The sequence below is a fragment of the Kribbella sp. NPDC023972 genome (assembly GCF_040639075.1).
Lineage (GTDB): Bacteria > Actinomycetota > Actinomycetes > Propionibacteriales > Kribbellaceae > Kribbella.
Window position 1 is genome coordinate 689295 of the sequence record NZ_JBEZZH010000001.1, and the last position, 50963, is coordinate 740257.

Here is a 50963-nt window from a genome sequence, read left to right on the forward strand (position 1 = left end):
TCTTGGTGATCAGTGATCACGGGATAAAGTTCATGAGCCGGCGACGGCGCCACCGCACTCGTCAGCTCGAGTACGACGGCATCCACTCCGGCGATCGCCTGCTCGTGTGCTGTGGCTTGGCCAACCGCACCAGGTGTCAGCAACAGATCGTCGACCGCCGCGGCCGAATCTTGTTGCTCAACGCAATAGACAAGCGGCCCCCGGGCGACAGCGATCGCACCTCGGGTGGCATCCAGGTACGGATGCGACCCATGCGCCCTAGGTGCCATCGGCAACGTCAACCGAACGACGTCTCCGACAACGAATCGCCGCCGCACCACGGCCCAGCCGTCGCGCACGGCCGCGCCGTCGACCTCGGCATCTGTGCACCAGCTCGGTATGCGCAGGGCGATCGCCTGCTCCTCCTGCGGCGCCTTGTCGATGGTGATCGTGACTTCGCCGTCCCACGGGTAGTTGGTCTGGACGGTTACGGCCAGGGCGCCGGTGCTGATGCGTGCATCGCCGTACAAACCCAGGTAGAGCGTGTCGGAACGCTGTGCGGCGATGTGGTCCTGGAGTTCGGACATCCAGCGGACGATGTTCGGCGGGCAGCACGGGCAGCCGAACCACGACCGCCGCAACGGCTCCCCGCCGCTCTCCGCACCGGAGCGCTGCTCGTGGTCCGGCCGCCGCTGCAACGGGTTGTCGTAGAAGAACGCCGTACCGTCGGCCGAAAGCCCAACGCCATAAGCGTTGTAGAGCACAGTCTCGTAGACATCCAGGTAGGACGCCTTGCCCGTCGCGAGGAACATCCGCCATGCCCACTGCATCGTCGCGATCGCGGCACACGTCTCGGCGTACGCGCGCTCGGACGGCAACTCGTAGCGGTCACCGATCGCCTCGTCGGAGTGCCGGCTGCCCAGTCCCCCGGTGAAGTACAGCTTGGTCGCGACCATGTCGTCCCACAACCGCTCCAAGGCTTCGAGCAGCGTCGGGTCGCCGGTCTCGAGGTGGACGTCCGCGGCACCGGCGGCGAGATACGCCATCCGTACGGCGTGACCTGTGACGGACGGGAGCTCACGGAACGGCGCGTTGTCCTGGAAGTACTCGGCCGGAAAGATCGTGTGCTTCAGCTTCCCCTGGCCGCGACGCTCGACGAACAGTTGCGCCTGCGTCAGATAGTCCTCGGTGCCGGTTTCTCGATACAACTCGACCAGCGCCATCTCGACCTCGGGGTGCCCGTCCACCACCTCCTCGCCACCCTTGCCGAACTTCCGGACGACGAGATCCGCGAATCGGATGGCGATGGTCAGCAGTCGACTGTCGCCCAGTCGGCGATTGGCCGCGACGGCGGCCTGGATCAGGTGGCCGAGGTTGTAGAGCTCGTGTCCCCAGCCGAGGTCGGACCACGGCTGCTTGGGCTGGTCCGGGTCCTGGAAGTACGAGTTCAGGTAGCCGTCCTCGGCCTGGGCCTGCTCGAGAAGCCCGACCACCTCGTCGAAGAACTCGCGTGCTCCGGCCGGCGCGTCGTCGCGGCCGATCTCGTAGGCGAGACCTTCGAGGGTCTTGTAGAGGTCGGTGTCCAGGAACGGGTACCGCCCGCGATACGTCCCGACCGACGGGTCCGCCAGCCGGCGGAGGTTGTCCAGGTTCCCCGCCTTCCGCAACTCCCCGAGCGAGTGCGGGATCGTCGCCTCCCGATTCCGCCGCTGCCACTCGCCCAGCAGCCCACCGGTCAGCTCCACCTCACCCACCGGCGCAACCACGCCCGAACTCGTCCGCACCGCTCCACTCATCCAACCGCTCCAGTACCGTGTGACATTGCACAGACCCTAAGTGCAATGTCACACCTTGCCAAGAGATTCCGGAAGACGTTTACACGTCGGAGACAACTTGCGCTCTGTGCATGGACGGTTACAGGCGGGGGTCCACCGGCTCTGACTCGAGGGCCAGGACGGCAAAGACGCACTCGTGGATGCGCCACAACGGCTCACCCCGGGCGGCTCGATCCAGGGCTTCCAGGCCGAGGGCGTACTCGCGCAGGGCCAGGGAGCGCTTGTGACCGAGGTTGCGATCGCGGAGGCGGTCGAAGTTGGCCGGCTCGGTGTAGTCGGGGCCGTAGATCAGGCGCAGGTACTCCTGTCCGCGCACCTTCAGCCCCGGCTGGGCCAGCCCCTTCGCCGTCCGGGTCAGGTTGGCGGCCGGCTTCACCACCATCCCCTCGCCGCCAGCCCCGGTGAGCTCTTCCCACCAGGCGACCCCGGCATCCCAGTCGCCTGCGTCGACAAACAGCCGCCGCGTCGGCGTGATCAGCGACGGATCAACGGCCACCAGCCGGTCGGCGATCCCGAGGTGCCACGCATGCGGCCGATCCTGGTACGTCGTCCCCTCCGACGCGAGCACCTGGAAGGGCGCCAGCCGAACCCCTTCGAGCCCAGCAGTCGGCCAGCAGTACCGTCGATACGCTTCGGTGAAGCGCGCAGCATTCACCGTACGCCGCTGGATCCGGGCCAGCTGATCACCCACCTCGAGGCCGGCCGCGACCGCCGCCTCCAACGCCGCGGTTGCCGCTGGCAACGACGTACGCGCGGCCGCACCGACAGCGGCGTACTGGTTTCGGAGCAGGTCTTCGGCCTTGGCGCTCCACGGCAGCAGCTCCGCGTCGAGCAGGAGCCAGGAAGTGTCCAGCTCGTCGAAGACCCCGGCCTCGACGACGACCCTCCGCAGCCGAAGCAGCAGCTCGTCCGTGAGCGGGGCGTCGAAGAACGACCGACCGGTACGCGTGTGGATGGCACCGCGACCGGCCAGGCCGAAGCGCTTCTCGGCAACGTCGTCGTCGCGGGTCAGCAGCACGACCGCGCGCGACCCCATGTGCTTCTCCTCGCACACGAGCTCGCTCACCCCTTGCGCGCGGTAGGTTTCGAACGCCTGCAGCGGATGCTCGAGCACCCCAGGTACCGGTGAGGTGGCGACCGGGCTCATCGTCGGCGGCAGGTACAGCAGGAACCGCGGGTCGATCGCGAACCGGCTCATCACCTCCAGCGCCGCACCCGCCTGCTCCGCCCGGATGCTGAGCCGGCCGTGCGTCGCGGTCTCGATCACCCGCCGGCCGGTGACATCGGTCAGTTCGAGTACGTCGGGCTCGCGGGCCGGCGCGGTTGCCACGTGCAACGGCTTGGCCGGCGGGTAGTACTCCGCGGCGGCCTGGACCGAGACCAGCTCGCGCTCCGGATAGCGCAACGCGGTCAGCGATCCGCCGAAGACACAGCCGGTGTCGAGGCAGATCGTGTTGTTGATCCACTCCGGCTCCGGAGTCGGAGTGTGCCCGTAAACGACCATGGCGCGACCGCGGTACTCGTTCGCCCACGGGTAACGGACCGGCAGACCGAACTCGTCCGTCTCACCGGTCGTCTCGCCGTACAGGCAGAACGAACGGACCCGTCCGGACGCACGGCCGTGCATCCGCTCGACCAGGCCGGCGTGCGATACGACCAGCCGCCCGCCATCGAACACGTAGTGCGAGATCAGGCCGTCGATGAACGTCTCGACGGCGTCGCGGAACTCCGGCGGCTCCGCGGTCAACTGCTCGAGGGTGGTCTCGAGACCGTGGCTGATCTTGACGTTGCGGCCTCTCAGGGCCTTGAGCAACTTGTCCTCGTGGTTGCCCGGTACGCAGTAAGCGTGGCCGTTGGCAACCATTCCCATGACCAGACGCAGGACGCCGGGAGTGTCCGGACCGCGGTCGACCAGGTCGCCGACGAAGACCGCGCGACGATCCGGGTGTACGGCGTCGATCGCACGGCCGGCCTCGTCGCGGTGGACGTTGTAGCCGAGATCGACGAGCAGCTGCTCCAGCTCGGCACGGCAGCCGTGGACGTCGCCGACGATGTCGAACGGGCCGGTCTGATCGGTCAGGTCGTTGAAGAGCCGGGTTCTTTCGATGCTGACGGCATCGATCTCCTCGACGCTGTCCAGCACGTGCACAGTGCGGAAACCCTCGCGCTTCAGGCTGCGCAGACCGCGCTTGAGCTGCGACCGCTGCCGCGCGATCACGTTCGCACCGAACTGCCGGTCCGGCCGCTGCTCGTTGCGCTCGACACACACCCGCTCAGGTGGATCCAGAACGATCGCCACCGGCAACACGTCGTACTCACGCGCCAGCGCGACCAGCTCCTTCCGCGCCTCCGGTTGCACGTTCGTCGCGTCGACCACCGTCAGCCGGCCGGCCGCAAGACGCTTCCCCGCGATGAAGTGCAGCACCTCGAACGCATCCTTGGTCGCCGCCTGATCGTTCTCGTCATCAGACACCAACCCACGACAGAAGTCGCTGGAAACCACTTCAGTCCGCAAGAAATGCTTCCGCGCAAACGTCGACTTCCCCGACCCGCTGGCACCCACCAGAACGACCAGAGAAAGCGCCGGGACCTGGATCGCCGCCATCAGTTGGTCACCTTCTCCCGGAGCTTGAAGAGAGCCAGCTGGGTCGGCGGACCCACCTCCGGATCCACCGCACCGACGGGACGGAATTCCACTGAATAGCCGTACATGTCGGCTACTTGGCTCGCCCAGTGGGCGAACTCCGGGCGGGTCCATTCGAAGCGGTGGTCGGGGTGGCGGAAGGTGCCCGCGGGGAGAGAGTCGAAGCGCACGTTGTACTCGCTGTTCGGGGTGGTGACGACGACAGCACCTGGGCGGGCGGTCTGGAACACGGCCTTGGCCAGCGCCGGGAGGCGTGGCGGGTCGACGTGCTCGATCACCTCCATCAGGACGGCGGCGTCCAGGCCGGCCAGGCGATGGTCGGCGTACGTGACGGACGACTGGAGGAAGCGAAGGCGGTCCCGCTGGCGGTCCGGGAGGTCGTCGTAGTGGAGCCGTCGTTTCGCGCTGATCAGCGCGCGAGCGGAGACATCGGTGGCGACCAGCTCGCCGACCATCGGGTCCTTCAGGAGTTCACCGACCAGGGCGCCCTCACCACACCCCAGGTCCGCGATCCGGCGCGCTCCGAGCTCCTTCAGTACGGCGGCTACCGACGTCCGGCGCTCGACGGCCAGCGACACCGGGCCCTCCTCCGATGCGACCTCCGGCTCGGCCACCCCGTCCGCCTCGGCCAGGCGTTCGAGGGCGGAGTCGGCGAGGTAGCGACGGTGGGCGAGATAGCGGCGCGAGATCAGCTCCTTGTCCGGGTGCGCACCGAGCCAGCCCTCGCCGGCTCGCACGAGCTTGTCGACCTCGTCCGGACCGACCCAGTAGTGCTTGGCGTCATCCAGGACCGGCAGCATCACGTAGAGGTGGTTGAGCGCGTCGGCCAGCCGGAGTACGCCGGTCAGCCGCAGGTCGACGTACCGGGACGGACCCCACGCGGGGATCTCTGGGTCGAGCGGCACCGGACGAGCATCGACGTTCCAGCCGAGCGGGGCGAACATGCGCTCGGCCAGCGCTGCGCCGCCGCTGCACGGAAGCGCCGGGACGTGGATCTCGAGCGGGATCGCCCGGGCGGCGAGCTCGGGCCGGGCGTCACAGCGGCCGTTCATCGCGGTCCGGAAAAGCTTGCCGAGCGCTACCGCGAGCAGGCTGGACGCGGCGTACGGGCGATCGTTCACGTACTGCCCGAGGGTGAATCCTTCCGACGCCTTGCCCCGGCCTGACCGCACCAGTGCGATCGGATCGATCTCGAGCAGGACGGCCGCCGTACACCGATCGTCTGTCGCTTCCGGGTAGAAGACGTGCGCCGTACCACCGGTGATCTCGATGCTCTGCGGTCGCGCCGGGTTCTTGTGCAGCAGGAAGCCGAAATCGCTCGCGGACGCGCCGACTCCGGCGAGGTCGGTGGCAAGGGTCAGAATCACTTCCGTATTCGATCACGCCGAAAGCCCGGAACCACTTTTTTGAATGCCCAGGAACCCACCTATTTGTCAGGAGTTGAGCGCGTTTCCGCCGCCTGGGCTGGATCGAAGACCAAGACACGCGGAAAGAGGGGCTGGCGCGCTGGCCGGAATGGTTCTAGCTTGTTTTGAGAAGATCAGTCGCTACAGACCGTCCTTCCCCGCTGACAGTCCGTATTGTCCCCCGGTTTGTGGCGATCGCCCACCCACGCCGACCACGGGGAAAGGACCATGGGAGCACCCTCAGGCCAACGAAGTTCCGACCGACCAGGCCACCACAGTTTCGACCGTCCAGGGCAGTTCGGCGAGGTCCGCCGGTGAAACCCCAAACCTTCGAACTCGTGCGCTACACCGACATCAGCGGAGTCTCCGGTACCGGCATCGTCGCGGAAGGGTGCGTCTTCACCGACGGCTCGGTCGCGCTGCGCTGGCACGGCGCGAACCCGTCCACGGCCGTCTGGCCGGACCTCGACTCCATCCTCGCCGTCCACGGCCACCGCGGCGCCACCGTCGTCCGCTGGCTCGACGTCTCCGAGATGGAGCCGGTCCCCGGCACCGACCTGCTGCCCGGCGAAGTCGCCCACGTCCTCGCCACCGGACGCCACACCCATCGCCACTCGCCGGCGGTGGCCAACGCCTGACACTCGGCACCGGGCCGCGCCCAGTCGCGAGCTACGGGGTCAGGCCGGTCAGGGCGAAGAACTCCTGGCGGGAGCTGGGGTTCTCGCGCAGGATGCCGTGCAGCGACGACGTCACGGTGCGAGAGCCGGTGGCACGGACACCGCGCAACGACATGCACTGGTGCTCGGCCTCGATCACCACGCCGACGCCCTTCGGCTCGAGGTGGTCCTGCAGCCAGTCGGCGACCTGCTTCGTCAACCGCTCCTGCACCTGGAAGTCGCGCGCGAACAACTCCACGACCCGGGCCAGCTTCGAGAGTCCGAGGATCCGCTCCCCCGGCAGGTAGCCGACATGCGCGACGCCGTGGAACGGCAGCAGGTGGTGCTCGCACAGCGACTGCACCGGGATGTCCTTGGCCAGGACGAGCTCGTCGTACCCCTCGTCGTTCGGGAACGTGGTCAGTGCGAACTCCCGCGGTGTCAGCATCTCGGCGTACGCGTGCGCCACCCGGCGCGGGGTGTCCGCGAGGTGCGCGCTGCGCGGGTCACGCCCGAGCGCTACCAGCAGGTCCGCGACCGCACGCTGGGCGGCGGGGAGATCGATCTCCGACCGGCCGGCGACGATGTGAAGGGGGACGGACTCGAGATCGGCCGAAATCGCCATCTGCACACTCCTGAGGGGTCAACGAACTGCCATCATACTGTTCTACCAACCGATGTTGTCGATAGAATCATCCCGTGGATACGTCCTGGGACGCACAGGTTCAGGCGATCGCCGTCCTCGAGGAGCCGACGCGGCGCCGCCTGTACGAGTACGTCGTCACGCAGCCGGGACCGGTGAGTCGGGACGAGGCCGCGACCGCGCTCGACATCCCGCGGACGACCGTTGCGTTCCACCTGGACAAGCTGACCGAGGAAGGCCTGCTCGCGACCTGCTACGAGCGCCGCTCCGGGCGCAGCGGGCCCGGCGCCGGACGGCCGGCGAAGCTCTACCATCGCTCTGATCGTGAGATCGATCTCACCCTTCCCGAGCGTCAGTACGCAGTCGCCGGCCGCCTCCTCGCCGCCGCCGTCGAGGACGCCGAGGTCTCCGGCGGTTCACCCCGCGAGGCCGTGAACCGTCGCGCCCGGGCGTACGGCGAATCCCTCGGCCGTACGGCCGGCAGCGGTTCGGTGACCCAGATCCTGAAGGCCCACGGCTTCGAGCCCCGTCCCGGCAAGGGCGGCATCGCGCTCGCCAACTGCCCGTTCCAGCGGATCGCCGCCGACCAGCCGCAACTGGTCTGTGGGATGAACCTGCACTTGCTGGCCGGCCTGGTCAGCACGCTCGACACCTCGTACGAAGCCCGCCTCGTCCCGACTCCCGGCCACTGCTGCGTTCGGCTGGTGCCCGCCGGACTAGGCGGTGTCTGATGGTCCAGCGCCGTCGCGAGCAGGTGCTCGGTGCGGTAGCTCGGCGTGCTGGAGCGAGGGTCTCGATGCGGATCCATCATGACCTTTGCTCCAGTGCGGCGAGGTGCCGTGCCGAGTGCCGCGCAGTAGGCGGGGGACCATCAGACACCGTCTAAGCTCGCCGGGTGGCTAAGAGCAAGCAGAGTCAGGGGACGCCGGCGACGGTGGCGTTGACGAAGGCGAAGGTCGAGTTCACCGCGCACACCTACGACCACGACCCGGCCGCCAAGTCGTTCGGGCTGGAGGCGGCCGAGGCGCTCGGGCTCGCGCCGGAGCAGGTGTTCAAGACCCTGCTGGTCGAGGTCGACGGCAAGCTGACCGTCGGCGTCGTACCGGTGGACAAGCAGCTCGATCTGAAGGCGATCGCGGCCGCCGCCGGTGGGAAGAAGGCGGTGATGGCCGACCCGGCCGCCGCCGAACGCATCACCGGGTACGTGGTCGGCGGTATCAGCCCGATCGGCCAGAAGCGCGCCCTCCCGACCGTGATCGACGAGACCGCCACCGACCACGACACCGTCTACGTCTCCGGCGGCCGCCGCGGCCTCGACCTCGGCCTGGCCCCGGCAGACCTGATCACCGTCACCAAGGCCCGGACGGCGGCCATCGCCCGCTAGTCCAGCAGATTCGGTGGAGCGCCCTCGTCGCCTGGTCGCAGCGCACCGGTCATCAGCGAGACGACCTGGCTCATCGACGCGTCGGACGGCCTTACCACGGCGACTCGCCGGCCGAGCCGATGGACGTGGATGCGGTCGGCGATCTCGAACACCTGCGGCATGTCATGGCTGATCAGCACCACCGGCAGACCCCGGTCGCGGATCCGCCGGATCAGGTCGAGCACCTGGCGGGACTCCTTGACGCCGAGGGCCGCGGTCGGCTCGTCCATGATCACCATCCGGCGGCCGAACATCGCCGCCCGCGCGACCGCCACCGCCTGCCGCTGACCACCCGACAACGTCTCCACCAGCTGGCCGATGTGCTGCACGGTTTCGATGCCGAGGGCATCGAGTTGCTCCTGAGCCTGCTGCCGCATCGCGGTCCGGTCGAGCAACCGGAACACCGATCCCAGCGGTCCGGTACGGCGTACCTCGCGGCCGAGGAAGAGGTTGGTCGCGATATCCATCGCCGGGGCCAGTGCCAGGGTCTGGTGCACGGTCTCGATCCCGGCGTGCCGGGCGTCGAGCGGTGAGTGGAAGCGCGCCTCCTGGCCGTCGAGCAGGATCGTGCCCTCGTCCGGGATCAGCGCACCCGACAACGCCTTGATCAGACTCGACTTGCCGGCGCCGTTGTCGCCGACCACGGCCAGCACTTCCCCGCCGTACAGGTCGAAGTCGGCGCCGTCGATGGCAGTCACCCGGCCGTACCGCTTCACCAGGCCGCGGGCCTGCAGGGCTGGAGCACTCATCGGGACCTCCTGCGGACGATCTGGTCGAAGGCGACGGCGGCGATCACCAGGACACCGGTCGCGACGTCCTGGTACAGGCTGTCGATCCCGGCCTGGGTGAGGCCGCTGCGCAGTACGGCGACGATCAGCGCACCGACCACCGTGCCCATCACGCTGCCGCGGCCGCCGAACAGGCTGGTGCCGCCGATCACGACCGCGGTGATGCTGTCCAGGTTGCCGGTCTGGAAGGCGTTCGGGTCCGCGTTCGGGATCCGGCCGAGCGCCTGCCAGGCCGCGAACGCGTAGATCACGCCGGCGATCAGGTAGACACTGAACCGGGTCCGGCCGACGTGGATACCGGTCAGCCGGGCCGCCTCCGGATCGTTGCCGAGGGCATACACATGGCGGCCCCAGGCGGTCCGGGTGAGCGCGTACCAGGTGACCGCGAACATCACCACGGCCAGCGTCATCCCGTGCGTGACCTTGACCTGGCCGAACAGGTAGCCGCCTTCGCCGAGGACACCGAGCAGCGAGTCGGTGACCGGCCAGGAGTTGCCGCCGGAGTACAGCCGCCCGGCCGCCAGTACGACGGTCAGCATGCCGAGCGTCACGATGAACGGCGGAAGGTTGAGCCAGGTGACCAGGCCACCGGAGATCGCACCGAGCAGCGCACAGACCACAAACCCGACCAGCAAGGCGACGACGGACGGACTGCCCTCCGTCACCAGCCGAGCCAGCACCATCGTCCCCAGCACCATGATCGCCGCGTTGGCCAGGTCGATCCCGCTGGTCAGCACGATCAGCGTCTGCCCCAGCGCCAACGTCGCGACGACCAACGACTGCTGCACCACCAACGACAGGTTGTCGACGGTCAGAAACGTGCTGGTCGTCACCGAGAACACGACCATCGCGACGATCAGAGCGGCAAGCGGCCCGAGCGCAGGATTGTGCAGGAAGGCTTCCGCGGAACGGTTTCTGAGCGACGGTGGCACCGTCGCCCGCTCATCAGTCAGCGTCATGGCTCAGCCCCAGCAGTTCTGGGCGCCCCAGGCGGTGTCTTTGCTTTCCAGGCCAGGCAGGGGTTTGTCGGTGATCAGCTGGGCGCCGGTGTCCTGGAACCCAGAGGGCTTCTTGCCCTCCTTGGCGAAGGCGACCACCGCGTCCACACCCTGCTCGGCCATCTTCTTCGGGAACTGCATGACCGTGGCCAGGTACTTGCCCGCCTTCACGTCCGCCACCCCCTGGCAGCCACCGTCGATCGAGCCGACCGCGACCTTGCCCGCCATGCCCTTCGCGGTCAGTGCCGCGACCGCGCCGCGCGCAGCGGGTTCGTTCAGCGTGTAGACGGCGTTGACGGACGAGTTCCGCTGCAGCAGGTTCTCCATCGCCGCCTGCGCCTTGTTCTGGTCACCGTTGGTCGGCGCCGCACCGAGGATCGCCGGATCACCGTCCTTCAGTCCCATCCCCTGCAGGAACCCACGATGCCGCTGCTCGTCGACCGTCCCGCCCGGTGTGCCGTCCATCAGCAGCAGCTTCGGCGGCGTCGTACCGAGTGTGGCCTTGATGTACTTGCCCTGCAGCTCGCCGGCGGTCACGTTGTTCGTCGCGTAGGTCGCGTCGACCGCGTCCTTCGGGTCGGTCTCGGTGTCCAGGGCGATCACCAGCACGCCCTTCTCCTTGGCCTGCTTGAGCGCGCCGAGGATGCCGGTCGAGTTGCTCGGCGTGATCAGGATCCCCTTCACCCCTTGCTGGACCAGGTTCTCGATCGCGGCCACCTGGCCCTCGTTGTCGCCGTCGAACTTGCCGGCCACCGCGATCAGTTCGGCGCCCTGCTCGGTCGCGTGGGCCTTGGCCGACTCGCGCAGCTTGACGAAGTACGGGTTGGTGTCGGTCTTGGTGACCAGGCCGATCTTGATCGGCCCGCCGCTGTCCGAGCTGGCACTGCCGGACTTGGTCTGCGTGCAGGCCGCCGTACACAGCAGCGCGGATGCGAGCAGGATGGCGGGGACGGTTCTTCTCATCGGGTCTGCCTCCCGGGACTCAACAGGCCCGGGCAGAAGACCCGGGCGCAGGTCTGAGAGGTGAAGCTAGACCGGCCAGGACGTTTCTGACTGGCTTTGCGCAAAGCCTTGCGCAAAGCACACTGGGCGACGACGATTCGACGGATGGTCACGATGACCGAGGTCGCCCGCGCCGCCGGAGTGTCGGTGAGTACGGTCTCGCACGTCGTGAACGGCACCCGCCTGGTCGCGCCGAAGACCCGCGAACGGGTGCACCACGCGATGCGCGTGCTCGGCTACCAGCACCACCCGACCGCGCGCTCGCTGGCGGCCGGGTCGAACCAGACCATCGGCCTGGCCATCACCGCGGCCTCGAACCCGTACTGGGTCGAGCTGATCCAGGGGATCGACGGCGAGGCGACCCGGGCCGGCCTGAACCTGATCATCGTCGACACCCGCGACGATGCCCGGCACGAGTCGGCGGCGATCGCGAACCTGCTCGCCCACCACATCGAAGGACTGGTGATCGCCCCCGCCGACGGCTGGCGCGACCTGACCCTGCCGTTGCTGCGCGACCACCCGATCCCGTACGTCGTGGTGGACCGGATCGACCCCGAGTTGCGCGTGGACCAGGTCGGCGTGGAGAACGAAGCCGCCACCGCCGCCGTCATCGACCACCTGATCTCGCTCGGCCACACCCGGATCGGCATGGTCACCGGCATCCCCGGATTGTCGACCAGCAGCGAACGGCTGCGCGGCTACCACCTCGCGCATCAGCGGGCCAACCTGCCGGTCGATCCCGCGCTGATCCGCGATGGTTCGTCGAGCAGCGAGGGCGGCCGGAAGGCGGCCTGGGAGTTGCTCGACCTGCCCGAGCCGCCGACCGCGGTGTTCGCCGCGAACAACAACATGACCATCGGCGCCCTCGCCGCGTTCCGTGCCGCCGGTGTGAAGGTGCCGCGCGACCTGGCCGTCGCCGCCTTCGACGACTTCGCCTGGGCCGACCTGTTCAGCCCCGGCCTCACGACGGTCGCCCAGCCGAGTGCGGCGATCGGCGCCCGAGCCGTCCAACTCCTGCTCCGCAGGATGAACGACCCGGGCGCCCCACCCCAAGCGATCCGCCTCCCGGCCGAGATCATGCACCGCGAATCGTGCGGCTGCTGACCCTCTTGCGTCCGAAGAAGTGGCGAAACGGTTGTCCAGTTCTTCGGACGCAACGGATCAGCCGGTGACGCTCGGCTTGCCGGTCTCCAGGTGGCCGGTCAGGCGGCGGCGGTACGACGTGTCCTCGGCGGCCGTGACCTCGACGTCGTACCAGCCGTGGTCGGTCGGCCAGGACAGCTCACGCGTCTGCTTGCCGCGCAGCTCCACCATCACCGTCCTGCTGACGTAGCCGCGGGCCTTCACCTTCAAGGTCAGCGGCTTCCGCGACGTGTTCACCAACGAAAGCTCGAGCGAGCTTCCGTCCCGGCGAGCGCGGATGTCGAGACCGGCCGCGGCGCCGTCCGCCGTCCCGGCCAGCTCGACCGAGAACCGGTTCGGCCCCTGGACGGCGAACTCGTACGGCCCGTCGACCGCGATCGTCTCGACGCGTTCCCGCCGTACGTCGACATGCTCCGGAGCGGGCAGTTCACCGCCGTAGGAGTAGATCGCGAAGTGCGCCGACTCGGTGCCCTGGTTGCCGAGGGCCAACGTCAGCTTGCCATCGGCAACAAAGCCCGAGACCGACGGCTGGTAAGGCAGAGCGCGGGCCGGCCGGTGGCCGGGCTCCTGCCGCGGCACGGCCTGGTCGGCCGGCGGCGTCGGCTTCCATCGTGCGATCGGCGCCGGTACCGGACCGGGCGCGTCCACCGACGGTTGCTGGTAGCCGCGACCGAAGTCGAACGCCGAGGTGAGGTCGCCACAGGCGGTCCGGCGCCAGCTGCTGATGTTCGATTCGTGGACGCCGGTCCAACGCTCCAGGAAGCGGATCACCGACGTGTGGTCGAACACCTGCGAGTTGACGTGCCCGCCGACCGACCAGGGCGAGACGATGGTCATCGGTACCCGCGGACCGAGGCCGATCGGCCGGCCGTCGTACCAGTCGTCGCCCGCACCCGACGACGGCCGCGGCGCGACCGGCGGCGGGACGTGGTCGAAGTACCCGTCGTTCTCGTCGAAGTTGATGAGCAGCACGGTCTTGGACCAGGTCTCCGGGTCCGAGGCGACCGCGTCGAGCAGGTCGTAGACGAGGTTCGCGCTGCCCACCGGGGTGGACACGCTGGGGTGCTCGGAGTCGACCGCGGACGGCACCAGCCAGCTGACCTGCGGGAGCTTGCCGGCCTTGATGTCGGCACGCAGCCGAGGGATCAGCGACTCCGGCTCGGACCGGTACATCGCCCGGTAGAACAGCTGCTGATCCTTCGCGGGCTGCTTGGCGACTGCCGCCTGCAACTGCTTCAGCGCCTCGGTCCGCTCGGCCGGCGTCTTCGCGAAGAGCTTGTCGTAGAACTCCTCGGTGGTCCGGTAGCCACCCGGTACGGACGCCAGGATCCGGTGCCCGAGCTCCTTGAAGGTCTTGAAGTACTCGACCGCGTTGTCGGTGAAGTTGTCCCACTCCTGGTAGATCTGCCACGACACCCCGGCCTGCTCGAGCCGCTCCGGGTACGACGTCCAGTCGTAGCCCTTGTGGTCGTAGGAGTACGCCGCGTTCGTCACCGCCCGTTGCGTCGTACCAGGCTCGTAACCCGTCGTTCCGGACCAGAGATAGTTGCGGTTCGGATTGGTGGAGCCGTTGACGGAGCAATGGTAGGCGTCGCAGATCGTGAAGGTCTCGGCGAGCTCGTACTGCAGCGGGATGTCGCGACGCTCGTAGTGGGTCATCGTGGCCGCCGTCTTGGCCTGGATCCAGTCGTCGTTCCAGCCGTTGCCCCAGGCCTGGGTTGCGTCGTTGAACCCGTGCGGAAGGTCGCCGAGGTACTGGATGTCGTCCGCGTTCCGGCCCGCGTCCGCCGCGGCCTTCCGGATCGAGAACGGCAGCACCTCACCACCGCCGGCCTTCGGCTGGTGGAACACGCTCTTGCCGTTGCGCAGTCGCAGCGGCTGGCGGTCGCCGTACCCGCGCACACCGCGGAGCGTCCCGTAGTAGTGGTCGAAGGAACGGTTCTCCTGCATCAGCACGATCACGTGCTCGATCGCCCGCAGACCACCGCGCCGCACGGGTTGCGCCATCGCCGAGTGCAGCGACGGGGGAAGCAGCGAAGCCGCCACTCCCCCGGCCGCCGCCCCCAACACCAGGCGCCGAGAAATCTCAGTCATGCCCGGGACACTAGGACCGTCCTGTAGCCACCGCACGGCCAGCAGGTGAACAACCGTCCGATCGCAGCAGCAACGCGAGCGCCCAGTCCTGGTCGTTGGCGAGCGGGTCGGCGCGGTGGGCCGGACGGCCGTCGACGCAACTGGGCATGACGAACGCGCAGGTCGCGTCGCCTTCGGTGCTGAAGTCGACCAGTCGCGGAGCCGGACGTGCGGCTGCGGAGCACCGAACGCGCGGAGCCAGCCGACCGCGGTGCGCAGCGCGGCGAGCACGCGATCATCGGGTTGCACGTCGTACGCCGCGGCGAGCAGACTCAGCCACCACCGCGTCGACGGCCTCCGCATGCCCGATCGAAAGATGACTGGCGACACCCAGCGCGTAACTGGATTCCAGCAGCCGCGCGGCGAGATCGAGGTCGTCGTACTCGCCGAAGAGCCTGAACTGATCCACGAAGAAGTGCGCCAGCCACGGGGTGTTGTAGAGCCTCAGCGGCTCCTTACCGGGCCGGCTGCTGCGCCGGATCGATCCGTCGGGCATCGATGCAGCTCCACCAGCTCGAGACCGGAGGCCTTGGCCGCACGAGCCACTCCGCGATGGAACTCACCGGCAAAGAAGAACTCCCGTTGCTTCTGCGGCTTCTCCCCGATCAGGACGGCACGGCGATGCCCGGTGTCCACCAGCTCCGCCACCAACGAAGCACCGGCGCGGCGGGCGTCGTAGTCGACCGAGTCGAGTCCGTGATTGTCCTGCGTGGTCCCGATCAGCACGACGGGCACGCCCAGGTTCGCCGCCGTCGCCACCCGCCCGTCCCGCTTGCGGATGTCCATCAGCACGATGGCATCGCAGATTGACCGGCGGGCCAGCCGGATCAGCTCCTCCGGCCGTCCCCGGCAGTGACCGGGATGACGTCGAAGTCCCGTTGCCTGGCCTCCTCGACCACCGTGTCGATGTACGGGATCGTGTCCGGTACGTCGGTGTGCCCCTAAAACCGGACCACCAGCGCGACGACGTTCGTACGCCGTCCACGAAGCGCCCGGGCGCCGGCGTTGGGCTGATAGGTCAGCTCGGCGATCGCATCCTCGACGCGCTGCCGCGTCTCCGCCGAGATCGGCCGCTTGCCGCTCAGGACGTACGAAACCGTGCTCTGCGAAACACCTGCGAGCGCGGCGACGTCCTTGCTGGTCGGCAGCGGCCGATCCCGTCCGGAAGCCATGGCGAGAGCCTAACTTGCGCTCCTCCCGGTACGACGCTCCAGCGCCGCCGCGCGCAGTCCCTCCAGCACCGACTCCGTCGTCTCCCAGCCCATGCAGGCGTCGGTGATCGACTGGCCGTAGGTGAGCTCCCGGGTCGGGTCCAGTTCCTGGCGACCCTCGACCAGGAAGGACTCCAGCATCACACCGACGATCGCGTTGTTGCCGGCCGCCACCTGTCGGCCGATCTCCGCCGTGACGACGGGCTGACGGCGGTGATCCTTGCGGCTGTTGCCGTGACTGGCGTCGATGACCGCGCGCTCCTGCAGGTCGGCCTTGCGCAGCAGTTCCATCGCATCGGCGACGGACTCCGCGTCGTAGTTCGGTCCGCTGTCGGATCCCCGCAGTACCAGGTGACAGTCCGGGTTGCCGCGGGTGTGCAGGATCGCGGGGGCACCGTCGTGGTCGATACCGGTGAACACGTGCGGCACGGAGGCGGCCTTGATCGCGTCGACCGCCGTACCGATGCTGCCGTCCGGGCGGTTCTTCATGCCGATCGGCATCGACAGGCCCGACGACAACTGCCGGTGGACCTGGCTCTCGACGGTGCGCGCGCCGATCGCACCCCACCCGACGGTGTCGGCGATGTACTGCGGCGTGATCGGGTCGAGGAACTCGCAGCCGACCGGGAGGCCGAGTTCGAGAACCTGCAGCAGCAACTGGCGGGCCGTGCGCAGCCCACGGTTCACGTCACCGGAGCCGTCCAGACCCGGGTCGTTGATCAGGCCCTTCCAGCCCAGGGTCGAGCGCGGCTTCTCGAAGTACACGCGCATCGCCAGCAGCAGGCCGTCGGACAGTCGCTCGGCCACCGGTCGAAGGCGTTCGGCGTACTCGAGCGCAGCCTGCGCGTCGTGCACCGAGCACGGCCCGACGACGACCAGCAGGCGGTCGTCCACGCCGTTCAGTACGTCGCTGACCGCTTGGCGACCGTCGACCACGCGCTGCGCGAGGGCATCGCCGAGGGGCAACTCGTCGTGCAGGGCGAGCGGCGTGATCAGCGGGACGGTCTTCTCGATCCGCCGGTCGACGACGGCCGCCTGAGCTGCCTGGGCTGCCTGCTTCGGGAGGGTGTTCATGATGATGCTGGGACCTTTCTGCCGGCAGTCGACATCGAGGTCGCAGCGCCGGCGGGAACGAGAAAAGGCAAGGACTCATGTCCTTGCCTTCGGGCCGGCTCTGGTGTGTTCGGTTGGGCGTCAGCAGGCGGCTGAGTCACCCGGCACCAGGGCCGGCCACTCAAAAAATCGCCAATAGCTGCGCTTCACGAGAACGACGATAGCACCCCCGCGAATTGCAGTGGCAACCACGACGCGGACCTGGTTGTCTCATCGCGTGAACATCCGCCCTCCGCAGCTGGACGAGCTGCCGCTGCTGCAGTCCCTCGAGGTCGCCGCCGGAGTCCTCTTCCGCACCATCGGCATGACCGACATCGCGGAGCACCCGCCACCCGCGCTGGAAGTGTTCGAGCACTTCCTGGCGGAGGGCCGGCTCTGGGTAACAGCCGACTCCGCCGACCGGCCGTCCGGATACGTCCTGGTCAAGCTCGTGGACGGCGCGGCGCACATCGAGCAGGTCAGCGTCCATCCGGACCACCAGGGCAGGGGTCTCGGTCGCGCACTGATCGACCACGTGGAGTCGTGGGCGGCCGGGCAAGGCTTGCCGGCGCTCACCCTCAGCACCTTCCGCAGCGTGCCCTGGAACGGGCCGTACTACGCCCGGCTCGGCTTCGTGGAGATGCGGGAACTCACGCCCGGTCTGGTCGAGCTCCGGGCCGAGGAGACCGCGTTCGGTCTGGACCCGGCCGAGCGAATCTTCATGCGCCGCCGCGTTGCTCGTCAGTAACCACCGACGGGCTGCCGTCGTTGAGGCTGCAACAACGGGTCGAGACGATGAGGGGTGCAGTGACGGTGGCAGGTCCGCTCGGGGTACAGGTTCTGCTCGGTGACCGCCGGCACGGGGCCGGACGGTGACGCCGCGGACCTTCGAACTGGTGCGCTATCACGACCCGAGCGGCGTCTCCGGCACCGGCGTGGTCGCCGAGGGTTGTGAATTCACCGACGGATCGGTAGTGCTGCGCTGGCGCGGTGACAACCCGGCCACTGCGGTCTGGCCGGACCTCGACTCGGTGCTCGCCGTGCATGGTCACCAGGGCGCCACCGAAGTCCGCTGGATCGAGCAGCCGACCAGGACCAGCCTGTTCGACGAGCTCCACCAGGTTCGTCCGCCTACCTCGATCGCCGACCCTCAGCCGGGCGGCCACGCCCGCGGCTGGGCGGGCGCTCGCCATCTCCGGTAGAACATGCCCGTGACGCAGATCTACCTGGTCCGGCACGGAGAACCGGACTACGAGCCGGTCGACGCCCGGGGCCTGCCGGGGCCGGCGGCCGACACCGCCCCGCTCACCGCGGTCGGCGCCAAACAGGCCGAGGAACTCGCGGACCTGCTCAGCGGCATCGGAGCGACGTACCTGGTCAGCTCGCCGTTCACCAGGGCGCTGCACAGCGCCGCGATCATCGGCCACCGGCTCGCCCTCGGCGTCAAGGTCGAGTACGACCTGCGCGACTGGATGCCGGACCACACCGGGTCGTGGCGCGGCGTGGCCGACGTACGGGCCGCTCAGGCGGAGTTCGAGGCGTACGGCGGTGAGTGGCCGGAAGGCATCCAGCGACCCTGGGAGCCGCTCTCCCGGGTGCGCGAGCGGGCCCGGGCCGCGCTGGGCCGGCACACCGCGAGCACGGACGGACCTGTCCTCGCGATCACGCACGCGATGGTGATCCGGGCGCTCACCGGCGAGACGGGTACGGCGCACGGCGCGCACGAGTACTACCGCTACGATCCAGCAGACGATGTCACATGAGTGAGCGGAGCGAACTCATCCATGGCACAGCCTGGACTGACCCGAGTCCTGGGCGTCGTGGCGCTCGGCGGGATCATCGGCTCACTGGCCCGCTACGGGCTCGCTGAGGCCTTCCCGCACGGCCCGGGCGAGTTTCCCTGGGCAACCTTCGCGACGAATGTGCTCGGCTGCTTCGTGATCGGCGTCCTGCTGGCGCGGTTGACCCCGCGAGCGCATCCGTTGCTCCGGCCGTTCCTCGGCACCGGGATCCTCGGCGGCTTCACCACCTTCTCGACGTTTGCCGTCGACACCGAGAAACTCCTGCCCGATCACGTGGTCGTTGCCCTCGTCTACTTCTTCGGGACCCTCGCGGCAGCGTTGCTCGCGGCATCGGTCGGCGAGTGGGCCGGGCGGCCGCGATGAACGTCCTGCTCGTCGCGCTGGGCGCCGCCGTCGGCGCTCCCCTGCGGTTCCTGGTGGACAAGCACATGGTCAGCCGGTGGTTGCGCACCAGCACACCACCAGCACTGCCGTGGGGAACCTTCACCGTCAACATCCTGGGCAGTTTCGTGCTCGGGTTGCTCACCGGAGTGACCGATCGGACCACGACGCTCCTCGTCGGGGTCGGGTTCTGCGGCGCGTTCACGACGTACAGCACGTTCGCCGCCGAGACGACCGCGCTGGCCGGATCCGGTCATCGCGGCAAAGCGTTGCTGAACGTCGTACTCAACCTCGGCGCCGGTTTGCTGGCCGCCGTTCTCGGCGCCGTACTGGCCTGAAACCACCGAGTGACTCATGTCACACGCGGTGATGAGGTGAACATGGTCCTCGCGTGAACACGGCCTGATTACGGCCGGCGACGGCACGTGCCGATAACGAATGGACCGAAGTTCGAAAAAACAAGGGTTGAACTCGCTGTGAGTTGAGCATAGTTTTCACCGAGCGCCCGTCCGCGCTCACGGTGAGTCAAGGAGGTTGCCATGTCGAGAGGGATGCCTCGCCTACCCCGCCCGCTCATGGATCTGTGGGACTGGCAGTCACAAGCGGCTTGCCGCGATGTCAACCCGGAGCTGTTCTTCTCTCCCGAATCGGAGCGTGGCGTGCGCAAACGCGCCCGCGAGATGGTGGCCAAGTCGCTCTGCGGTACCTGCCCGGTCCAGCCCGAGTGCCGTCAGCACGCCCTCTCGGTCGGTGAGCCGTACGGCGTCTGGGGCGGCACCACGGAGTCCGAGCGCGACAACACCCTCCTGCCCGAGCACCGAAAGTCGGCCTGAACCTCCCGAGCCTTCGGACAAGAGCACGCCTGACCTCGGCCTCAACGGCTGACGTCAGGCGTGTTCTGGAACCGGCTCACGGTTTGCCGTCGTCGGACTCCGACGGCGTCTCCTCGGCCGGCTTGTCAGGTTCCGGGTCCGTGGCCTTGTCCATGGCCTTGTCCTTGGCCCTGCCGCCCTTGCCCTTGCTGCCCTGGTCCTTGGGCGGCGCCGAGTCCTTGGGCTGCGCCGGGTCCTGGGGCTGGTCCGCCGGCGGCTGCGCGGGCGGTTTCGCCGTCGTCCGCGGGTCGCGGTAGCGGTCGAGGGACTTGAGGAAGTCCGGATCGTCGTCCGGCGCGACCGGCCGGCTGGCCGGCTTCGGCGGTCCGGCGACGCCGTCGCGCCGGCCGCGGTCGCGGCCGGGCTGGGTGCGGAGCATGAGCAGCCAGACGATCGGCCCGACGAACGGGACGAACACGATCAGGACGATCCACACCAGCTTCGGCAGGTGCGGCACGTCCTCGTCGGGCGTCTGGATGCAGGAGAACAGCGCGTACACGCTGAGCGCCAGGCTGATCAGGAACGGCAGGAATCGAACCACGCTCCAACAGTACGGCGCGATCCCGAACGCGCCGCACCTGCGGGCCGCCGGTGGCCAACCCGTAACCAGGTCAGCGGGCGGTGACGGTCAGACCACGAGCACGCAGCACGGAGTTCTCCAGCGGCCGGAACACCAGCAGCTCGATCCCGACGCCGACGACGAAGATCAGCAGGATGCCGGCGAACACCATCGAGATGTCCGACAGCGACATCCCGTTGTGCAGGAACTGGCCGAGCCCCTCGCCGAGCTCCGGCGAGGTCGCGATCAGCTCCGCGGCCATCAGCGACCGCCACGAGAACGCCCAGCCCTGTTTCAGCCCGCCCAGGAACCCGGGCAGCGCGGCCGGCAGCAGGATGTACCGGATCCCACTGAGCTGTCCGGCACCGAGCGCCTTCCCGACCCGCGGCAGGATCGGCGGCACCTGGTCCAGACCGGACACCAGCCCGTTCGCGATCGACGGAACCGCGCCCAGCAGCACGACCCAGTAGATCGCCCGGTCGTTCAGCCCGAACCACAGGATCGCCGCCGGTACCCAAGCCACCGACGGCAGGCTCTGCAGGCCGGACACCAGCGGACCGATTCCCCGCCGTACGACGGAGATGTTCGCGATGGCCAGGCCGAGCGGCACCGCGATCAGCAGCGAGATCGCGAAGCCGATGACAGCCCGGTGCACCGACACCCAGAACAGCTCGAGGATCTCCCCCGTCGTCACCAGTTGCCAGATCTGGCCCCACACATCGACCGGCGCCGGCAGCTTGAACTCCGGCCAGAACGCGGCCGCCCAGAGCGCCTGCCAAACCGCCACCAACAGGGCGATCGCGACGACGGGCGGCAGCACCCGTCCGGCGATCCGCCGAGCCAGTGAGCCCTCGCGGGCGTTGACCGGCGTGTCCAGCGCGTCCAGGCCGGCTTCGACCGACTCAGCGTCGTACAGGTCCTCCTGGACGTCAGGCCGCGGCATGACTGCTGATCACCTTCCGCAGCGCCCCGTTGATCTCATCCACCGCTCCGGCCTCGTCCGCTCCGGTCAGACCGTCGACATCCCACTGCCGCACGACCCGACCGGGCCGCGAGGACAGCAGTACGACGCGCTGCCCGAGCCGCACGGCCTCACGTACGTCGTGGGTCACGAACAGGATCGCCGTACCGGTCGCACGCCAGATCCTCAACAGCTCCCCCTGCAGTACATCCCGCGTGATCGCGTCCAGGGCAGAGAACGGCTCGTCCATCAGCAGCAGAGACGGCTTGGCCGCGTTGGCGCCGGTGTGGTCGTCGGTGGAGGCGAGCGCCCGCGCCAGCGCGACCCGCTGGCGCATACCGCCGGACAGCTCGTGCGGCCGCTTGTCACCGAGTCCTGCGAGACGGACGAGCTCCAGCAGCTCGGCGGCCTTGGTACGACGTGCAGCCTTCGGTACGCCGGCCATCCGCAGCGGCAGCTCGACGTTCCCGGCGGCCGTCAGCCAGGGCATCAGTGCGGCCTCCTGGAACACGACCGCCGGCCGCGACGAGCTCAGCTCGATCCGCCCGCTGGTCGGCTTGTCGAGGCCGGCCACCAGGTTGAGCAGCGTCGTCTTGCCACAACCGGACGCACCGAGCAGGCAGACGAACTCACCGGCCGCCACCTCGAGATCGACCTGCTCCAGCGCCACGACCGCGTTGCGTCCGTGTCCGAAAGCTTTGCCGACCTGATGGAACCGCACCGGCCGCACCACACTCTGCTCGACCTCGACTGTCATGGTCATGTGGCCTCCCGGCTACTTCGAGTCCAGACCGGCCGCGTCGACGGCCGGCTTTCCTGCCTTGCCCAGTACGTCGTTCAGCGGCCCGAGGTCGGCGAACCCGGCAACGGCCGGCGCCTCCTTGGCGATCCCCGCAGTGACCTGGTCCTTGGCCAGCTGCGGGAACGTCGACGCGATCGGGTCCGCGGTGATCTGGATGTTGTCGAAGGCCCGGTCGATGACGGCCGGCTTCAGCGCCTTGCCGGTCAGCTCCTTGAGCTGCGCGTTCACCTCGGTCTTCGCAGCCGCCTTGTCGGTGGTGGCGAAGTCGATGGCCGCGACCAGGCCGGTGAGCAGCGCCTTCACGGTCTCCGGGTGCTCCTGCAGGAACTGCGTCCGCACGATCAGCACGGTGGTCGGGAACTTGCCGTCCGGCCACAGCGTCGCCTCGTCCAGCAGCACCTTGGCACCGGCGTCCAGGACCAGTCGAGACGACCACGGCTCGGGCAGCCAGGCCGCGTCCACGTCACCCTTCTTGAACGCGTCGAGCGTCTGCGCGTTCTCCAGGTTGGTGACCTTGACCTTGCCGGTCAGGTTCTTCTCGGCCAGCCACTTCTTCAGCGAGACGTCCTGGGTGTTGCCGAGCTGCGGAGTCACCACCGTCTTGCCGATCAGGTCCTCCGCCTTGGTGATGGTCGGCTTCACCACCAGCTGCGCACCGCCGGACGTCGCACCGGCGATCAGCCGGACCGCCTCGCCGTTGGACTTTGCGTACGCGTTGATCGCCGGGCCGGAGCCGATGAAGGAGGCGTCCAGCGAGCCACCGAGCAGTGCGCCGACGGCCTCCGGGCCGGCGTTGAACTTGGTCGGCACCAGCTTCGTACTGCCGAGTTCCTTGGTGAACAGGCCCTTGTCGAGGCCGACCAGGGCGGCGGCGTGGGTGACGTTCGGGAAGTAGCCGAGCCGCAGCTCGGCGGCGGGGCCCTTGTCGGTGGCGGCGGGCGGAGTGTCGTTGCCCTCCGCGCGAGAGCAGCCGGCCATGGCGGCGACCAGGGACAGGACCGCGGCGGACGCGGCAAGCAGACGGGCAGGACGAATTCTGGGCATGCGTAGCAGACCTTTGAGGTGTGGACGGCCGGAACGGCCGCGGGCGGAGGAACCGCAGGAAGGTGCGGGGAGGTCAGACGGTCTCGAGCTCGAGTTCGCGCTCAGCGCGGGCGTCGGCCCGGCGGCCGGTGGTGTGGACGCTGTAGGCGAGGACCGCGGCCCACGCTGCGACCAACACGCCGTACACGAGGTAGCGCGGACCCTCGGCGACGCCGAGGCCCTTCAGCAGGGTGCGGGCGTTGGTCAGGATCAGCACCAGGCCAACGCCGACGCCGAGCCAGCGGGTTGCCAGCCGGGAGACCAGCCACGCGGCCAGTGGCGCCGCGAGGACGCCACCGATGAGCAGCGCGGCGACGATGCCGTACGGCAGGTTCGCCTTGCCGAGCCCGAACAGGAAGCCGATGCTGGCGGCGACCGAGACGATGAACTCCGCCGCGCTCACCGAACCGACCGTGCGGCGCGGCTCCAGCTTGCCGCTGCTGAGCAGCGTCGAGGTCGCGACTGGACCCCAGCCACCGCCGCCGGTGGCGTCGATGAAACCGGCCACCAGGCCGAGCGGGCCGAGGAACTTCCCGGCCGGTCGCCCTTCCAGCACGGCCCGCACCTTGCCGGTGGCGAAGCGAGCGAGGATGTAGAAGCCGAGCAGGAGCAGCAAGGCGGCCACCCACGACGAGGCCGACTCGGTCGACAGGCTGGAAAGGAAGGTCGCGCCGGCGAAGGCGCCAACACCGCCGGGGACGCCGATCAGGGCGACCACGCGCCAGTCGACGTTACCGAACCGCCAGTGCGACAGACCGGAGGCGAGAGTGGTCCCCACCTCGGCGAGGTGGACGGAGGCGGACGCGACGGCGGGCGAGATGCCGGTGATCAGCAGGGCCGTGGTGGCGGTGACGCCGTAGGCCATACCGAGGGTGCCGTCGACGAGCTGGGCGACGGAACCCAGCAAGGCGATCAGGACAAGACGACGCACAGAACTGTTCCTTCGGGCGAGGAGGGGTTGGACGGGACCGAAGTGGTGCGCCGAAGGTCAACAGCTCGCTGAGTTCACCCGCAGCAGGTCGACATGCCGACGACGCGTGAGGGCGTCGCCGGGTGCGTTCGAGGTGACCTGCATGCCTCCATGAAAGCGGACAAAGTCGAGCAAGATGCTCAGGTTTCACGATCTGAGACAACAATTCTCTCTGTGAGACGGTCGGCCAGTCGTGGTCAGAGTGTTGCCAGTTCTGGTCAGAGTGTTGAAAGGGCGGCGTGCGCCTGCCTACGGTCCTCGGGGTATCGATGAGCCGGAGGAGCCGCCTGATGCACGCACTGCCGGACGGCTGGACGCCTGGTGGTCCACTGAAGGCCGAAACCCTGAAGACCGAGTACGCCGTCCGTCCACTGGGCACCGACGTCACCCGGCCCCGGCTGAGCTGGATCCCCACCGCCCCCGGCTACGGCGCGACGCAGACGGCGTACCAGATCCTCGTCGGTTCCGCACCGGAGCTGGGCGATGTGTGGGATTCCGGCAAGGTGTCGTCCTCGCGAAGCTTCGGCATCGAGTACGACGGCCCGTCGCTGAAGCCACGCACGCGGTACCACTGGACCGTCCGCCTGTGGGACAGCCTGGGTCGCGGGGGTGAGTGGGCTGATCCGGAATGGTTCGAGACCGCACTCCTCGACGAAGGCTTCGGCACCGCACGCTGGATCGGCGGCTCCACCGACAGCGCTCCGCTCCTCCGGCGAGCCTTCACCGTCGACGGCACGGTGAAGCGAGCCCGGCTGTACGCGAGCGGTCTCGGGTACGCCGACCTGCGGCTCAACGGTCAGCAAGTGAGTGACGCCGTACTCGATCCCGGCTTCACCGATTACGACCACACTGTGCTCTGTGTCACGCACGATGTCGCCAACCTGTTGCGGTCGGGCGACAACGTGGTCGGCGCCGAGCTCGGTCGTGGATTCTTCGGATTGACCACCCCGAACGCCTGGCGCTGGCATCAGGCACCTTGGACTTCCGAGCCGCGCCTGCTCGCCCGCCTGGTCATCGAGTACGACGACGGCCGGACGGCCGAGGTGGTGTCGGACGAGTCGTGGCGCATCACCGGCGGCCCGACCGTCTCCAACGACCTCTACACCGGCGAGACGTACGACGCCCGCCGCGCCCTCCTCGGGTGGGACACGGCTGGCTTCGACGACTCGTCCTGGCAGGCGGCCGTGGAAGTCGACGCACCCAAGGGACGACTGAGCGCGCAGGCGCACGAGCCGATCCGGGTGATCGAGACCGTCGAGCCGGTCGAGGTGACCGAGGTCCGGACCGGGGTGTGGATCGTCGACTTCGGGCGCACCACGGCCGGCTGGACCAAGCTCAGCGTGACCGCCGGCACCGGCACCGTGATCAGCCTGACCCACGGCGAGACGGTTGCCGACGGCAACGTGGTGGCAGTCAACGTGCACGTCGAGGGTGATCGCATCCAACGCGACGAGTACATTGCCGCCGGCAACGGTGTCGAGGAGTGGGAGCCGCGCTTCTCCTACAAGGGTTTCCGCTACGTCCAGGTCGAAGGAACGTCCAGCAGGCCCGACGTACTGATGCGAGTGGTTCATTCCGACGTCGCCGCGGTGACCCGCTTCTCCTCGACGCAGTCGTCGTACGAACAGTTCGACCAGGCGATGCGCCGGACCATTCTGAACAACCTGCACGGCATCCCGACCGACACACCGTTCATGGAGAAGAACGGATGGACCGGTGATGCTCAGGTCGGCGGGCCGACCATGCTGGCGAGCCTCGACCTGGCCCGGTTCTTCACCAAGTGGCTGGGTGACATCCGGGACAGCCAGGCCGAGTCCGGTCAGTTGCCGGTGATCGTCCCGACCAGCGGCTGGGGGTTCACCGACCTCTCCCCCGCCACCGAGTGGCCGACCGTCTACCCGTTCCTGCTGCGCGAGATGTATCGCTGGTACGCCGACAAGCGGCTGCTGCACGAGCACTGGGAATCACTCACCCGCTACCTGTCCTGGGAGCTCGGCCGGGTCGAGGACGGACTGTCCGTCAGCGTGCTGGGCGACTGGCTCCCGCCCGGCTTCGGCAGCGGCCCGGCCCCGGAGGACCGTCGGCTCACGGGTACGGCGTACCTCTACCGGGCGCTGATCGCGGCCGCGGAGATCGGCGACCTGATCGGCAAGCCTCATGACTACCGCAAGGCTGCGGCAGAACTGTCAGACGGACTCAACCGTGCGTTCCTGGATCGCGAGGCCGGGGTCTACAGGTCCGGTGACGACCCGGACTACCGGCAGACGTCCAACGCCGTGCCGCTGGCGTTCGGAATGGTTCCGGACGAGTTGGTTCCGCGGGTGGCCGCCAACCTGGCCGCTGACGTCGAGGCGCGTGGATTCCACCTGAACACCGGCTGTCTCGGCGTCGGCGTACTGCTACCGGTGCTGACCGCACATGGGTACGCCGACGCGGCGACAAAGGTCGCGTTGCAGCGGACGTACCCGAGCTGGGGCTACTGGTTCGACCTCGGCGCGGACACGATGTGGGAGAAGTGGGAGGAGGACTCGCGGTCGCGGAACCACTACTTCCAGGGCACCGTCGTCCAGTGGGTGTTCGAGAACGTCGCCGGGCTGCGCAACCTCGACGCGGGCTGGCAGCGGATCCTGGTCCGGCCGGACGCGCGCGGCGAGGTGGGCTCGGCGGCGATCCGCACCGATACGATCCGCGGCCGGGTCTCGGTGACCTGGAAGCAGGTGAGCCGGGTGCTGTCGCTGGACGTGCAGGTCCCAGTGGGTACGACGGCCGAGGTCCACGTACCGTCCGCGGCCGCGTCGGACGTCACCGCCGTACCGGCTCCGTTCGCGGGTGAGGCGTCGTACGAGGACGGTTACACCATCTACACGGTGCCGGCCGGGCTGTGGGCCTTCACGAGCCGTTCGGCGTGACCTTCGTGTAGAGCAGGTCGCGGCAGACGCGGCCCTCGGCCTGCGCGCGCGACTCGAACTTGGTGACCGGACGCCACTCGGGTCGCGGGGCCCAGCCGTCGTACTGGTTGCGCAGCAGCGGCTCGGCCTCGCACACCTCGAGCATCCGCTCCGCGTAGTCCGCCCAGTCCGTTGCCAAGTGCAACGTTCCGCCGGGTTGCAGGCGGGAGGCCACCAGGGCGACGAACGGCGGGGTGACCAGGCGCCGCTTGTGGTGCCGCTTCTTCGGCCAGGGGTCCGGGAAGTAGATCCGTACGCCGGCCAGCGCGCCCGGCGCGACGTGATCACGCAGGAAGTCGAGCGCATCGCCCTGCAGCAGCCGGACGTTGTCGAGGTCGTACTTCTCCACCCACAGCATCAGCTGGCCCAGACCCGCCGGATACACCTCGGCCGCCAGGTGGTTCACCTCCGGGGCCGCCACCGCGAGCTGAGCGGTCGCGTCACCCATCCCCGACCCGATCTCCAGCACAGTGGGCGCTTCCCGCCCGAACCAATCGGCCAGATCCACCGCACCCGGAGGCAACTCCTCCAGCTTTCGCCCCAGCGACGGCCACTGCGTTTCCCAGACACGCTTCTGTCCAACCGTCATCCGGACACTCCGCCGGACGTGGCTGAAGACCCCCGCTTGCCTGACCTGATTCACCGTCTCCACCAGCACGATCCTATTAGTCGTCCCAGAAGAGATGAGCGACGGTGTTGTGGGCTCGGCGGGTGATGCGAAGGTAGTCGTCGGAGAAGCGGCCGGACTCGCCCGGTGGGTAGCCGCAGATGTGGGCGACCGCGGCGAGGTCGCGGGGATCGCGGGGCAGGGAGTCACCCGGGCGGGCGCGGACGAGCATGATCGCGTTGCGGACCCGGGTCGCGAGCTCCCACGCGACCCGCAACGTGTCCGCGTCCGTCGCCTCGATCAGATCGGCCTGCACGGCGGCTTCCAGGGCGGCGAGGGTGCGCGTCGTACGTAGACCAGGCACTCGGTTCGCCTCGCGCAGCTGCAGCAGTTGCACGGTCCACTCGATGTCGGCCAGGCCGCCGCGGCCGAGCTTGGTGTGCGTGCTCCGGTCGGCGCCACGCGGCAGGCGTTCGGCGTCCACCCGCGCCTTGATCCGGCGGATCTCCATCACATCGCGTTCGCTGACCCCGTTCGTCGGGTAGCGCAGCGGATCGATCAGTCCACGGAACGCCTCGCACAGGTCGGCGTCCCCGCACAGCGGATCCGCCCGCAACAACGCTTGCGCCTCCCACACCGCCGACCAGCGCGCGTAGTAGGACTCGTACGACGCCAATGTCCGGACCAAGGGACCCTGACGACCTTCCGGACGCAGGTCCGCGTCGACCTGCACGGCCGGATCGGAGCCGGGCAACGCCAGCAGCCGGCGCAACTCGGTGGCGGCCTGGGTGGCGAAATCGGTCGCGGCCTTCTCGTCGGCGCCCGGCACCGGATCGTGGACGAACATCACGTCCGCGTCGCTGCCGTACCCGAGCTCGTGGCCGCCGAACCGCCCCATCGCGACGATCGACATCCGGGTCGGCTCGGACTCGCCCTTGGCGACGGCACGCCGGGCCACCTCGAGCGCGGTGGTCAGTGTCCCTACGGAGATCGTGGTCAGTGCCTCACCGACCGTCGCGACGTCCAGCACGCCGGACAGGTCCGCCGCGGCCACCCGGAAGAGCTCGCGGCGCCGTACCGCCCGGATCGCCGCCACCGCCGCCTCGGGCTGCTCCTGCCGGCGGGCGGCCGCGGACATCTCGGACAGCAGACCCTCCAGCGTCCTCGGCACGAGTTCACGTTCGTCGGCGAGCATCGCGGTCGCTTCCGGTGCACGTTGCAGCAGGTCGACGGCGTACCGGCCACTCGCGAGCAGATGGGCGAGTCGTTCGGCGGACGCGCCCTCGTCGCGCAACTGGCGCAGGTACCACGGCGTCGAGCCGAGCGTGTCCGAGATGGTCCGGAACGCGAGCAGCCCGGCATCGGGATCAGGCGACTCCGCGAACCAGCCGAGCATCGCCGGCAGCAACGCCTTCTGGATCGACGACCGTCGCGACACCCCTTCGGACAACGCCTCGATATGCCTCAGCGCCGAGGACGGATCGGCGTACCCGAGCGCGGTGAGCCGCTGCTTGGCCGCCTCTGGCGTCAGCCGCACCTCCACGCCGGGGATCCGCGCGACGGCCGCGAGCAGTGGACGGTAGAACAGCTTCTCGTGCAGTCGCCGTACCTCGAGCGCGTGCTTCTTCCAGGCCGCGGTCAGACCGGCGACCGGGTTCTTCGTGAACCCGAGCGACCGCCCGAGCCTGCGCAGGTCCGCTTCCTGCTCAGGGACCTGATGGGTACGGCGCAACCGGTACAGCTGGATGCGATGCTCCATCGACCGCAGGAACCGATACGCGTCGGCCAGAACGGCGCCGTCGCTGCGACCGACGTACCCGTTGGTGGTGAGCGACTCCAGCGCGACGAGCGTCGTACCGCTGTGGACCGCCTCGTCACTGCGGCCGTGCACGAGCTGCAGAAGCTGTACGGCGAACTCCACGTCGCGCAGACCGCCAGGGCCGAGCTTGAGCTGGCGATCGACGTCGGCGGCCGGGATGTGGTCGACCACGCGACGCCGCATCGCCTGGACGTCGTCGACGAACCCGGGCCGGTCCGCGGCCGACCACACCAGCTCCGCGGTCTTCTCGGCGTACCGCTGACCGAGATTCGGATCGCCCGCGACCGGGCGGGCCTTGAGCAGCGCCTGGAACTCCCAGGTCTTGGCCCAGCGCTGGTAGTACGCGAGGTGGCTCTCGAGGGTGCGGACGAGCGGGCCGGACCGGCCTTCGGGACGCAGTGCGGCATCGACCGGCCAGAGCGTGCCTTCGGCGGTGTGGGCCGAGCAGATGCGCATGGTGGCGGCGGCGAGCTGGGTCGCGGTCTTGAGGGCCGGCGCCTCGGGCTCGCCGTCGTGGGGTTCGGCGACGAACAGGACGTCGACATCGCTGACGTAGTTGAGCTCGCGGCCGCCACACTTGCCCATGGCAATGATCGCGAGCCGGCAGTCGGCGGCACCCGGGTGCGCGCCGAAGTACTCGTTGCGGGCGATGTGCAGCGCGGTCTCCAGCGCTCCCCCGGCGAGATCGGCCAGTACGGCGGCCACCTCGTCGACGAGCAGTCCTTCGGCGAGATCCCGCGCCGCGAGCCTGAGCAGGAGCCGGCGATACTCGACCCGCAAGGCGTCGACCGGGTTGGGCGCGTCGACAGCGGTGGCGAGCTTGGCCGCGACATCCTCCACGGACGGGCGTACGCCGGCCAACGCCGGATCGGCCAGGTCGTACCAGTGGCGCGGATGGACGCCGAGATGCCGGCCGAGCGCCTCACTCGCACCGAGCACGGACACGAGCCGGCGCCGGAAGTCGTCGTCCACCTCGAGTGTGCGGGCGAACGCGGCGACGTCGTACTGGTTGCGCTGCAGCGCCTCGACCAGACCGCAGAGACCTTGTAGCGCGAGATCGGGATCCGCCGACTCGGACAGCGCGGTGATCAGCTGCTCGCTGGCCATCGGACTGGGCGAATCGAGCCGGTCCAGCTGCTCGAGCATCACGCCGGCCCGCTGCGGATCGGCGAAGCCGAGCCGGACCAGCCGCCCCTCCCAAGACCCCCTCCGTACCTCAGCCACGCCTGCAGGCTACCCAACCCCATCGCCGGCTCCACCTTGAGCACTCACCAACCATTTTTCCTCACGAAATATGGTCGAGCGGTTCTCAAGGTCGGCAGCGCGTCTCAGCCGGGTCGCGAGCAGATTGCGGCCAGTACACGGTGTCGTGTAGCGGATTCGCTCTGTAGTCGGCATGATGACTGTCCATGGTCATGATGACGGGGTCGCTCGCTGTTCGGGGCACGGTGGTCTGGTTGACGCCCCAGCAGGGTGGGCGAGTGTCCGGCCCGCCTGAGCCGGACTACGACTACGACTACACAGCCACCGCCTACCTCCCACCGCGGACGGCGGATGACGGCCAGGCCGGGATCGCGTTACGCCGCTTCGCGCCGGGCGCCTGGCGCACCCAGGCCGAGGGCCTGCTGGTGCCGGCGAAGGGACATCGGGCCCAGCAGGTGATCCCCGGCTGCATCGTGGTGATCACCGAAGGGACCCGCCCGGTCGGCCTGCTCACCGTCGAGGAGGCGCACGCCCTGGCCCCGGACGGCTCGCCGATACTTCCACCCGCCGAGGCGCCGCCGGCCGACCTCACCACGCCGATCTCGATCGATCCGCCGTACCGGCACTCGACCGCGGCCGCGCGCTGGACCCCGAAGCACGCCTCCGACGACCAACTCGCCAACCTCTGAACACAAGACACCGGCGGCGTCGCCCGCCCGACAACGGACCTGCCGAAGACCTTCACCCTCATCGGTGCCGTCAGCAACGGACTCCCGGTCCTCGACCGGATCGCCGCAACCTCGCGGCAACCGGTCCGCATCCTCAGCGTGCCGGTCGGTCAGAGCACCGGCAGGAGCTTGTTCAGCTCGAAGGGGGTGACCTGGCGGCGGTAGTCCTGCCATTCGGCGCGCTTGTTGCGGAGGAAGAAGTCGAAGACGTGCTCGCCGAGAGTCTCGGCGACCAGTTCGCTCTCCTCCATCGCGCTGATGGCCTCGGCCAGGCTGCCCGGCAGCGGCTTGATGCCGAGGGCCTTGCGTTCGCGCGAGGTCAGCGACCAGACGTCGTCCTCGACCTCGCGGGGCAGCTCGTACCCCTCCTCGATGCCCTTCAGGCCGGCGGCCAGCATCAGGGCGAAGGCGAGGTACGGGTTCGCCGCGGAGTCGAGCGAGCGGAACTCGACCCGGCTCGACTGGCCCTTGTGCGGCTTGTACATCGGCACCCGGACGAGCGCGGACCGGTTGTTGTGCCCCCAGGAGATGAACGACGGCGCCTCGTCACCGACGGCGAGCCGCTTGTAGGAGTTCACCCACTGGTTCGTCACCGCGGTGATCTCGGCCGCGTGCTGCAGCAGGCCGGCGATGAAGGCGCGGCCGGTCTTGGACAACTGGTACTGCGCGCCGCCCTCGAAGAACGCGTTCCGGTCCCCCTCGAACAGCGACATGTGCGTGTGCATCCCGGACCCGGGCTGGTCGCTCAGCGGCTTGGGCATGAACGAGGCGTTGATGCCCTGGCTCAGCGCCACCTCCTTCACCACCACCCGGAACGTCATGATGTTGTCCGCGGTGGTGAGCGCGTCGGCGTACCGCAGGTCGATCTCCTGCTGGCCCGGACCGCCCTCGTGGTGGCTGAACTCGACCGAGATGCCCATCGACTCCAGCATCGTGATCGCCTCGCGGCGGAAGTCGTTGCCGATGCCCTGCGGGGTGTGGTCGAAGTACCCGGACGAGTCCACCGGCTCGAGCTTCGTGCCCGGCTCGCCGGTGAGCGACTTGAACAGGTAGAACTCGATCTCGGGGTGGGTGTAGAAGGTGAACCCGAGGTCGGCCGCCTTCGACAGCGTCCGCTTCAGCACGTACCGCGGGTCGGCGAACGACGCGGACCCGTCCGGCATGTTGATGTCGCAGAACATCCGCGCGGTGCCCATCGTCTCGCCCCGCCACGGCAGGATCTGGAAGGTCGACGGGTCCGGCTTGGCCAGCATGTCCGCCTCGGTCACCCGGGCGAACCCCTCGATGGCGGAGCCGTCGAAGCCGATCCCCTCCGCGAACGCGCCCTCCAGCTCGGCCGGCGCCACCGCCACCGACTTCAGGAACCCGAGCACGTCGGTGAACCAGAGCCGCACGAACCGTACGTCGCGCTCCTCGAGCGCGCGCAGTACGAACTCCTGCTGCTTGTCCATCAGTCCACCTTTCGCTCAGCCTGCTTTTCGACCAGGGCTCTCACCAGTCTGCCTCTGGTCTGTTAAGCAGACGTTACGTGCCGATGCGGACATCGCGCCGATCAGGGCCCTGGCGCGGCTAAGGTATGCCGGGTGCAGACGATCTTCCGGGTCGCCCTCCTCGTGGCCGCGATCCTCTGTGTCAGTGATCTGCTGCTCAGCACCGGGCGGTTCGTCCAGTCGGTCCGGGGCAAGCGGCCGGCCGAACGGGACGTGCTGGGCCGGCGCTGGCTGCCGGTTCCTGAGCTCGGGTTCGGCATGTGCGCGTTCTGCTGCACCGGTCTGGTCACGCTCGGACTGACCCACCACAACGCCGACCTGCCGACCCAGCAGATCCTGCTCGCCGCACTCGTCTTCGGGTACGCCGGCGCCGTGCTGTCCCGCGTGGTCCGCACCCCCGGACCGGGCGGACGGCGGTTCCGGCTACGCGCCGGCCTGCTCCTTGGCCTGCCGGCCCTCTTCGGCCTGGTCTTCGGCCTCTCCGGCGTCGCGGTCTGACGCCTCGCCGGGGTTGCGATCTGACGCCTCTCCGGCGTCGCGGTCCGACCCACGCCGCCGCTGGAACCAGGGCACGATCCGCTCCAGCGGCGCGAACGCCAGCCAGCACACCACCGTCGGCAGGAAGTGGATCAGCAGGATCGCGGTGTTGGCGAGATGGAAACCGATGAAGAACAGCGCCCCGAGCAACTGCCAGCGCCCCTTGAGCCACAGGATCACCGGCGACAGGCACTCCGCGATGAAGCCGATCCACTGCATCACCTGCAGCATCCACGGGTGTTGCAGCAACCACTCTCCGACCGGGTGCGGCCGCCGTACGATCGCCCACGTCAGGACGGCGCTGCCCGGCCAGGTCAGCGCCCAGCCGGCACTCCGCAGCTTGGCCACGGCGGACAGGAAGTACGTCGCGATCACGCAGATCTGCACACACCGGATCGCCCACCCGGCCGCCTCCGACCTGGTCTGATCGCCGTACGCCGCCAGACCACGCTTGCCGGCCTTGACCGTCGGAAGCACCCAGAGTGCGATCACCAGGGCCAGGTGGTCGTGGTCGACCTTGCCGTCGCTCATCCCGATCAGGACCCACCAGGTGAACGCCGGCGCCACGATCCAGCCGGCGATCCGCGGGAAGTAGTTCATCGCGCCGATCAGGCAGGCCACGATCAGGACGACGTACAGGGTGGTGGTGTTCGCGACCGACGGCTTGGGCAGGTCGAAGATGCGGGCCAGCAGCAACGGCTGGTACAGGCCGGGGTGCTCGCCCTTGAGCCGGGTGTCGCGGACGAACGCGTGCATGTCGAGGATGACGAACAGATAGAGGACAGTCCGCAACCACGCGACCCGTGCCAGCGCGATCGTCGGCGTGAACCAGTTCAGGGCGCTCATCGCGGCACCTGCCAAGTGGCGAGCACCTCGGAAGTGGGCGGCCCTTCGACGCGACCCTTGACCAGTTGGGTGGTGTCGCGGATCAGCTCGAGTTTCACGTACTTCGGCTCGTCCGGGTGCTTCCTCGCCCATCCGTCCGCGACCTGCTGCAGCAGCGACGGGTCCTTGACGATCTCACCGGTCCGCGCCTCGATCTCGGCCCGGGCGACCCCGGCGCCTTCGATGTTCAGCGGTACGTCGACCGTCGTACCGGCGTCGGTCTGCGCGCTGATCCGGGTGTAGGTGATCGACGCGTCGTCCGGCACCGACATCGCGTACTGCGACATCGGACCGAACGGCCAGGCATCGTCCGTGGCCCGCACCGACCCGTTGATCAGCAGCCCGATGCCAACCACGGCCACGAGCACTCGCAGCCCCTTGCCGGCCCGTCCCAGCCGGACGTCCCCCGACGCCCCCTGCCCTCTCGTCACGCCCGCCATTAGACCAGACGGTTTCACCAGGTCGTTCGTAGGGAATTTTCCAAGACATGACCGCCCCAGAAAATATCCAACCTGCCCGGATGTCCCGGCGCACCCTCATCCGCGGCGCTGCCGCCGGTGGCGTGCTGCTCGGTGGCGTCGCCCTCCCCACCACAGCTGCGCACGCCGCCCCGGCACCGCGCTGCTACACCCGCACCGAGTGGTCCGCCCGGCCGCCCCGGTCCGCCACCCAGGTGATCGGCAAGCCCGATCACATCGTCATCCACCACACCGCGAGCCCGAACGTCACCGACTACTCGCTCTCGGCGGCGTACAAGGTCTCGCACTGGATCCAGGACCTGCACATGGACAAGAACGGCTGGATCGACTCCGGCCAGCAGTTGACCATCAGCCGCGGCGGCTACCTGATGGAGGGCCGCAGCAAGTCCCTGTCGGCGATCAACAACCGGCAGAACGTCCTCGGCGCCCAGACGGCCAACCACAACAGCCACACAATCGGCATCGAACACGAGGGCCTCTACACCAGCGTCAACGTACCGGTCGCGCTGTTCGACATGTCCGTACTGACGTGTGCCTGGCTGTGTACGACGTACGGCCTCGATCCGCACGTGGCGATCGTCGGCCACCGCGACTACAACGCGACCCAGTGCCCGGGCAACGTCTTCTACGCCCGGCTCCCCGAACTGCGCGACCGAGTGGCCGCCGTACTGGGTTGATAAGTGAACCGCCGGATCAGGATCTCGAAAGGTCCCCGATAGCCGGCCCGCCGCATCCGCTCGGCCAGCAGGACAGTCGCCAGCCAGGTCGCGACGGCGAGAAGTGCCGTCGTGGTCGTGCTGAGAGTGCGGGACAGGTCGAGCAGGTACGGCGTGAACACGACGGCCCAGACCACGGACTGAGCCAGGTAACAGGTCAGGGACCGCTGACCGGCCGCGGCGATCGCCAGAGTGATCCGGCCCTGGCGATCGCTGAGGCGCATGGCGATCAGCACGATCAGCGCGGCGTACCCGAAGCCGCCGAGTACGCCGGACGTGTCGTGCAGCGGGCCGATGATGGAGAGCGTGGGGTCGCCCGGCCGGGGGATCACGCCGCCCACGACCAGCGACACCGGAAGGGCGCCGGCGATCGCGATGGTGATACCGACGATTGCGGTCGACCGCAGCAGGGTGAGGTGCTCGGCCGGGCGTTCGAGGATGCGGCGGCGTCCGGCCCACAGGCCGATCAGGAACGGCGTGATGAACCCGATCGGGCCGAGCAGCGCGATGAACGGCTGGACGACGATCCGGTCGGCGAACTGGTCGAGCAGGTTCTGCGGCAGCATCGAGGGGTCGGCGGCGTCGGTCGCGGTCGAGAGCGAGTCGTCACTCGGCAACGACGAGATCACCAGCACGAACGCGGCCACGATGAACAGCCAGCGGTCCTTCCAGCGCAGCGCCCAGACGCCGAGGAAGAGGAGTACGCCGTACGCCGCGAGGATGTCGCCGATGTAGAGCAGCATCGCGTGCAGGAAGCCGAGTACGACCAGCACCAGACTGCGCCGCCGGAGCAGTTTGCGGATCGGCCGCCACTCCTTCCCGGCCTCGCGCTGCCGCCGGACGATCTGCGCGACGCCGTACCCGAACAGCAGCCCGAACATCGGGAACGCCCGTCCGTCGACCAGCGTCGAGATCAGGAAGCCCACCACCCGGTCCACCGCCGACCCGTCCATCGGGAACCCACCGAAGATCGAAGCGCCGTGCACGAAGTAGTGCGAGTTCGCCAACGCGATGAACAGCAGCATGAACCCCCGAGCAAGATCCGGGCCCAGCGCCCGCTCACTCAACCCCGTCGGCCCACCCTGAACTGTCATACCCCTCAGTGAATCGGTCACCCGAACCCCGGCACATCCACCGAAAGTCAGCGACGACTGGAACCTTCGTCGCTACTGTCGTTGGAATGAGCCATCGGACTTTCGACCTGATCACCACCGGCCGATGACCGTCATCACCTTCACCGGACTGCCGGGTGCGGGAAAGACCTCGCTCGCTGAACGACTGGGCAAGCGAACCGGCTTCCCGGTCTTCGCGGGCGACTGGCTACTCGGCGCGTTGAAGCCGCACGGCGTACTCGACGGACTGAGCAGGCCGGCGTTCCTGGCGATGTACTACGACCTGCTCGAGACGCTGGTCAAGCGCCAGCTCATGTTCGGCCAGTCGGCCATCGTGGACGCGTTGATCAACGACGAGGTCGCCGAGCGGTGGCAGCTGATGGCGGCTCGCTTCGAGACCCGGCTGTTCGTTGTCGAGTGTGTTTGTACTGATGAAGCCGAGCATCGGCGGCGGGTGGAAGGGAGGGTCCGGGGTATTCCCGGGTGGCACGAAGTGAGCTGGGATCACGTGCAACGGATGCGGGCCGAGTACCCGCCGCTGACCCACGAGCAGGCTGACTGTGGACGCGATGGATCCGGTCGAGGCGAACCTGGGTTTGATCAAGAAGTACATCGGGGGTGGGTTCGAGCCAACGAACCAGTAATGTGCTCCCGTGCCTCAGCTTCGGGTTGCTCTCGCTCAGCTCAATGTGACCGTCGGTGACATCGACGGGAACGCCGAGAAGATCGTCGCGTGGACCCGCAACGCCGTCGAGCGGGGTGCGCACGTGGTGGCCTTCCCGGAGCTCGCGCTGACCGGCTACCCGGTCGAGGACCTGGCCCTGCGGGCGTCGTTCGTGGACGCGTCGCAGGCCCGCATCCACGACCTCGCCACCCGGCTCGCCGACGAGGGCCTCGGCGACATCGTGGTGGTCTGCGGCTACCTCGACCGCGCGACCGGTACGGCGATGGGCGTGGACCGGCTCGGCCGCCCGAAGGGCTCCCCGACGAACTGCGCCGCCGTGATCCACCAGGGCCGCGTCGTCACCAGCGCGGTCAAGCACCACCTGCCGAACTACGGCGTCTTCGACGAGTTCCGGCACTTCGTCCCCGGCAGCACTCTCCAGGTGGTCCGGATCCACGGCGTCGATGTCGCGCTGGTCATCTGCGAGGACCTCTGGCAGGACGGCGGTCCGGTCGCGGTGACCAAGGCCGCCGGCGTCGGTCTGCTCCTGGTGGTGAACAGTTCGCCGTACGAGGCCAACAAGGACGATGTCCGCGGCGAGCTGGTCAGCCGCCGGGCCCGCGAGGCCGGCTGCTCGCTGGCCTACGTCAACCTGGTCGGCGGCCAGGACGAGCTCGTCTTCGACGGTGACTCGCTGATCGCCGATGCCGAGGGCAAGGTGTTCGCCCGCGCGCCGCAGTTCGAGCAGGGCAGCATGGTGGTCGACCTCGACCTGCCCGCACCGACCGGTACGCCGGCCGGGACGCACGAAGGCATCGACATCGTCCACACGGTCATTCACGACGAGACCCTGCCGACGTACGAGCCGATGGCCGCGGCCGTCGCGCCCCGGCTCGCCGACGAGGCCGAGATGTACGGCGCGATCGTGACCGGACTGCGCGACTACGTGCAGAAGAACGGCTTCAAGTCGGTCCTGCTCGGGCTGTCCGGCGGCATCGACTCGTCGCTGGTCGCCGCGATCGCCTGTGACGCGGTCGGGCCCGAGCACGTGTTCGGCATCTCCAACCCGAGTGTGTACTCCAGCGACCACTCCCGCGACGACGCCGCCGAGCTGGCCGCGCGGACCGGCCTGAACTACCGGGTGATCCCGATCCAGCCGATGGTGCAGCCGTTCATCGACACCCTCGGCCTGACCGGCCTGGCCGAGGAGAACCTGCAGGCACGGGTCCGGGCGGTGATCTGGATGGGCCTGTCGAACGCCGACGGTCACCTGGTGCTTGCCTGCGGCAACAAGTCCGAGCTGTCCGTGGGTTACTCGACCATCTACGGTGACGCGGTCGGCGGGTACGCGCCGCTGAAGGACGTCCCGAAGACGGTGGTCTGGCGGCTGGCGAAGTGGCGCAACGCCGACGCGAAGGCGCGCGGCCAGCAGCCACCGATCCCGGAGAACTCGATCGCCAAGCCGCCGTCGGCGGAGCTGCGGCCGGGTCAGCAGGACACCGACTCGCTGCCGCCGTACGACCTGCTCGACGACATGCTGGACGACTACGTCGAGCTGGACCGCGGCAGCGCCGAGCTGGTGGCGGCCGGGTTCGACACCGCGCTGGTGAGCAAGGTGATCCAGCTGGTCGACCGGGCGGAGTACAAGCGGCGGCAGTTCCCGCCGGGTCCGAAGATCACCCACAAGGCCTTCGGCCGGGACCGCCGGCTGCCGATCACGAACGCATGGCGTGAGGACGCCCGCAAGGCGGCGCACGTGAACGACAGCCGGGACACACCGGCGACTGGTGAGGACGCACGGAAGGTGGCGGAGAGCACTGACTGATTCCTGGCGGTACCGCCCGACCTCCGAACCCCCGTGGGGCACCTCCGAGGAGCCCCCGGACCGCTCCGGCCTGCCAGCCGACGATGTGAGCGATCGCTCAGCCGCAGGCGGTAGCGCTCACCCTCCGCAACGGTGGGACGATGAAGCCATGGCTGACAACTTCCTGTCGGCCGGTACCCAGGACGACGACGAACTGCCGTCGCCGTACGGGACCGGACCGAAGAGCCGGACAACCGAGGAGCGCCGCCGCTCGGATTACGGCGACGACACCTGGCGGGACCGGCCCAACGGTCTCGGTCTCGACCCGTCGCCATCGTTGCCGAACGCCCCCAGGGCTTACGAACGCGGCCCGGTGCCCCAGCAGCCGTACGTCCCGAAGCCGCCGTACCTGCCGGGACCGCCACCCCCGCCCGCACAGCAACCACAGCAGCGATACGGCGACCTGCCGCGGCCACAGCAGCCGCCGTACGGCGAACAGCAGCGGCCTGAGTACTACGGCGAACCTGGACGCGAGCCCGGCCGTGGTGAGGCCGGACGCGAAGTCGGTCGAGGTGAGCCTGGTCGAGGTGAGCCCGGACGCGAGGCTGGTCGCGGTGAGCCTGGTCGTGGTGAAGCGGGACGTGGTGAGCCCGGTCGTGCCGAGGTTGGGCGTGGTGAGCAGGCACGTGCTGAGGAGTCGCCCTTCGGGCCGGCGCCGTACCAGGAGCAGAGCCCGTTCCGACCACAGCAACCGCAGCAAACGCCGGTAGGCCCGCCGCCGCAGCAGCAGGGCCGGCCGAGCCCGTTCGGTCCGGGCAGCAACGGCGTACCGCCGAACCGTCAGCCGCAAGCACTTAGTGCACCACAGCAACGTCCGCCCGCGCCTCCACAGGCCGGCAACAACGGTCTGACCCAGCACGCGCCGGCCCCGCGCAGCTCGAACGGGACCAGCAACGCCAACTGGAGCGGACCTGCCCCCGCACCTGCGCCCGGTCAGAACAACGGCGTGACTCCGCAGCAGCCACCGAGCCAGCCGCCGACACCTCCGCAGGCACCCGCGCAGCCGCAGAGCCAGCAGCCGCAGCAGCCACCGAACCCACGGCCCGCGTCGGCTCCTGCGAGCCCACCACAAGGCAACTACGGCGTGGACGCACCGACGATCACGGCGTACCTGCCGGAGATGCTGGAGGGCAACCACGCGCAGGAGTCCGAAAGCCAGTCGGACAAGGGCTACCCGTCCGACCCGAGTGCGGAGTACGAGAGCAACACCTCGGTGAGCGAAGAACCCAAGCGGATCGGCGCGCGGCGACGCGCGGACGTCCAGCAGGACGCGCCGAGCCAGGTGCCGAACGAGCACACCGGATCGCACCGCGCTCGCCGGGCGCAGGCCGCCGCAGCGCAAGCCGCCGCAGCGCAGGCCGAGGCGAGCAGCTCCTCCCCCGCGCCGGTCACTGCTCAGGTTCCTGCCGAAGATTCAGCAGCCGGCGTGTCCCAGGGCTCGGCGCTCTCGGCCGCGGGTCCTGCCGAGGGCAGCAAGCGGCCACGCCGCTACCGCATCCACCACCTCCGCGACATGAAGAACCGTGGCGAGAAGTGGGCGATGCTGACGGCGTACGACCAGTACACCGCCGAGATCTTCGACCAGGCCGGCATCCCGGTGCTGCTGGTCGGCGACTCCGCCGCGAACAACGTCTTCGGCTACGAGACGACCCTGCGCGTCACCGTCGACGAGCTGATGCCGTTGGCCCGCGCGGTCGCCGGTGCGGTCGAGCGGGCGCTGGTCGTCGCGGACCTGCCGTTCGGTTCGTACCAGGCGTCCCCAGAGCAGGCGTTCCACACCGCCGTACGGTTCATGAAGGAAGCGGGCGTGCACGCGGTCAAGCTCGAGGGTGGCCGGACCGTCGTACCGATGGTGGAGAAACTGACCCAGTCCGGCATCCCGGTGATGGCGCACATCGGCTTCACACCGCAAAGTGAGCACAGCATCGGCGGCTACCGGGTCCAGGGTCGTGGCGACCAGGCGGCCGGGCTGATCGACGACGCGATCGCGCTGGCCGACGCGGGCGCGTTCTCCGTCGTCCTCGAGATGGTGCCGGGCGACGTCGCCGCCGAGATCACCAAGCGGGTCACGATCCCGACCATCGGCATCGGCGCGGGCCGGGACACCGACGCGCAGGTACTCGTCTGGCAGGACATGGCCGGCATGCGATCAGGAACGATGCCCCGCTTCGTGAAGCAGTACGCCGACCTCCGCGGCATCCTCACGTCCGCGGCCACAACGTATGCGGCCGAGGTCGCCTCCGGAGCGTTCCCGGCGGACGAGCACACCTTCTAGCTAGGGCCGTTGGCGTGGGTCATCGTGGCGTACTCTCCGTCTGCTCTCCCGCTGCGTCTGAGCCATAGCCGTCGGCCAGCGGCCCCGTAGTTGTCAAGGGTGGGCAGGCCGCTCGGTCTGCGTTCGTTCGGGGGCGGTCGGAGAGCTTGAGCCAGACGACGCCGACGATAATCACCGTGAGCCAGAAGGCCTTGACCGGGGTGAGGGTCTCGCCGAAGAAGACAGGGCCGAGCAGTGCGGCTCCGATGGCGCCGATGCCGGCCCAGACGGCGTAGCCGATGCCTACGTCGATGGTGCGGAGGGCGAGGCTCAGGGCGAAGAGCGTCAGAAGGAAGAAGACGACCGCGACGAGCGACCAGGAGAGCACAGTGAAGCCTTGGCTGCCTCCCACGGAGAGGGCGTAGCCGACTTCGAAGGCTCCGGCGAGGAGGAGGACGAGCCATGCTCGTGCTCGGTCGCTCCGGGCGGTGACGTTCCTGTCGGTGGTGGCGGTATCGCTGGACATGTGAGTTCCTTCCTCGTGAACGATTTCGGCAAGGTGGCGTGGTGCGGGGTTGGCGTCCTGAGGGATCACACTGCTCCGCTGAGCTGGAGGCCGACGACTCCAGCGATGACGGCGGCGATGCCGAGGAGCTTGTGCCAGTCGAGACGTTGGCCGAAGAGGAGGGCGCCGAGGACGACGATCCCGACACCGGCGACGGAGGTCCAGATTGCGTAGCCGACGCCGACCTCGAAGGTCAGAAGCGCCAGGCTCAGGAGGTAGGTGGCGATGCCACCGCTGACCAGTGTGGCAGTGGTCCAGGCAGGTCGGGTGAAGCCCTGGGCCTTGCCGGCGGAGATGGCGACGGTGATCTCAAAGACGACGGCAATGCCGAGGTAGAGCCAGTGCATGGCGGGTGTCCTTTGTCGAGGTGGAGTTACGGGCGGTGGTGAGGTCGGAGCGTTGCGGGTCGGGCGTGGGCCATCAGGTCCTCGAGCCGGGTCAGGTCCGCGGTCATGCGGCAGACGCTTCGTGCAGGGCTCGGCGGATCACGCCTTCGGCGGCGACGCCTTCGATGCGTCGGGCGCCGATGATGATCGTGGGTACGACGGTGATGTCCATCCGCGCCGACTCGGCGAGCGCCTGCCGGTGTCGCTCGGCGTACTCCTGATCGTCGAGGGCTGCGGCGTAGGCGGCCGGGTCGAGTCCCGCCTCCTCAGCCAGGCGGGCCAGGATCACGCGGTCCCCGATGTCGAGGTTCTCGCGGAAGAACGCCGTCATGACGCGACGGTGGTAGACATCGGCGCGTCTCTGCTCCAAGGCGTACTGGGCGCCACGGAAGGCCAGCTCGGTGTATGGCTGCGGCGAGATGGTCGGCAACCCCATCGGCACCTCGTGGCGGCGTGCCATCGGGTACACGGCACGCTGCCAGATGTCAGGTAGGTACGGGTCCTCCGGTCGAAGAGTGGGCGCCGGATGGGGACGAAGCTCGTGAGCGTGGTGGACGACCTCGACATCGGGACGGTCGGTGATCGCGCGCTCGATCACCTCGTCGGCGATCAGGCAGAACGGGCAGACGTAGTCCGACCACACATGGATCTGAGCAGTCATGGCGCCTCCGGTTCCACAAGGCACCCCTGGTGGGTGCGGCCCCTGGATCGTGGAACTTCACACCGGTGTCAACTGCAAGAATGGGAGCCAGCGGTCAGCCTCAGGAGGTCTCTGTCATGCGCATCGGTGAGCTGGCGGACGCCAGTGGCGTCAGCACCCGGTCCCTGCGGTACTACGAGGAGCACGGGCTCATCCGCTCCGAGCGCACCCCTGGCGGGTGGCGCGACTTCGACAGCTCCATGGTCGAGCGGGTCGTCATGATCCAGCACCTGTTCGCTGCCGGCCTGCGCAGCGCCACCATCAACGAACTGCTCCCATGCCTGGAGGCCCCACCCGAGGAGCGCACAGGCGTCATGGAGCAGTTGCTCGCCCAGGAAGTTGAGCGTCTCGAAGCCAAGAGACGCGACATCGATCGCGAGCTCGACACCCTGCAGGCGCTACGGATGGAAAGGGCCCTGGTCGGCGAAGTCCCCCGCAACAGCTAGATCCACGGAAGGGCGGACCGTTCGGTCCAGTACTCGTCGGGCTGCTGCACGAACTCGTCGAGCGGTCCGTCGACGCGATACGCGAGGTTGCTCTCGAGTTGCTCGGCCGTGCTCGCCCCGCTGAGTACGACGTCGGCCCACGGCTGGGCAACGGCGGCCCCGATCGCGAGCGCATCGGGCGCGATGCCGTGCCGACGAGCGAACACGTTGAATGGCGTCTCGCCGGCCTTCGCGGTCAAGCGTCCGTTGGCGACGGCTTCCTTGACCACGACGAACCAACCCGCGTCGTGCGCCTCCTGCAGCGCCGCGCCGGCGGAGGTCTCCAGCACGTTCCAGGTCGACTGCACGGCGGTGAACGGTCCGTTCAGTTGCAGGGCCTGACGCAGGGTCTCGGCCTGGTGTGGTCCGCTTGTCGACAATCCGACGCGTACGCCGTCGTCCGCCAGTTCACGGAGACGATCCAGCAGCTTCGCGTCGCCGAGCGCGGGACTGTCCGAGGTGAGACTGTGCACCAGGTAGAAGTCGGGAGCTCCGCCAAGCGCTTGAAGGGTCTCGGGCCACTGCCGTTCGAACGTCGCCAGCGAGTGGTCCTTCACCTCATGCGTGTCCGCGTCGTGCCGCCAGTCGGCGACGTACGTGTAACCCCACTTGGACCCGATGGTGAGTTCGTCGCGTCGCTCCGGCGTCAGCCACTCACCGAGGAACACCTCGGCAAGACCGTACGAACGCGCGGCGTCGAAGTACCGAACACCGCCTTGCCAGGCCCGCTCGAGAAGCTCATGTGTCCGCGCTCTCAGATCCTCGATCGCGCGGCCCGGCGGCAGATCCCGGTCGTGTCCGAGGTTGATGTATCCGGGCCGTCCGAGTGCCGCCAGTCCCAAGCCGATCGTTGCCGTCATACTTCGATGCTCCCACCCGGTGTCACCGGCAACTACTGTGAGACGCGCCGCATCACCCGACGCCGATTGCCCTTCCTCGTCTAGCGTTTTGTGGTGTGAGCGATCCTCGTCTGCCCCCACCTGGCACCGTCGTCCGACGTACGACGGCCCGCGTCCTGCCGGTCCGACCGGACGGCAAGGTGCTGTTGCTGCACGGCTGGGATCCGCTGAAGCCACAGACGCCGTACTGGTTCACCATCGGCGGCGGCGTGGAAGCCGGCGAGACAGTCGCGGAAGCGGCCAGCCGGGAGCTGCGGGAAGAGGTCGGCATCCACCTGCCGATGGAGGCGCTCGGTACGCCGGTGGCGACGAACACGATCGAGTTCGAGTGGGGCGGGTGCCCGATCATCCAGCACCAGACGTTCTTCGCGGTCGGGGTGGACGGCGTCGACGTGACGTTCGCGAACCAGGAGCAGCTCGAGCTGGAGACGATCAGCGCCCACGGCTGGTGGTACGCCGACGACCTCGAGGCGACCGGCCAGGCCGCCCACATCACCATCCCCGGCCTGCTCCGCCAAGCCGCCGACGCCATCACCCTGCGCCGCGCGTCCTGACCACCGCCATGGCGTCCTGAGCACCCGGCTCAGCGGCTGCGGGCCTCCTTGAGGACCTTCTTCTTGATCTTCTTGTCGACGATGTAGTGCACGCGATCGAGCCGCTCCGCGCAGCCGGCATCAGCCAGCCGCTTGAGGACCACCGGGCACTTCTTGCACCTCGGCTTGTCCTTGCAGCATTTCTTCTTCGCCTTCATCGACGGCACGCTGCGAGTGTAGGTGAGGCAAACCTAAGCGTCCAGCTGACGCAGCAGTCACCGTGTCGCACATCACTGCCGCCGTCCGGTCAGGATCGCAGCTGCGCGGTGAGTACGTCGCGCGCCTCCACCAGCGATGGCCCGTACCAGGTTAGATGCCGGCCGGACACACACTTGGCCGGTCGCACAAATGCCTCCGGCCCATCGTCCGGTGAAAACGGAAAAGGCTCATCCGGCAGTACGACGAGATCGTGATCGGGTAACGCCTCGACGTCGATCCGCGGATAGCGTTCACCGGAATCGCTCAGCACGTTGTCGATCCCGATCCGCGCCAACACATCACCCGCGAACGTGTCGCGACCCAATGCCATCCACGGCCTGCGCCAGATCGGTACGACAGCCGGCCGGCGCTTTCCGATGTACGGCGTACTCCACTCGACGCGCGCTTCTTCCAACCAAGCCGGAACCTCTCCGGTGATCGCGGACAGCATCCGCTCGAGTGAGTCGAGTGATTCATCGACGGTGGTCGGCGAGGTGGTCCAGACCGCGATTCCCAGTGTCCGCAACACGTCGAGATCGACGGCCCGATTCTCTTCGGCGTTCGCGACGACGACATCGGGTTCGAGGCTGCGGATGAGATCGAGATCAGGATTCTTCGTACCTCGCACACGCGTCACGTCGAGCTCTCGCGGATGCGTGCACCAATCCGTCGCGCCGACCAGCAAGTGCACGTGCGTCGTGGCGATCGACTCCGTCAACGAGGGCACGATGCTGACCACACGACGTACGTCCGCAGGCAACGTCACGACGTTGCCGAGGTCGTCGGCATGCTCTGTCATCACGCGTTCCCGAGGTCGTCTCGAGCGCTCTTCATCGGTCCTCATCAGGTCTCGGTCGCAGGCCGTTGCCGAGGACAACACTCCCCGAAAGCGCGGTTCGACACGAACTTTGTGCGCGTGTCGCCAAGAAATTCTTGAGCCCGTCGGGCATCCTCTTAGCGCGACGGAATCCCTTCTGCACAAGGATTTTCGCCATTTCCGCGCCATCTGGCGGCCAGGACGCCTTAACCTGAAGACGTTTCGGGTGCTTTACGTAGCCACCAAGTGTTGTCATCATCATGACGACGAGGAATCCACCGTGGTTTTCCTCAGCCGCACCAAGGAGGCAGAGTGCCAGCCAAGAAGGCAGCCGCAGGGAAGGCGACAGCCAAAAAGGCTTCTCCCGCCAAGAAGACTGTCGCCAAGAAGGCCAGCGCGGCGAAGACGACGACCGCACGCAAGGTCAGCGCAGCGAAGAAGACAGTGACGAAGAAGGTGAGTGCGGCAAAGAAGGCGCCAGTGAAGAGCAGCGCCGCCAAGGCGCCCGCCAAGAAGACCGCAGCGAAGAAGACAACTGCTGCGAAGAAGACCGCCGCCGCAAAGAAGACGACGGCGAAGAAGACGGTCGCGAAGAAGGCTCCGGCCAAGCGGGCGACCGCCAAGAAGACCGTCGCGAAGAAGGCGCCGGCGAAGCGGACCACGGCGGCGGCCAAGAAGACCGCGGCCAAGAAGACGACCACGGCGAAGAAGACGGTCGCCAAGAAGGCGACCGCGACCAAGAAGACCGCCGCCAAGAAGGCGCCGGCGAAGCGGACCGCCGCGAAGAAGGCACCCGCACGCAAGGTCGCAGCCAAGAAGTCTCCGGCCCGCACGGCCCCGGCCCGCAAGACCGCGGCCCGCCGAGTCACCCGCTGAACCGGCGACCCGCCGTCAACCTCGACAAACACACTGAGGGGCACCACCACCGGTGGCGCCCCTCAACCTTGTTCAGCCCCTCCGCCGTCCCCCATCACACCAACCCCGCCCCATCACCCAACAGCTGCTCCGCACCACGCAGTCGCCGCTCGCCGCTCGCCGCTCGTGCAGCCAAGCCACGGACCGGCTGACTCCCGCGCCGCCTGGTCGAGGTCTTCCACCTCACCAAGGCACGCTCCGGCTGACTCTGCGCCGCCGACCGAGGTCTCCTCACCAAGCCACGCACCGGCGTACTCATCCGCTGCCGCCACCCCCAGACAACCCGCGCGGCGACTGACCCCGCAACACCCAGGCGCGATTCCCCACCGCACAACAAACCGCGCAGCGGCTTTGCCGGCGGGTTTCAGTCGTCGTTCCACCTGGGGTCGTTCTCCCAGGCCTCGTTGCGTTCCTGGACTTTTTCGAGGGCGCGGGCGGCTTCTTCCGGTGAGTTGTAGGGACCGAGCCGGTCGCCGGCCTTCTCCCCCTGGTACGGCTCGACCTTGCCGGTCTTCACGTTGTAGTACCACTCGTTGCTGTGATCGTCGCTCATCTGGATGACCGCCTCCCTAGAGTCTTGTCGCAGCTCACTACAATGTTCCCACCATGTCGCCTCTCACTCCCGGCATCATCTCGCCGCGCCGCGAAGTCCCTGCGTCCATCCCGCGTCCCGAATACGTCGGGAAGCCGGCCCCGACGCCGTACGACGGTTCCTACGTCACGGCGCCGGAGATCGTCGACAGAATGCGGGTCGCGAGCAAACTCGCCGCCCAGGCGCTGCAGGCGGTCGGCGCGGCCGCGAAGCCCGGCGTGACCACCGACGAGCTGGACGCGATCGGCCACGAGTACCTGATCGAGCGCGGTGCGTACCCGTCGACCCTCGGCTACCGCGGCTACCCGAAGTCGCTGTGCACCTCGGTCAACGAGGTGATCTGCCACGGCATCCCCGACGACCGCCCGCTCGAGGACGGCGACATCGTCAACGTCGACATCACGGCGTACCTGGACGGTGTACACGGCGACACCAACGCCACCTTCCTCGTCGGCGACGTGGACGAGGAGGTTCGGCTGCTCGTCGAGCGCACCCACGAGGCGCTGAACCGCGGCATCAAGGCGGTCAAGCCAGGCCGCCGGGTCAGCATCATCGGCCGCGTGATCGAGTCCTACGCCAAACGATTCGGGTACGGCGTCGTCCGCGACTTCACCGGCCACGGCATCGCAACGTCGTTCCACTCCGGCCTGATCATCCCGCACTACGACGACGAGCGTTTCGACGACCTGATCGAGCCCGGGATGACGTTCACGATCGAACCGATGCTCACCCTCGGCACCTACGAGTACGACCTCTGGGACGACGGCTGGACCGCCACCACCAAGGACAAGTCCATCACCGCCCAGTTCGAACACACCCTCCTGGTCACCGACACCGGCGCCGAAGTCCTCACCCTCCCGTGACGACCACCCCAGCACGGGCAAGCCGGTTCAATCCTCACCCGCTCGTGACGGCCACCCCAGCACGAGGAAGCCGACGCCGTCCCCACCCTCCCGTGACCATGACGCGATGCGGGCAGGCCGAGTCCGCCGTCTCGCTGCCATGAACATCACGCAGTACGAGCAAGCCCACCTGCAGGGCGTGCTCGCTCTGTGCGAGGCAGAGGACTGGCCGAGCCTCCCGTCCGACCCTGCGCGGGCCCACTCCGTCTTCACCGCCCCCGGCGTCACCACCGTCGTCGCCCTCGACGACGCCCAGGTCGTAGGTTTCGCCTACCTCCAAAGCGACGGCCACATCCAGGCCCACCTGTCGATGATGGCCGTCAGCCGATCCCACCGCCGCCAAGGCATCGGCCAAGCCCTCCTCGAGTACGCCGCTCCCCTCACCGGCGCCCAACGCATAGACCTGGTCACCGACACCGCCGAAGACTTCTACGCCTCCCTCCCCCACCGCCCCCTAAAAGGCTTCCGCCTGCACCTCACCTGAACATCCCCCAACAAGAACCGCCGTCGCGGCGTGACCTCGCCCTCTCCGAATCGCGGCAGGGCTCTGGACGGTCCCGCTGCCGGGCAAGCTTTAGGCGGAGGCGCACTGGGGCTCTGGGCGCTGATCGATGAGACGCACACCCCGCCCGAAGGTGCCCGTCGGCCGGCCTGGGCGTGAAGAACTGGACGGGATGCTCCCCGGTCGTCGCCCGACGGCCCGTAATAGCTGTACGGCAGAAACAGCTGCAGTGCGCTAAACGGCCAAGGCGTGCAGATGTTGTTGCTATTAGCAAGTAGTCAAGTGAGGCGAGGTACCGAACCGGCACTACCAGACGGCCGCACCTCATTCGCGACGGACTCCCGAGTTCCGAGCGTACGACGACAAAGCAGTCCCCCGAACAACTTCTCTCCCCAGCACCCACCGCACGACCACTGCCCACCGCACCGCGGCATCCGCAGCACAACCAAGCCCCACAACTCCGCCGACGTTGCGACGACGACGCGACGGCAGCGATCCGTCCGCGTTCGGGCGGTAGCGCGCAACGAACCACCCAACCGCGACGCAGACGGCTCCAACCTGCTCAGCTGCATCGGCGCGACGTCGGCGTCCAGCAACCCAGGTAGGCGGCAGATCGGGCACCACCACGCACACCTCCGCTTCGCCGCGACACCAACGGCACCAACGCGACCACGGCCACGACCAAACCACCATGCCGCCGCAGCGCGCGACGCCAGGCGACCGCGATCGACCACGGTCGGGGGGGGTAGCGTGCGACGAGCAGGCGGCGGCGCGTACGTCGCAGGCTTCTCGAGCCGCGCGATGCTGGCGAGCCGACTTCGGATGGTGATGAGGATCCTGCGCCGGCATCCGGGCGCGATCAAGCGGTGATTGCTCAGGCGGGCGAGGATAACGCGCTGCGGATCGCGCACCGGAACAGTTTGCGGAGGAGCCGACGTACTCCAGTGCGGATCGGGCTCACCGACATCCGCTGCGCACCCGGCACCGGTAAGTCTCGCTGGCGCGAGGAAACATCGAGGGGACGCCGATCACACTCATCGTCCCGGCACGGCCGATGACGCTCACTGTGGCAGTTTTGCCGTGTCCTCCGCGCTTGGGACGCGCTCCGGGGACTCAGTGTGGAGCGTGGCGACGTCCCACCGATCAAGCCGCGTAGTTCCCCATCGAGCCCAGGGTGGCGCCACACCGGCGACAGTCTCGCTCGGGCTAGACGTCGTCGCTGTCCGGCCCCAAACCGCGAAGCTAGCCGCCTCCTGGTACGTCGCCTCGTTGGCGAGCACCTTGCTGGGGCGTGAGTCCTGCTCGGAAGTCGAGGCATCACCCCAGGGATCCAGGCGTGCAGCAGCGTCCGACGTCGATCGGCGTGGACCGGAGGAGGGTTGCCCAGCGCCGCTGCGAACGCCCGACGCGACACGCGATGTCGGCACATCACCCGCCATCGCGCCGCTCTCCGGCGGCGCACAACCACCCTGCAACGCCGCACCCTCCACGGAAGCATCACCATCAAGTGCCGCGTCCACCTGCTGAGAGTTGGTGCGGTCCGGTCTAACAGCCGCGTCCGGTGCTACAGCAGCGTCCGCCCGCACCACGACACCCGACCGTGCGGATACCTCCGACTGCACTACTACGCCCGGCTGTGTGGGAGCCTCCGCTTGTACGGCGACAACCGGCTGTGCCGCAGCCCCCGACTGCATCGCGACAACCGGGTGTGCCGCAGCCC

The 50963-nt window shown here is 68.5% G+C and carries 54 protein-coding genes (1 of these 54 only partly in view); 22 read left to right on the forward strand and 32 right to left on the reverse strand.

Annotated elements, in window-relative coordinates; genetic code table 11:
* From AB0F43_RS03090 to AB0F43_RS03100, 3 genes are all read right to left on the reverse strand, one after another.
* Positions 1-1775: the 5' portion of a beta-L-arabinofuranosidase domain-containing protein gene (locus tag AB0F43_RS03090; RefSeq protein ID WP_360469849.1), read on the reverse strand. 103 nt of this gene lie to the left of the window's left edge; 1775 of the gene's 1878 nt are visible here — the first part of the coding sequence; the start codon lies at positions 1773-1775; its stop codon lies off the left edge, out of view.
* Between the two features lie 118 nt (positions 1776-1893).
* On the reverse strand, positions 1894-4419 hold the full coding sequence (locus AB0F43_RS03095; RefSeq protein WP_360469852.1) for a polynucleotide kinase-phosphatase: 2526 nt from the start codon (positions 4417-4419) through the stop codon (positions 1894-1896).
* Positions 4419-5825: a 3' terminal RNA ribose 2'-O-methyltransferase Hen1 gene (locus AB0F43_RS03100; protein WP_360469854.1), complete on the reverse strand. Its 1407-nt coding sequence runs from the start codon at positions 5823-5825 to the stop codon at positions 4419-4421. The genes AB0F43_RS03095 and AB0F43_RS03100 overlap by 1 nt, the downstream gene beginning before the upstream one ends.
* A gap of 353 nt (positions 5826-6178) precedes the next feature.
* On the opposite strand from AB0F43_RS03100, the gene AB0F43_RS03105 reads away from it, so the two are divergent.
* Positions 6179-6502 carry a hypothetical protein gene (locus AB0F43_RS03105; RefSeq protein WP_360469857.1) on the forward strand — a complete coding sequence of 108 codons (324 nt, stop codon included), beginning with the start codon at positions 6179-6181 and terminating at the stop codon, positions 6500-6502.
* Between the two features lie 31 nt (positions 6503-6533).
* Here the strand turns inward: AB0F43_RS03105 and folE are convergent, their stop codons facing one another.
* Positions 6534-7145, reverse strand: coding sequence for a GTP cyclohydrolase I FolE (gene folE, locus AB0F43_RS03110; RefSeq protein WP_360469860.1), 612 nt, complete (start codon positions 7143-7145; stop codon positions 6534-6536).
* Positions 7146-7219: 74 nt separating this feature from the next.
* Between folE and AB0F43_RS03115 the strand changes: the two genes are divergently transcribed.
* Positions 7220-7894: a helix-turn-helix domain-containing protein gene (locus AB0F43_RS03115; RefSeq protein ID WP_360469863.1), complete on the forward strand. Its 675-nt coding sequence runs from the start codon at positions 7220-7222 to the stop codon at positions 7892-7894.
* 164 nt (positions 7895-8058) lie between these two features.
* Positions 8059-8547 carry a Cys-tRNA(Pro) deacylase gene (gene ybaK / locus AB0F43_RS03120; RefSeq protein ID WP_360469866.1) on the forward strand — a complete coding sequence of 163 codons (489 nt, stop codon included), beginning with the start codon at positions 8059-8061 and terminating at the stop codon, positions 8545-8547.
* Here the strand turns inward: ybaK and AB0F43_RS03125 are convergent.
* From AB0F43_RS03125 to AB0F43_RS03135, 3 genes are read right to left on the reverse strand one after another with little or no spacing between them, the layout of a single operon-like run.
* Positions 8544-9335 (reverse strand): ATP-binding cassette domain-containing protein, encoded by a 792-nt coding sequence (locus tag AB0F43_RS03125; protein ID WP_360469869.1) that lies wholly within the window; start codon positions 9333-9335, stop codon positions 8544-8546. The genes ybaK and AB0F43_RS03125 overlap by 4 nt on opposite strands.
* On the reverse strand, positions 9332-10333 hold the full coding sequence (locus AB0F43_RS03130) for an ABC transporter permease (protein WP_360469872.1): 1002 nt from the start codon (positions 10331-10333) through the stop codon (positions 9332-9334). The genes AB0F43_RS03125 and AB0F43_RS03130 overlap by 4 nt, the downstream gene beginning before the upstream one ends.
* Before the next feature lie 3 nt (positions 10334-10336).
* Entirely contained in the window at positions 10337-11335 is a 999-nt protein-coding gene (locus AB0F43_RS03135) for a substrate-binding domain-containing protein (RefSeq protein WP_360469874.1), read from the reverse strand.
* A gap of 144 nt (positions 11336-11479) precedes the next feature.
* Here AB0F43_RS03135 and AB0F43_RS03140 point away from each other — a divergent pair, with 144 nt between their 5' ends.
* On the forward strand, positions 11480-12478 hold the full coding sequence (locus AB0F43_RS03140) for a LacI family DNA-binding transcriptional regulator (protein WP_360469876.1): 999 nt from the start codon (positions 11480-11482) through the stop codon (positions 12476-12478).
* Positions 12479-12535: 57 nt separating this feature from the next.
* Here AB0F43_RS03140 and AB0F43_RS03145 read toward each other — a convergent pair whose 3' ends face one another.
* The 5 genes from AB0F43_RS03145 to AB0F43_RS03165 all read right to left on the reverse strand — a co-directional run bounded on the left by AB0F43_RS03145 (position 12536) and on the right by AB0F43_RS03165 (position 16935).
* Complete coding sequence (locus AB0F43_RS03145) at positions 12536-14611, reverse strand: phosphocholine-specific phospholipase C (RefSeq protein ID WP_360469879.1); 2076 nt, start codon at positions 14609-14611, stop codon at positions 12536-12538.
* A 274-nt stretch (positions 14612-14885) separates the two neighbouring features.
* Complete coding sequence (locus AB0F43_RS03150; RefSeq protein ID WP_360469882.1) at positions 14886-15146, reverse strand: hypothetical protein; 261 nt, start codon at positions 15144-15146, stop codon at positions 14886-14888.
* The gene (locus AB0F43_RS03155) at positions 15095-15481 is read right to left on the reverse strand and encodes a hypothetical protein (RefSeq protein ID WP_360472991.1); all 387 of its coding nucleotides are present in this window, start codon (positions 15479-15481) and stop codon (positions 15095-15097) included. Before AB0F43_RS03155 ends, AB0F43_RS03150 begins: the two co-directional genes overlap by 52 nt.
* A gap of 110 nt (positions 15482-15591) precedes the next feature.
* Entirely contained in the window at positions 15592-15822 is a 231-nt protein-coding gene (locus AB0F43_RS03160) for a LacI family DNA-binding transcriptional regulator (protein WP_360469885.1), read from the reverse strand.
* A 9-nt stretch (positions 15823-15831) separates the two neighbouring features.
* Positions 15832-16935 carry a 3-deoxy-7-phosphoheptulonate synthase gene (locus tag AB0F43_RS03165; protein WP_360469887.1) on the reverse strand — a complete coding sequence of 368 codons (1104 nt, stop codon included), beginning with the start codon at positions 16933-16935 and terminating at the stop codon, positions 15832-15834.
* 256 nt (positions 16936-17191) lie between these two features.
* On the opposite strand from AB0F43_RS03165, the gene AB0F43_RS03170 reads away from it, so the two are divergent.
* From AB0F43_RS03170 to AB0F43_RS03195, 6 genes are all read left to right on the forward strand, one after another.
* A complete protein-coding gene (locus AB0F43_RS03170) occupies positions 17192-17701 on the forward strand; it encodes a GNAT family N-acetyltransferase (RefSeq protein ID WP_360469889.1) in 510 nt (169 codons plus the stop codon).
* Positions 17702-17849: 148 nt separating this feature from the next.
* Positions 17850-18155, forward strand: coding sequence for a hypothetical protein (locus tag AB0F43_RS03175; RefSeq protein WP_360469891.1), 306 nt, complete (start codon positions 17850-17852; stop codon positions 18153-18155).
* 9 nt (positions 18156-18164) lie between these two features.
* Complete coding sequence (locus tag AB0F43_RS03180; RefSeq protein WP_360469893.1) at positions 18165-18716, forward strand: histidine phosphatase family protein; 552 nt, start codon at positions 18165-18167, stop codon at positions 18714-18716.
* Between the two features lie 21 nt (positions 18717-18737).
* Positions 18738-19118 carry a fluoride efflux transporter CrcB gene (gene crcB / locus AB0F43_RS03185; protein WP_360469896.1) on the forward strand — a complete coding sequence of 127 codons (381 nt, stop codon included), beginning with the start codon at positions 18738-18740 and terminating at the stop codon, positions 19116-19118.
* Entirely contained in the window at positions 19115-19474 is a 360-nt protein-coding gene (gene crcB, locus AB0F43_RS03190; protein ID WP_360469899.1) for a fluoride efflux transporter CrcB, read from the forward strand. Before crcB (AB0F43_RS03185) ends, crcB (AB0F43_RS03190) begins: the two co-directional genes overlap by 4 nt.
* Before the next feature lie 201 nt (positions 19475-19675).
* Positions 19676-19969, forward strand: coding sequence for a WhiB family transcriptional regulator (locus AB0F43_RS03195; RefSeq protein ID WP_131350551.1), 294 nt, complete (start codon positions 19676-19678; stop codon positions 19967-19969).
* A 76-nt stretch (positions 19970-20045) separates the two neighbouring features.
* On the opposite strand, the gene AB0F43_RS03200 is transcribed toward AB0F43_RS03195, so the two are convergent.
* The 6 genes from AB0F43_RS03200 to AB0F43_RS03225 all read right to left on the reverse strand — a co-directional run bounded on the left by AB0F43_RS03200 (position 20046) and on the right by AB0F43_RS03225 (position 24488).
* Positions 20046-20549, reverse strand: coding sequence for a PLD nuclease N-terminal domain-containing protein (locus AB0F43_RS03200; RefSeq protein WP_360469901.1), 504 nt, complete (start codon positions 20547-20549; stop codon positions 20046-20048).
* A 70-nt stretch (positions 20550-20619) separates the two neighbouring features.
* Complete coding sequence (locus AB0F43_RS03205) at positions 20620-21510, reverse strand: ABC transporter permease (protein ID WP_360469904.1); 891 nt, start codon at positions 21508-21510, stop codon at positions 20620-20622.
* The gene (locus AB0F43_RS03210) at positions 21497-22291 is read right to left on the reverse strand and encodes an ABC transporter ATP-binding protein (protein ID WP_360469906.1); all 795 of its coding nucleotides are present in this window, start codon (positions 22289-22291) and stop codon (positions 21497-21499) included. Before AB0F43_RS03210 ends, AB0F43_RS03205 begins: the two co-directional genes overlap by 14 nt.
* 12 nt (positions 22292-22303) lie before the next feature.
* The gene (locus AB0F43_RS03215) at positions 22304-23374 is read right to left on the reverse strand and encodes an ABC transporter substrate-binding protein (protein ID WP_360469909.1); all 1071 of its coding nucleotides are present in this window, start codon (positions 23372-23374) and stop codon (positions 22304-22306) included.
* A 73-nt stretch (positions 23375-23447) separates the two neighbouring features.
* The gene (locus AB0F43_RS03220; protein ID WP_360469911.1) at positions 23448-24344 is read right to left on the reverse strand and encodes a sulfite exporter TauE/SafE family protein; all 897 of its coding nucleotides are present in this window, start codon (positions 24342-24344) and stop codon (positions 23448-23450) included.
* A 57-nt stretch (positions 24345-24401) separates the two neighbouring features.
* Complete coding sequence (locus AB0F43_RS03225) at positions 24402-24488, reverse strand: putative leader peptide (protein WP_360472994.1); 87 nt, start codon at positions 24486-24488, stop codon at positions 24402-24404.
* A 185-nt stretch (positions 24489-24673) separates the two neighbouring features.
* On the opposite strand from AB0F43_RS03225, the gene AB0F43_RS03230 reads away from it, so the two are divergent.
* Entirely contained in the window at positions 24674-27292 is a 2619-nt protein-coding gene (locus AB0F43_RS03230) for a family 78 glycoside hydrolase catalytic domain (RefSeq protein ID WP_360469912.1), read from the forward strand.
* Here AB0F43_RS03230 and trmB read toward each other — a convergent pair.
* Complete coding sequence (gene trmB, locus AB0F43_RS03235) at positions 27273-27920, reverse strand: tRNA (guanosine(46)-N7)-methyltransferase TrmB (protein WP_360469914.1); 648 nt, start codon at positions 27918-27920, stop codon at positions 27273-27275. The genes AB0F43_RS03230 and trmB overlap by 20 nt on opposite strands.
* 76 nt (positions 27921-27996) lie before the next feature.
* Positions 27997-30981, reverse strand: coding sequence for a bifunctional [glutamine synthetase] adenylyltransferase/[glutamine synthetase]-adenylyl-L-tyrosine phosphorylase (locus tag AB0F43_RS03240; RefSeq protein ID WP_360469917.1), 2985 nt, complete (start codon positions 30979-30981; stop codon positions 27997-27999).
* Between the two features lie 257 nt (positions 30982-31238).
* Between AB0F43_RS03240 and AB0F43_RS03245 the strand changes: the two genes are divergently transcribed.
* Entirely contained in the window at positions 31239-31649 is a 411-nt protein-coding gene (locus AB0F43_RS03245; RefSeq protein ID WP_360469918.1) for a hypothetical protein, read from the forward strand.
* A gap of 149 nt (positions 31650-31798) precedes the next feature.
* On the opposite strand, the gene glnA is transcribed toward AB0F43_RS03245, so the two are convergent.
* Entirely contained in the window at positions 31799-33139 is a 1341-nt protein-coding gene (gene glnA, locus AB0F43_RS03250) for a type I glutamate--ammonia ligase (protein ID WP_360469921.1), read from the reverse strand.
* Between the two features lie 132 nt (positions 33140-33271).
* Between glnA and AB0F43_RS03255 the strand changes: the two genes are divergently transcribed.
* Positions 33272-33676, forward strand: a complete 405-nt coding sequence (locus AB0F43_RS03255; RefSeq protein WP_360469923.1) for a hypothetical protein — start codon at positions 33272-33274, stop codon at positions 33674-33676.
* On the opposite strand, the gene AB0F43_RS03260 is transcribed toward AB0F43_RS03255, so the two are convergent.
* Both AB0F43_RS03260 and AB0F43_RS03265 read right to left on the reverse strand, forming a co-directional pair.
* A complete protein-coding gene (locus AB0F43_RS03260; protein ID WP_360469926.1) occupies positions 33602-34561 on the reverse strand; it encodes an HTTM domain-containing protein in 960 nt (319 codons plus the stop codon). The genes AB0F43_RS03255 and AB0F43_RS03260 overlap by 75 nt on opposite strands.
* Positions 34558-35040, reverse strand: coding sequence for a hypothetical protein (locus AB0F43_RS03265; protein WP_360469928.1), 483 nt, complete (start codon positions 35038-35040; stop codon positions 34558-34560). The genes AB0F43_RS03260 and AB0F43_RS03265 overlap by 4 nt, the downstream gene beginning before the upstream one ends.
* A gap of 80 nt (positions 35041-35120) precedes the next feature.
* On the opposite strand from AB0F43_RS03265, the gene AB0F43_RS03270 reads away from it, so the two are divergent.
* Positions 35121-35756, forward strand: a complete 636-nt coding sequence (locus AB0F43_RS03270; RefSeq protein ID WP_360469931.1) for a peptidoglycan recognition family protein — start codon at positions 35121-35123, stop codon at positions 35754-35756.
* Here the strand turns inward: AB0F43_RS03270 and AB0F43_RS03275 are convergent.
* The gene (locus AB0F43_RS03275) at positions 35705-36889 is read right to left on the reverse strand and encodes a DUF418 domain-containing protein (RefSeq protein ID WP_360469933.1); all 1185 of its coding nucleotides are present in this window, start codon (positions 36887-36889) and stop codon (positions 35705-35707) included. The two genes, AB0F43_RS03270 and AB0F43_RS03275, sit on opposite strands and share 52 nt — an antisense overlap.
* A gap of 124 nt (positions 36890-37013) precedes the next feature.
* Between AB0F43_RS03275 and AB0F43_RS03280 the strand changes: the two genes are divergently transcribed.
* A complete protein-coding gene (locus tag AB0F43_RS03280) occupies positions 37014-37610 on the forward strand; it encodes an AAA family ATPase (protein ID WP_360469935.1) in 597 nt (198 codons plus the stop codon).
* Positions 37561-39396, forward strand: coding sequence for an NAD+ synthase (locus AB0F43_RS03285; RefSeq protein ID WP_360469937.1), 1836 nt, complete (start codon positions 37561-37563; stop codon positions 39394-39396). The genes AB0F43_RS03280 and AB0F43_RS03285 overlap by 50 nt, the downstream gene beginning before the upstream one ends.
* 97 nt (positions 39397-39493) lie before the next feature.
* Here AB0F43_RS03285 and AB0F43_RS03290 read toward each other — a convergent pair whose 3' ends face one another.
* Positions 39494-40225, reverse strand: a complete 732-nt coding sequence (locus AB0F43_RS03290; protein WP_360469940.1) for a hypothetical protein — start codon at positions 40223-40225, stop codon at positions 39494-39496.
* 156 nt (positions 40226-40381) lie between these two features.
* Here AB0F43_RS03290 and panB point away from each other — a divergent pair, with 156 nt between their 5' ends.
* On the forward strand, positions 40382-41710 hold the full coding sequence (gene panB, locus AB0F43_RS03295) for a 3-methyl-2-oxobutanoate hydroxymethyltransferase (RefSeq protein WP_360469942.1): 1329 nt from the start codon (positions 40382-40384) through the stop codon (positions 41708-41710).
* 19 nt (positions 41711-41729) lie between these two features.
* Here panB and AB0F43_RS03300 read toward each other — a convergent pair whose 3' ends face one another.
* From AB0F43_RS03300 to AB0F43_RS03310, 3 genes are all read right to left on the reverse strand, one after another.
* Positions 41730-42215 carry a multidrug efflux SMR transporter gene (locus tag AB0F43_RS03300; RefSeq protein WP_360469945.1) on the reverse strand — a complete coding sequence of 162 codons (486 nt, stop codon included), beginning with the start codon at positions 42213-42215 and terminating at the stop codon, positions 41730-41732.
* 65 nt (positions 42216-42280) lie between these two features.
* A complete protein-coding gene (locus AB0F43_RS03305) occupies positions 42281-42601 on the reverse strand; it encodes a multidrug efflux SMR transporter (RefSeq protein WP_360469948.1) in 321 nt (106 codons plus the stop codon).
* A gap of 103 nt (positions 42602-42704) precedes the next feature.
* Positions 42705-43301: a DsbA family protein gene (locus AB0F43_RS03310; RefSeq protein ID WP_360469950.1), complete on the reverse strand. Its 597-nt coding sequence runs from the start codon at positions 43299-43301 to the stop codon at positions 42705-42707.
* A 116-nt stretch (positions 43302-43417) separates the two neighbouring features.
* Between AB0F43_RS03310 and AB0F43_RS03315 the strand changes: the two genes are divergently transcribed.
* Complete coding sequence (locus tag AB0F43_RS03315) at positions 43418-43786, forward strand: MerR family transcriptional regulator (RefSeq protein ID WP_360469952.1); 369 nt, start codon at positions 43418-43420, stop codon at positions 43784-43786.
* Here AB0F43_RS03315 and AB0F43_RS03320 read toward each other — a convergent pair.
* On the reverse strand, positions 43783-44685 hold the full coding sequence (locus AB0F43_RS03320; RefSeq protein ID WP_360469954.1) for an aldo/keto reductase: 903 nt from the start codon (positions 44683-44685) through the stop codon (positions 43783-43785). The genes AB0F43_RS03315 and AB0F43_RS03320 overlap by 4 nt on opposite strands.
* A gap of 95 nt (positions 44686-44780) precedes the next feature.
* On the opposite strand from AB0F43_RS03320, the gene AB0F43_RS03325 reads away from it, so the two are divergent.
* Positions 44781-45278 carry an NUDIX domain-containing protein gene (locus tag AB0F43_RS03325; RefSeq protein WP_360469957.1) on the forward strand — a complete coding sequence of 166 codons (498 nt, stop codon included), beginning with the start codon at positions 44781-44783 and terminating at the stop codon, positions 45276-45278.
* Positions 45279-45307: 29 nt separating this feature from the next.
* On the opposite strand, the gene AB0F43_RS03330 is transcribed toward AB0F43_RS03325, so the two are convergent.
* Both AB0F43_RS03330 and AB0F43_RS03335 read right to left on the reverse strand, forming a co-directional pair.
* Entirely contained in the window at positions 45308-45484 is a 177-nt protein-coding gene (locus AB0F43_RS03330) for a hypothetical protein (protein WP_360473080.1), read from the reverse strand.
* 80 nt (positions 45485-45564) lie between these two features.
* Entirely contained in the window at positions 45565-46314 is a 750-nt protein-coding gene (locus tag AB0F43_RS03335) for a helical backbone metal receptor (RefSeq protein ID WP_360469959.1), read from the reverse strand.
* A gap of 330 nt (positions 46315-46644) precedes the next feature.
* Here AB0F43_RS03335 and AB0F43_RS03340 point away from each other — a divergent pair, with 330 nt between their 5' ends.
* The gene (locus AB0F43_RS03340; protein ID WP_360469962.1) at positions 46645-47208 is read left to right on the forward strand and encodes a hypothetical protein; all 564 of its coding nucleotides are present in this window, start codon (positions 46645-46647) and stop codon (positions 47206-47208) included.
* Positions 47209-47611: 403 nt separating this feature from the next.
* Here the strand turns inward: AB0F43_RS03340 and AB0F43_RS03345 are convergent, their stop codons facing one another.
* Complete coding sequence (locus AB0F43_RS03345; protein ID WP_360469965.1) at positions 47612-47800, reverse strand: hypothetical protein; 189 nt, start codon at positions 47798-47800, stop codon at positions 47612-47614.
* A gap of 53 nt (positions 47801-47853) precedes the next feature.
* On the opposite strand from AB0F43_RS03345, the gene map reads away from it, so the two are divergent.
* Positions 47854-48702 (forward strand): type I methionyl aminopeptidase, encoded by an 849-nt coding sequence (map, locus tag AB0F43_RS03350; protein ID WP_360469967.1) that lies wholly within the window; start codon positions 47854-47856, stop codon positions 48700-48702.
* A gap of 106 nt (positions 48703-48808) precedes the next feature.
* Positions 48809-49225 (forward strand): GNAT family N-acetyltransferase, encoded by a 417-nt coding sequence (locus AB0F43_RS03355; RefSeq protein WP_360469970.1) that lies wholly within the window; start codon positions 48809-48811, stop codon positions 49223-49225.
* The last annotated feature ends 1738 nt before the right edge of the window (positions 49226-50963 follow it).

What these genes read in the sequence shown, in the direction of transcription:
- AB0F43_RS03225 (WP_360472994.1), bottom strand. Translation starts at nt 24,488, where the DNA reads ATGCAGGTCACCTCGAACGCACCCGGCGACGCCCTCACGCGTCGTCGG.
- AB0F43_RS03140 (WP_360469876.1), top strand. Translation starts at nt 11,480, where the DNA reads ATGGTCACGATGACCGAGGTCGCCCGCGCCGCCGGAGTGTCGGTGAGT.
- AB0F43_RS03345 (WP_360469965.1), bottom strand. Translation starts at nt 47,800, where the DNA reads ATGAGCGACGATCACAGCAACGAGTGGTACTACAACGTGAAGACCGGC.
- AB0F43_RS03165 (WP_360469887.1), bottom strand. Translation starts at nt 16,935, where the DNA reads ATGAACACCCTCCCGAAGCAGGCAGCCCAGGCAGCTCAGGCGGCCGTC.
- AB0F43_RS03315 (WP_360469952.1), top strand. Translation starts at nt 43,418, where the DNA reads ATGCGCATCGGTGAGCTGGCGGACGCCAGTGGCGTCAGCACCCGGTCC.
- AB0F43_RS03265 (WP_360469928.1), bottom strand. Translation starts at nt 35,040, where the DNA reads ATGGCGGGCGTGACGAGAGGGCAGGGGGCGTCGGGGGACGTCCGGCTG.
- AB0F43_RS03095 (WP_360469852.1), bottom strand. Translation starts at nt 4,419, where the DNA reads ATGGCGGCGATCCAGGTCCCGGCGCTTTCTCTGGTCGTTCTGGTGGGT.
- AB0F43_RS03205 (WP_360469904.1), bottom strand. Translation starts at nt 21,510, where the DNA reads ATGCCGCGGCCTGACGTCCAGGAGGACCTGTACGACGCTGAGTCGGTC.
- AB0F43_RS03150 (WP_360469882.1), bottom strand. Translation starts at nt 15,146, where the DNA reads ATGCCCGACGGATCGATCCGGCGCAGCAGCCGGCCCGGTAAGGAGCCG.
- AB0F43_RS03230 (WP_360469912.1), top strand. Translation starts at nt 24,674, where the DNA reads ATGCACGCACTGCCGGACGGCTGGACGCCTGGTGGTCCACTGAAGGCC.
- trmB (WP_360469914.1), bottom strand. Translation starts at nt 27,920, where the DNA reads ATGACGGTTGGACAGAAGCGTGTCTGGGAAACGCAGTGGCCGTCGCTG.
- AB0F43_RS03210 (WP_360469906.1), bottom strand. Translation starts at nt 22,291, where the DNA reads ATGACCATGACAGTCGAGGTCGAGCAGAGTGTGGTGCGGCCGGTGCGG.
- AB0F43_RS03280 (WP_360469935.1), top strand. Translation starts at nt 37,014, where the DNA reads ATGACCGTCATCACCTTCACCGGACTGCCGGGTGCGGGAAAGACCTCG.
- crcB (WP_360469896.1), top strand. Translation starts at nt 18,738, where the DNA reads ATGGCACAGCCTGGACTGACCCGAGTCCTGGGCGTCGTGGCGCTCGGC.
- AB0F43_RS03130 (WP_360469872.1), bottom strand. Translation starts at nt 10,333, where the DNA reads ATGACGCTGACTGATGAGCGGGCGACGGTGCCACCGTCGCTCAGAAAC.
- AB0F43_RS03215 (WP_360469909.1), bottom strand. Translation starts at nt 23,374, where the DNA reads ATGCCCAGAATTCGTCCTGCCCGTCTGCTTGCCGCGTCCGCCGCGGTC.
- AB0F43_RS03300 (WP_360469945.1), bottom strand. Translation starts at nt 42,215, where the DNA reads ATGTCCAGCGATACCGCCACCACCGACAGGAACGTCACCGCCCGGAGC.
- AB0F43_RS03260 (WP_360469926.1), bottom strand. Translation starts at nt 34,561, where the DNA reads ATGAGCGCCCTGAACTGGTTCACGCCGACGATCGCGCTGGCACGGGTC.
- AB0F43_RS03145 (WP_360469879.1), bottom strand. Translation starts at nt 14,611, where the DNA reads ATGACTGAGATTTCTCGGCGCCTGGTGTTGGGGGCGGCGGCCGGGGGA.
- AB0F43_RS03135 (WP_360469874.1), bottom strand. Translation starts at nt 11,335, where the DNA reads ATGAGAAGAACCGTCCCCGCCATCCTGCTCGCATCCGCGCTGCTGTGT.
- AB0F43_RS03125 (WP_360469869.1), bottom strand. Translation starts at nt 9,335, where the DNA reads ATGAGTGCTCCAGCCCTGCAGGCCCGCGGCCTGGTGAAGCGGTACGGC.
- AB0F43_RS03310 (WP_360469950.1), bottom strand. Translation starts at nt 43,301, where the DNA reads ATGACTGCTCAGATCCATGTGTGGTCGGACTACGTCTGCCCGTTCTGC.
- AB0F43_RS03195 (WP_131350551.1), top strand. Translation starts at nt 19,676, where the DNA reads ATGTCGAGAGGGATGCCTCGCCTACCCCGCCCGCTCATGGATCTGTGG.
- AB0F43_RS03320 (WP_360469954.1), bottom strand. Translation starts at nt 44,685, where the DNA reads ATGACGGCAACGATCGGCTTGGGACTGGCGGCACTCGGACGGCCCGGA.
- AB0F43_RS03355 (WP_360469970.1), top strand. Translation starts at nt 48,809, where the DNA reads ATGCGGGCAGGCCGAGTCCGCCGTCTCGCTGCCATGAACATCACGCAG.
- map (WP_360469967.1), top strand. Translation starts at nt 47,854, where the DNA reads ATGTCGCCTCTCACTCCCGGCATCATCTCGCCGCGCCGCGAAGTCCCT.
- AB0F43_RS03305 (WP_360469948.1), bottom strand. Translation starts at nt 42,601, where the DNA reads ATGCACTGGCTCTACCTCGGCATTGCCGTCGTCTTTGAGATCACCGTC.
- AB0F43_RS03335 (WP_360469959.1), bottom strand. Translation starts at nt 46,314, where the DNA reads ATGACAGAGCATGCCGACGACCTCGGCAACGTCGTGACGTTGCCTGCG.
- AB0F43_RS03275 (WP_360469933.1), bottom strand. Translation starts at nt 36,889, where the DNA reads ATGACAGTTCAGGGTGGGCCGACGGGGTTGAGTGAGCGGGCGCTGGGC.
- folE (WP_360469860.1), bottom strand. Translation starts at nt 7,145, where the DNA reads ATGGCGATTTCGGCCGATCTCGAGTCCGTCCCCCTTCACATCGTCGCC.
- crcB (WP_360469899.1), top strand. Translation starts at nt 19,115, where the DNA reads ATGAACGTCCTGCTCGTCGCGCTGGGCGCCGCCGTCGGCGCTCCCCTG.
- AB0F43_RS03270 (WP_360469931.1), top strand. Translation starts at nt 35,121, where the DNA reads ATGTCCCGGCGCACCCTCATCCGCGGCGCTGCCGCCGGTGGCGTGCTG.
- glnA (WP_360469921.1), bottom strand. Translation starts at nt 33,139, where the DNA reads ATGGACAAGCAGCAGGAGTTCGTACTGCGCGCGCTCGAGGAGCGCGAC.
- AB0F43_RS03160 (WP_360469885.1), bottom strand. Translation starts at nt 15,822, where the DNA reads ATGGCTTCCGGACGGGATCGGCCGCTGCCGACCAGCAAGGACGTCGCC.